A 53,798-nucleotide genomic window follows, 5' to 3' on the forward strand; every position below is an offset into this window, starting at 1 on the left:
ACTCTGGCTCAGGTGCTGGAGATGAAACCGGGTCGTTTGTCGGTATTTAACTACGCGCACATGCCGCAACTGTTTGCCGCACAACGTAAAATCAAAGACGAAGACCTGCCCGCGCCAGAAGAGAAAATGGCGATTCTGCAATACACCATCAACACGCTGACGGATGCGGGTTATCAGTTTATCGGTATGGACCACTTTGCCTTACCGGATGATGAACTGGCGGTGGCGCAGCGTAATGGCGTGCTGCACCGCAACTTCCAAGGCTACACCACCCAAGGCGAGTGTGATTTAGTCGGTTTTGGTGTGTCGGCGATTTCGATGATTGGCGATGCCTACGCGCAGAACCAGAAAGAGCTGAAAAAATACTACGCTCAGGTCAACGAAATGCGTCACGCGCTGTGGAAAGGGGTGTCGCTCGATAGCGATGACCTGCTGCGCCGTGAAGTGATTAAGCAACTGATCTGTAACTTTAAACTCGATAAGAGTGCGATTGAGCGCCAGTTCCGAGTGCGTTTCAATGACTACTTCCGCCAAGATTTGGCGCTGTTGCAAACCTTTATCGACGATGAGCTGGTGACAGTCGATGAGCGGCACATCAGTGTGACGTTGCGTGGCCGCTTGCTGATCCGCAACATCTGTATGTGCTTTGACAAATACCTGCGCGATCGCGCGCGTCAGCAGCAGTTCTCACGCGTGATTTAAGCACGACTCAGCATGAAAAAAGCCAGCATCTCTGCTGGCTTTTTTGTTATGCGGTGCGCGTTAAAACTTACGCCGATTCCAGTAGCGACAACGCTTTGCGCGTCACTTCGTGAGCGGCTTTGGTCAGGTTCTGTTTTTCTAACGCATCGGCCAGATAGGCGTAATCCGACACGCTCGAGCGCAGTGACAAGGCTTTTTCCAGATGCTGCTGCGCATCGGCCCATTGCTGCTCACGCAGATAGAACTGGCCCAAGGCGCTGTGCGCCTCGGCATTGTTGCCATCGCGGTTGAGCGCATCTTTAAGCAGCACAATCGCCGGATGACGGTCACTGATGTTGAGCTCCGGCAGCAATGCGTAGAGTTCTGGCGATGGGCGTTTTTTCAGGCTCTCTTTGATCAGGGTGAAGGCTTCGTAGTCGGCTTTGCGCGAAATCAGCTGGCGAATCAGGCTGAGTTCCAGCTGAGCTTCTGCCTTCAGTTTACGTGGTAAGCTGTTCCAGTGCGCAATCAATCCTTCGCTGCCTTTCTGGCTGGCAATGGTTTCCATCACCCCTTGCTGGGCAGTGAGTGCCAGCTTATCGGCTTCATCCTGCGTCATGCGTTTGGCTTTGACCAGTTTTGGCAGCAGATCCAGCAGCGGTTGCCACTGTTTAAGCTGAGTGTAAGTCTGTTTGAGCAGATTGAGCACAATCGTATTATTCGGATGCTCAGCTTGCAGTGCGCTTAGCGTGCTCAGCGCGGCTTGCAGTTCGCCATCACTTAATTGCTGTTTGGCACGAGTCAGTTCTACCGCCAATGCCGCATTTTCCTGCTGCGCGGCGAGCGCCAGGTAACGGTCGCGTTTGGCGCGATCACCCATGCCATTTGCGGCTTCAGACGCTACCAGATAGCACAGCAGCGGCATGTCATGGTGATTGGCCCAGCGCGTGACTTTCTTCTCCGCCTGTTTCCAGTCACCTTCCAGTAGTTTGATGATCGCTTCGTTGGTGTAACGACGCGAGCGGCGCAGCTTACGTACGCTGAACCAGTTCCAGGTATTGGAACTGGCGTAAATCAGTTTTTTCAGCAGATATTCCAGCGCGAACAAACCCGCCAGAGCGCCAATCACGAAAATCACCAGCGTGGTGACGCTCATTTCAATGGTGTGGCTGGCGACTGAGATCAGCACGTAACCCTGCTGGCCGGCATATTGTGTGCCAGCAAACAGGCCTAAGCCTAATACGGCAAACAGAAACAGTAAACGGACCATCAGTTAGCCTCCGTTGTCATCGAGCTGACCGAGCGGCGCAGACGTTCAGTGATCACATCCGCCAGTTGCTTCTGGGTTTCCAGCTTGACCGGATATTCAACCTGCACCTGCTGCTTCGCCAGTTGCTCCAGTGTCTGGTTGAAGGTTTTCACGCGGTTGTCACTTTGATTGAAGAACGACTTCGACCATTGATCGGCGGTGGTGAGTGAGACGGTGTAGATTTCCTGCTGCTCGGTGTAGACCGACTTGATCGCCGTTTCCAGCTTGGCTTTGAGGTTTTCTTTGAGATAGAAATGTTGCTGCGGTGACAGCAGCGGTACCACGTTGCCATCGCGGGTACGGAAAGTGATGAAGTTGTCGGCGAAGTCTTTCAGCGATGTCATCAGGTTCTGTTGCCAGTTGTTGATGTCTTCTGAAACCGCTTGCTCGGTTTCCTGCGGCGCATCCGGCAGAATGGCGTTGGCCAGCGGTAGGTGATCAACTTGCTGTTGCAGGCTGGTAAGACGCAGTACCAGACCGTCACGATCCAGCAGGGGAATCGCTTTGAGTGTCGTGATGTCGTTCGCCATGGCTTTGCGCAACGGTGTCAGACTGGGGTCGTTTAATGCGGCGATGCGCTGGTCGGCGCTTTCCATTAGCTGGGTTGCGCTGTCGACATCGTGCTCAAGGAACAGTTTACGTCCGGCAAGCTTAACTAGGTAATCGGCTTCGGCCAGCAGCCAGTCGTTCGGGCGGCGGCCTTTCATGTCCGCTACGGCCAGTTGCAGGCTTTCAATGCTCTTTTGCTGCTGGGCCAGCACCACTTCGGCGCGGTGAGTCATCTCAGTGGTTTTACTCAGTGCTTCTTGCTTCGTCGCATCGAGTTGTTCGTTGATGCTGCTGCGCGTCTGTTCGAGTTCGGCGCGCAGCGCTTGGATCTGCGCCTGGTATTCGGCTTGTTGTTGCTGGCTGTGCAACGTCAGGCCTCCGCCAAACAGCACGGCCAGCACAATAGCGATGGTGCCGAGTTTGACACCGCGCTTACCTTGTTTCTCTTCAAAAACCGGTGTGGAGTCTGGCTGACTCTGAGGTTTAGCCTCAGTGTTAGTTGGCGCCACCATTGTACTGTCAGTAGCAGAGGCTTTGTCCGTTTTATCTTGGGGAGTGTTATCGGCAGCAGGGACAGGTTTTGGTTGTTGTTCAGGTTCCTGCTGAGGATTGTTGTTTTTACTTGTCATTGCTAAGAGTCCTGTGTGTTAGGGCTGGAGAGCCGCCACTAAATCTGGGTTCGCCGCACTTCCTGTAGTCACGATAGTTTGAAATCCCAAGGCTTTGGCATCGTGGGCGATTCGGTCACTGGGAACCAGTAATTTCAGACCAAGCACCCAGCTCAGGCTGGATGCGGTCAGTTGCGAAACAAAAAACATCAGTTGATGGCTGCTGGTGATCACCAGCGTATCTACGCCAGCTTGCTGCCAGGCAGCGACGCAGGTATCACCGGCAAATGGCAGATCAACCCGCTGATACACTTCGCGATAACAGACGCGCGCGCCACGTTCGACCAGCGTGTCGAAAATCAGTTCACGCCCGCCGTTGCCACGTAAGATGGTGATGGATTTTCCCTGCACCGAGTGCAGTTCAGGCAGAGCCAGTAAATGTTCGCTGTCGCTGACGTCCGGGTAGTGTACTGGTTGCGCAGAAAGTTTGCTTAAAACGTGTGCAGTTTTTTGACCAACGGCAAGGTAAATAGCTGAAGTTGGCCACAAAGATCGCTCAGATTGCAAAAACTGGTGGGTAAATGTCACCGCATGCTGACTGACGGCAATTAGTATATCGCAGTGATAAAGGTCGGGAAGTAGCAGAGGCAGGTCGGCACCTGCCTCGATGGCGATGAGCGGATGGTGGAGGGCATCAATACCAAGTTGTGTCAGCTGCTGACACAACTCCTGTCCCTGCGCATCGGGGCGCGTCACCAATACGGCCATGGCTTATTCGTGCTCGGCGTACAACTTGGTCAGAATGTCGCGCGCGCCGTTGGCCAGCAGTTGATTGGCCAGTTCGACACCCAGACGTTCGGCATCCTGACGCGGGCCGCGGATTTCGCCACGCACAATGTGGGAACCGTCCGGCTCGCCGACCAGCGCACGCAGCCACAAATCGTCGCCTTCCAGCAGCGCGTAGCTGCCAATCGGCACCTGACAACCGCCTTCCAGCGTCAGGTTCATTGCGCGCTCACACAGCACGCGATCGGTGGTCTCTGCATGGCTTAGCGGTGCCAGTAGTTCGCGCAGGCGCGCATCATCCAGACGGCACTCAATGCCGACCGCGCCTTGTCCGACCGCTGGCAGCGACTGCTCTGGTTCAATAAAGCTGCGAATACGCTGCTCCAGTTTCAGACGTTTGAGACCCGCTGCGGCGAGAATGATGGCATCAAATTCGCCCGCATCGAGTTTGCCCAAACGAGTACCGACGTTGCCGCGCAGCTCTTTGATCACCAGATCAGGGCGCGCTTCTTTCAGCTGGCACTGGCGGCGCAGGCTACAGGTACCGACGATGGCACCATGTGGAAGCTCATCCAGTGATGCATACGTATTGGAGACAAACGCATCACGCGGATCTTCGCGTTCACAAATGGTCACCAGGCCAAGGCCTTCCGGGAAATCGACCGGCACGTCTTTCATTGAGTGCACCGCTAAATCAGCGCGGCCTTCCAGCATCGCCACTTCCAGTTCTTTGACGAACAGGCCTTTTCCGCCGACTTTCGCCAGTGGGGTGTCGAGAATCACGTCGCCACGGGTCACCATCGTTACCAGTTCCACTTCGAGCCCGGGATGGGCAGCCTGCAGCGCGTCTTTTACATGATGCGCCTGCCATAGGGCGAGTGGGCTTTGACGAGTGGCAATTCGAATGGGGGTGGTAGAGGTCATGATATTCCCGTTAGACAGTCAATAATGGCCTCATCCTACCATTAAGGGTGGGGAAATTCTCACTCCAAGATCACCGTGATGCTGGTTTGATGGACGATTCACACTGATCACGCAAAATAGTGTGACTAGGTTCTCGTTTGTAAACTGAGCTATTATTACAAAGCAACCGTTAGCGCCGACACTATGGCGGGCTGGAAATCTGCGTCTTCTGGCTCTACGACTTTGGTGTGACATGGTGTGCAGATAGCTTTACCAACACAAATTAAAGTGTTAAATTGATCACGTTTTGTTGACGCATTCGCGTAAAACATAACCAAAACGCGCATTTATGTTTCAACCAAGGAATCCACCTTGCAGGCTTACACAACGACCTTAATACAGAGACTGGATAAGCTGAACCGGCAACGCACTGAGCGTGCGCTGGCGCTTATGGATTTACAAGGTCAGCGTGTTTTCCATCTGATCCCCGCACTGTTTCATTACAACCACCCGTTAATTCCCGGTTATTTTGCCGACGATGTTCCGCATGGCGTACACCAATTTGAGCTGAACGAGATTCAGCAACAGATGGTCGATGATACCGAGCTGGCACTGAATCAGGCATTGGCAACGGCCGCACATCCGCAAATTCTCGGTTTGTATACCATGGGCAGTACCTCATCGATTGGCCAGAGTACGTCGAGCGATCTCGATATCTGGGTGTGTGTCGATGCAACTATGGGGTGTGATGCGCGTGAACGTCTCGGCAACAAGTGTTTACTGATCACCGACTGGGCGAAAAGCCAGGGGGTGGAAGCGAATTTCTTTATTATGGATGAGCAGCGTTTCCGCCATAAGCAGTCAGACGAAATGACGGGCGAGAACTGCGGTTCTTCTCAGCATTTGTTGCTGCTCGATGAGTTCTACCGTTCTGCGGTGCGACTGGCGGGTAAACGTCTGCTGTGGCAAATCGTGCCGCCTGAAATGGAAGAGTGCTACGACGAATACGTTAAGCAGCTGTGTGCCAATGAGTACATCAACTGCTGCGAATGGATCGACTTTGGTCGTCTGAATCGCATACCGGCCGAAGAGTACTTCGGTGCCAACTTGTGGCAGCTATACAAGAGTATCGACTCACCGTACAAATCGGTGTTGAAAGCGACTCTGCTCGAAGCGTATTCGTGGGAGTACCCGCACACTCAACTATTAAGTATCGACACCAAGCGTCGTTTCTTTGCTCATGAGCCTGATCTCTATAGCATGGACGCCTACTATCTGATGCTGGCGAAAGTGACCTGTTATCTGGAACGCATCGGCGATCATGCCCGCCTCGATCTGGTGCGTCGCTGTTTCTACCTCAAAACCCACGAAAAACTCTCACGTGAGCCGGGTGTTGGTTCGGTGGCTTGGCGCCGTGAAGCGCTGAGCGACATGATCAAAACCTGGAACTGGGGAGCGGACGTGATTGAGGAACTCGACAACCGCCGCAACTGGAAAGTTGAGCAGGTTAAAGGCGTGCACCACGCGCTGTTGGACGCACTGATGCTCAGCTACCGCAACCTGATTCAGTTCGCACGCCGCAACGACATTACCTCGGCGATCAGCCCGCAGGATATCTCGATTCTGGCGCGTAAGCTGTACGCCGCGTTTGAGGTACTGCCGGGTAAAGTCACGCTGCTTAATCCACAGATTTCTCCCGACCTGCATGAGCCGGATCTGACCTTCATCGAAGTGTGTCAGGGCCGTACCAACAAAGCGGGCTGGTATCTGTATAAGCAGCCGCTGGTGCCGCATCGCATTCTGGGCCAGCCGTATCTTGAGCACAACGAATACCTGAGTAAGCTGGTGGCGTGGGCGTTTTTCAACGGCCTGATCACCGAATCGACGCGTCTGCATTCGGTGGTGCGTGAAGCGCATCTCGACATCGACAAGTTCTATCAGATGGTGAGCGACCTGCGAAACACCTTCTCACTGCACAAACGTCGCCCGACCATGTCGGCGCTGGCGAGTCCGTGTGAGATCAGCCAGCTGGCGATGTTCATCAACTTTGAAAATGACCCGACCGCTGAACTGAGTGGTAAGTCGCTCAAAGTGGATCTCAAGAACGTGGATATCTTCAGCTTCGGCGCGGAGCAGCGCTGTCTGGTCGGCAGTGTGGATTTGGTCTATCGCAACTCGTGGCAGGAAGTGCGGACGTTGCACTTTGAAGGCGAAACCGCGATGCTCGACGCGCTGAAAACCGTGTTGGGTAAAATGCATCAGGATGCGTTACCGCCGGAATCGGTGGATGTGTTCTGCTATAGCAAAAACCTGCGTGGCGTGATGCGTAATCTGGTGTATCAGTTGCTGGCCGAGTGCATTGATTTGCGCCTCAAACCGGTTGAGCAGGAAAAACGCCGCCGCTTTAAAGCACTGCGTATCGGCTCGCAAATGTACGGTCTGTTCTTTGAACGTCGCGGCGTATCGGTGCAGCGTTTGGAAAACTCGGTTGATTTCTACCGCAGTATTTCAAGCAACAAGCTCAAAGGCTCTCCGCTGCTGATGCTGGATCGCGAGCAGGATTATCAACTGCCGGACGTGGTGGATGGTTTTGCCAGTGAAGGTTTGGTGCAGTTCTTCTTTGAAGATACCGATAAAGGTTTCAACATTTATGTGCTGGATGAAACCAACCGGGTGGAAGTGTATCACCAGTTCAGTGGTGAAAAAGATGAGATGATTGCCAGCGTCAACAGCTTCTATACCTCGGTACGTGATGACAGCCAGCTGGCGTCGAAGCTGATTAACTTCAATCTGCCGCAGTATTATCAGATCATTCATCCGGAAGAGGGCGGCAGCTATGTTGTGCCGTACCGCAACGACTCAGCGGTGTATTCCAAGCCTTCCAAAGCCGTAAACGCCTGACCCTGCGTTGATTCAAACCAATAAAAAAGAGCACTTCAAGTGCTCTTTTTGCGTTTTGGGCGATTAAGCCCAGTCGATGCTTTCACCCGCGTGTTTTTCACACTCTTGCTTCACCATCGTAAACAGTTCCATTCCCGTCTTAGAGCAAATCCACTGCTGTTCTTTCCACTGAAAGTGAAAGCCACCGGATTTCGACGCCAGCCAAATCTCTTTCATCGGCTCCTGACGGTTGATGATGATCTGGCTGCCATCATCAAATTCCAGCGTCATCACGTTGCCGGAGGTTTCGAAATCGATGTCCGCGCTGGATTCATCAATGGCTTCTTCGATGATTTGCATCTGGCTGTCGACCAGTTGATGAAATTCAGTCTCGTTCATCCTGTCTATCCTATTGCTTTTCCTGATTGTGGTGCGATTATAGGGGGCATTGATTCAATAATCACGATATGCAAAATGAAAAAGTCCATCACCGCACTGTTTTTACTGTCCCTTCTGACATTGGCAGGCTGCGGTCAAACAGGCCCGCTGTACATGCCTGATGACGCTCAACAGAGTGAACAAAATCAGTAAATTCAAACAATTATATTAAGGGAAAGTATTTTGGATTACTTCAATTATCAGGATGATGGCCAACTTTGGGCGGAAAACGTATCACTGGCTCAATTGGCTGAGGATTATGGCACCCCGCTGTATGTTTATTCACGTGCGACGCTGGAGCGTCACTGGCACGCGTTTGACAAATCGGTCGGCGATCATCCCCATCTGGTTTGTTATGCGGTGAAAGCGAACTCGAACCTGGGTGTGCTCAACACACTGGCTCGTCTGGGTTCTGGCTTCGATATCGTGTCGGCTGGTGAATTGGAACGTGTGGTGGCGGCGGGCGGTAACCCGGCGAAAGTGGTGTTCTCGGGCGTGGGCAAAACCGCGGCGGAGATGAAACGCGCACTGGAGCTCAATATTAAGTGCTTCAACGTAGAATCGGAACCTGAGCTGGAACGCCTGAACCAGGTTGCAGGCGAAATGGGCGTGAAAGCCCCAATTTCGCTGCGTATTAACCCGGATGTGGATGCCAAAACTCACCCTTATATTTCCACCGGCCTGCGCGACAACAAATTTGGTATCGCGTTTGACCGTGCGCCGGATGTTTACCGTCTGGCACAACGTCTGGAAAACATTTCAATTCACGGTATCGACTGCCACATCGGCTCACAGCTGACGGCGATTGAACCTTTCATTGATGCTACCGACCGCCTGCTGGCACTGATTGACAGCCTGAAAGCGGAAGGCATCAACATCAAACACCTGGATGTGGGTGGCGGTCTGGGTGTGGTGTATCGTGATGAATTACCACCTCAACCTTCAGAGTACGCCAAGGCGCTGCTGTCGCGTCTGGCCAACCATCAGGATCTGGAACTGATTTTTGAACCGGGCCGCGCGATTGCCGCTAACGCGGGTGTGCTATTGACCCGAGTCGAATTCCTCAAACACACTGAACACAAAAACTTCGCCATTATTGATGCGGCGATGAATGACCTGATGCGCCCGGCGCTTTATCAGGCATGGCAGGATATCGTGCCGGTTTCTCCGCGCGAAGGTGCTGCGCTGACCTATGATTTAGTAGGGCCTGTGTGTGAAACCGGGGACTTCCTGGGTAAAGACCGTTCACTGGTGCTCAAGCAGGGTGACCTGCTGGCGGTTCGTTCTGCTGGCGCATATGGTTTTGCGATGTCGTCAAACTACAACACCCGTACGCGTGCGGCGGAAGTGATTGTCGACGGTGACAAAACCCACTTAGTGCGTCAACGCGAAGAGCTGTCGAGCCTGTGGGCCCTTGAGAGCCTTCTGCCGGAGTAAAGTGACGCATTATGCATTTCCATTTTTCTAAAATGCACGGTTTGGGTAATGACTTTATGGTCGTGGACTGCATTACCCAGAACGTATTCTTTTCCCCTGAGCTGATCCGCCGCATGGCGGATCGTCATACCGGGGTGGGCTTTGATCAGCTGTTGGTGGTCGAAGCACCTTACGATCCGGAAACGGACTTTCACTACCGCATCTTCAATGCTGACGGCAGTGAAGTGGAGCAGTGCGGCAATGGCGCGCGCTGTTTTGCCCGTTTTGTGCGCATGAAAGGCCTGACCAACAAATACAGCATCAGCGTCAGCACCAAGAAAGGCAAAATGGTGCTCAACGTGGAAGACGATGACCAGATCACCGTCAACATGGGTGTGCCGGAGTTTGAACCGAGCAAAATCCCGTTCCGCGCCAAGCAAGCGGAAAAGACCTACATCATGCGCGTTGAAGAGCAGACGCTGTTCTGTGGCGCGGCCAGCATGGGTAACCCGCACGTGGTGACCGTGGTTGACGATGTCAAAACCGCCAACGTTGAAACGCTGGGTCCGCTGTTGGAATCGCATGAACGTTTCCCTGAACGCGTCAATGCCGGCTTTATGCAGGTGCTCAATCGCAGCGAAGTGAATCTGCGCGTGTATGAACGCGGCGCGGGCGAAACGCAGGCGTGTGGCAGTGGCGCGTGTGCCGCGGTGGCTATCGGCATTGTGCAGGATTTGCTGGATGAGACCGTGACGGTACATTTGCCGGGTGGCGATCTGGAAATCAGCTGGAAAGGTCCGGGCAAACCGCTGTACATGACTGGTCCGGCGACACACGTCTTTGACGGCCAACTCTCTTGCTAATAAGGATTTGTTTTGTCGCAACTGGAAGCTGATGCACTGACGGCCGAAGTGGTCGCAGAGTATCTCAAAGACCATCCGGACTTCTTTTCTCACCGTCCGGATCTGGTGGACAGGCTGGCACTGCCTCATCAGGAGATGGGGTCAGTGTCGCTGGTACACATTCAGATGGCGCGTCAGCGCCAGCGGATCGAGGAGCTGGAAGAAGAGATCACCACCTTAATGTCTCTGGCTGCCAACAACGATCGCACTTTCCATGAATTTATGGACTTGCAGGAGCAGATTCTGCAATGCGCCAGTCTGACCGAAGTCTGCCGCGCGATTGAAGCCAAAGCACAATTGCTGGGTTTGACGGCCTATGTGCGTCTCATCGGTCATGACCACCCGCGTTATGCATTGAGTAAAGAGCAGTGGCAACGTTTTTCAACCAATCACTTCAACGGCAAAAGCGCGTATCTGGGCCGTCTGCGTCAGGTGGATCGTCATCATCTGTTCGGCGAAGATAATCTGGCTCCGGAAATGGGCTCGTACGTGATTCTGCCGCTGGTAAAACGCAGCCCGCAGGGCGTGCTGGCGTTTGCCAGTGACGATGGCGGCCATTTCCAGCCGTGCATGGACACACTGTTCCTGCGTCATCTGGCGCTGGTACTGTCGCATCTGATAGACATTCTACCCTGGCAGGTGACCGAGCATGATCGACTCAGCCAACCTTCTGCCTGATAGTCTTGGCCGTCCTCTGGAGCGCTTTTACGAGTATCTGCGCAGTGAAAAGGGGCTCAGCCTGCACACCCAGCGCAACTACAAGCAGCAACTCACCACCATGGCGCAGCATCTTAACCAGATGGGGCTCAAGAGCTGGCAACAGGTCGATGCCGCCTGGGTACGCCAGTTGGCGAGCAAAGGCATGCGTGAAGGGATGAAAGCCAGCAGCTTGGCGACCCGGTTGTCGTCGCTGCGTAGCTTTTTTGATTTCCTGATCCTGCGCGGAGAGCTGAGTGCCAACCCAGCCAAAGGGGTATCGGCGCCACGTAAGAAACGTCCGCTGCCGAAAAACCTTGATGTCGATGAAATGGCGCAGTTGCTGGAAGTGAACGAAGATGACCCGCTGGCGATCCGCGATCGTGCCATGATGGAACTGATGTACGGCGCTGGCCTGCGTTTGGCAGAGCTGGTGGCGATTGATGTGCGTGATGTCAGCCTCAGCGCCGGAGAAATCCGCGTGGTTGGTAAAGGTAACAAAGAACGCAAAGCGCCGTTTGCCGGTCAGGCCAAAGAGTGGGTTGGTAAATGGCTCAAGGTGCGTAGTTCGTTGCTCAAAGGAGACGAACCCGCGCTGTTTATCTCCAAACTGGGCGTACGGATTTCGCATCGCAACGTGCAAAAACGTATGGCGGAATGGGGGCACAAACAGTCGGTGGCCAGTCACATCAGCCCGCATAAACTGCGTCACTCATTCGCCACACATATGCTGGAATCGAGCAACAACCTGCGCGCGGTGCAAGAGTTGCTCGGGCATGAGAACATTTCGACCACCCAAATCTATACGCATTTGGATTTCCAACATCTGGCGCAGGTGTATGACCAAGCCCACCCGCGTGCCCGCAAAAAAGACAAGGAGTAACCGATGCTGATTTATCGCAACCTGCAGCCGATTCAGGCCATGACCTTTGACCTGGATGACACGTTGTACGATAACCGTCCGGTGATTCGTTACGTCGAGCAGCAGGCGGCGTTGTGGTTGCATCGTCAACATCCGGTTACGGCGACTCAGCCGATGCCGTGGTGGAAAGCGCTGAAAATGCGCCTCGCCGAAGACAACCCATGGTTGACTCATGATGTCACGCTGTGGCGTTTTGAGCAGATTCGCCAAGGGTTGATTGCGCTCGGTTATGGCCCGCAACAGGCAGAACAAGCGGCCAGTGATGCGCTTGAGGAAGTGATGCGACTGCGTAATCTGGTCGATGTGCCGGAGGAAACACACCGCGTGATGGCTCAGTTGGCAGCAAAAATTCCGCTGGTGGCGATCACTAACGGCAACGTCAATGTCGAAAAAATCGGTCTCGGCCACTATTTTCAGTTGGTGCTGAAGGCGGGCCCGGATGGTCACGCCAAGCCGTATCCGGACATGTTTGATAAAGCGCGCACTTTCCTTGGTTTACCCGCTCACGCCATCCTGCACGTTGGTGACCACCTGGTTACTGATGTGCAGGGCGCTAAGCAGAACGGCTTTCAAGCCTGCTGGTACAACGATCAAGGTCTCACCTTACGTGCAACAGCCAAAGCAAGACTACTTCCAGATATCGAGATCCATAAGCTATCTCAACTTAATCAGTTAATTATTTGAATAAAGATTGTTATTTTTGTGCTCTGCAATTAACTTATTAATCAGTATGTTTTATGGTAACCAGTCCACCGGATCGCCAGTCACTCATGATGAGTTAGTTGGATTACATGTTCACATCCTCGCTTTTTATTCCAGCACATCAATCGCTTAATCAAGCCTTATCGGCCTTCTCCTTTTCTGCTCATGGCAGTACGCTTATTCAATTGTTCTCCAGTCTGCCTGCGCAGGAGATCGAGCCCTTAGCTGAGCAACTTGTGCATATTTATCCACAAGTCACGCTGATTGGTCTGAGCTCAGGGCAACTCATTCATCACGGTGATATTCACCATCAGGGTACGCTGCTGCTGTTCAGCCGCTTTGATGACACGACGCTCAGCAGCGCGGTGAGTCGCTACAGCAGTAATCCGGTGCGTGATACGCAGAACCTGGTGACCGATTTAGCGGTGCAGGCCAATACGCGGGCGATCATCTGCTTTGCAGAGCGCATGAGCATGGAGCGGACCGAACGTATCGGTGCGTTCAATCATCTGACGCCGGGTGTGCCGGTGGCTGGTGGTGCGGCGGGGCAGGTTGATGGCGAGCGTTGGGTGCTACTTGGCACTAAAACCTACCAGCATGCCATGGTGTCGGTGGCGTTGCATGGTGACAACTTGCATGTCAGCAATGCGGCTTACACGGAATGGAACCCGATCGGGCGTAATTTCCGCGTCACCAAAGCTGATGGCAATACGCTGTATCGTCTTGATGATTTGCCAGTGCAGGACGTATATAACCGCTACCTGGGCGATGGCCAGCATGTGCCGTTTGAGCTGCTGCACAACTTTCCGCTCATCAAAGGTGACTTACAGCGTCAGGACGTGTACGTGCCGATGTATGAGGATGAACCGGGTCTGGTCCTGAATAAGCCGTTGTCGGTGGGCGATGAAGTCCGCTTCTGTTTTGACCATCCGTCACTGACGCTTGAGCAAGTGTACCTTGGCGCTGAGCAACTGCGCACCTTTCAGCCTGAACAGATTTTTGTCTACAACTGCACTTCGCGGTTGGAATTTATCGAAGAAAACCAAGAGCTTTTACCATTGCAGGCCGTCGCACCGACGCAAGGTTGTTACTGCTTTGGCGAGCTGTGGCATGACGGCACCATGCAGCGTACGCTGCATCACAGCATGACCTATCTCGCCCTGCGTGAAGGCGACGTGGTGGAACGGCCGAGCGAGCCTTTCAGCTTTGGCCGCCATGATGTCATTGCTCCTCTGTTCAGTCTGATTCGTAATTCGCTGTCGGATCTGGATGAGATGAACCTCAACCTGGCGCACAAGATTCAGAGTCAGGCCAGCATGCTGACGGCCAGTTATCGTGTCGACCCGCGCACCGGATTGCCGAACCGGGTCGTGCTGCGTGAGAAATTACTGCGCATGGCTGGCAACCATCATCTGCTGGCACTCAAACTGACGAACTTCAACCAGATTAATGAAAAGTATGGCTATCAAGTCGGCGACCGTCTGCTGCAGGATCTCAGCGCTCATTTTCAGCACTATCTGCATCAGCATCTGGCGGGACGCAGCGAGCTGTTTGCTATCGGTGTGGGCGAGTGGGCCACACTGTTTCGCAGTGAAGCGGATGAAGAGTTTATTCACCTGACATTCTCTCAGTTTGTTGACCAACTGGAGCATGTGAACTTCGAACCTTTCGGTCTGCCGGAGGTGGATTATGTCTCGGTGTCGCTGTGTGCCGGTTTGGTCAGCCGCCGTGATTTTCCGGACAAAGATCCGGATGATTTATTGCTGCGCGCGATAGAGGCACGTCGCCACGCACAGCAGCACAACCGCCATTTCTGTAACGCCAGCCAATTGCGCGCCCAAGAGCAGATGCGTCAGGAGCGGCTGGGTTGGTTATCGTGTGTGAGCCGGGCAGTGCTGGATAACAACGTGCTGGTCTATGCGCAGCCGATTTTCAAGGCACACAGCCATGAACTCGCGTCGTATGAATGTCTGGTGCGGATTGAAGATGACGGCGAAATTATTTTGCCGGGGCGTTTTTTGCCGATCATCGAAGGCACGCATCTCTACACTCGTCTCAGTCGCCAGATGATTAATCGAACCTTTGATTTGATGCGCGATCGCAGCGAAGCCTTTTCCATCAACCTTGCGCCGCAGGACTTTATGAGTGAGCGCACGCTGCTCAATCTGGAAGAGGCGATCAAATCGCTGCCGGATCCGAGCCGGGTTGGTCTGGAAGTACTGGAAACCGAACAGATTAAAGATTATGGCCACATGATCGAAGTGTGTAACCATTTCCGCTCACTGGGTGCGAGCATCATCGTCGACGATTTTGGTTCCGGTTATTCCAACATTGATGAAATCGTCAAACTGGAACCGCAGGTGATCAAACTGGATGGCAGCCTGATTCGTAATATCGATCAGGATGTGAAGCAGCGCCGCATCGCTCAGCAACTGGTGCAGCTGTGTCAGGTACTGAATGCCAAAACAGTGGCTGAGTTTGTCCACAACGATGACGTGCGCCGCATCAGCGAAGAGATGGGCGTCGATTATCTGCAAGGCTTCCATTTGGGCGCGCCGCAGCGCCTCAGCTAAAGTGAAGATTCACGCTTAACATTCATGACTAAGGGCGCTGCCAGCAATGGCCGCTCTTATCGGCCTGAAAAATAGCCATAAATTCTGCAAAAAAAGCGTCGAGTTGCTCGGCATTGTGCGCTTCGCCAATCGCACGCAGCAGCTCGCACCCCACTTCCAGTGTACACAGATGGCCGTCACTCTGATTGCGCCGCAGCCGATAGCGCGACAGTTGCTGAGGGCTGAGGGTGACTCGTGGCAAATCCTCGAGCCACGGGCTTTTGCGCTCCATCTTTTTCGCTTCCTGCCAGGTGCCGTCGAGCAGAATAAAATGCGGCAGGCACCCCAGCACGCGTGCCTGCTCCAGCGCGTTGTCCAAGTTCAGGCTCTGCTCTCCCGGATATACCAGCAATGAGTAATAGTCAGGGTCGGCGATACGCTTGTTGAGTGCGGCGTTAGGCTCAACCCGGCTCCAGCTGAAACTGTGGCAGTCAGGCAGGGCTGCATTCAGCCAGCGCCCGGTGTTGGTGTCACGCTGAGCTTCGTTGTCGTGCATCAATAAGGACAATTGCAACGCACTGCTAAGCTGGGGTACCTGAGGGCACACGCACTGGTGTACCAACAGGCATTGCGGGCAAGGTGTCACAGTTTCACTCCGGCCTGCTTGGGTGATAAGCCGTCAGCAAACAGGGTGACGCCACTGATGTCATCTTGGTTGGCAACGTCAGCAATGCTCGGATTGACCGGGTAGCTGATGCCGTTGTATTGCAAACGGTGGGTTGCGGCTTGCGCGCCACCGCCACTGACTGGCAGCATCAGGTCCTGCCATCCGTGAGTGTTCTGCTTACCGAGTTGAAAGGGCGTGCGGACCAGCGTAATGCGGCTGTTAAAGCGCCACTCCTGATTCTGCTGCTGGAACACCAGCAGCGTGCAGCCACCGGAACCACACCAGTCCAGCTGTACCAGCAGTTCAGGCTGGCTGTCGCCGTTCAAATCGTATTTCAGCCAGCGGTACTGCGTGTTTTCTGGCGCGGTGTTATGCAGCGCAAAGTAGCGGCGCAGCGCTTGGTCAACATCCTCTTCATAGTCATCGCGGGAGGCAATCTGCTGTTCGCCTATCGGTAACAGCATTGCTTGCGGAGCCGTTACCTGACTGGCAGAAAACAGCACCAATCCGCCGTTGGCGATCGGGTAGACCACGCTGCCGACTTTCTCTTTGTCGGCGCTGAGCGTGCTGCCGTCGCGGGTGAAGACGCGTTCTGACAGCAAATACTGCTGCTGATGTTGGGTCATCACCACTTGAATCTGACGCGGATTCAACTGCTGCCAGTAACCGCGCTCAACGATATCGGCTTCTCCGCTGCTGTAGTGATAGCGGGTAGTGGCCATATGATCGGCATCGAGATTGAGTGTGACGCTAAAGCCGTTGTTCTGGGTTGAACTGGCAAAGTAAGTGCCAACCCATTCCAGCGTCGGGTCACTGTTGCCCAACGTCGCGCAGCCTTTGTATTCGCCGCCTTTGAGGCTCAGTTCAGAACGCCAGCCATACAGCGTGTCGCTCATGCCATCGGAGCAGGATTCACGCGTCAGGGTCAGTTCGCCGTCGTTGAAACGGTAGAGGCGTTGGTTGGCAGACAAACGGCTGCTGTCAATCTTGAACGTCTGTTTAGGGCCACCGAGCGGCTGGAAAGTCAGGCCATCGGCGGTGTAATTCATGTTCCAGAATGGTTCGGTACCAAACGCACGGGTTGGCGTGGCGGCTAAGTTGCAGCGCTGCGGGTTTTCCGCACTCAGCATATTCACCTGCTCTACCACAAAGCGCGCGGCGTAATCGCCGTTGTAGCCAGTCTGGCTTGGCGGCGCTAGGTGACCAATGACTTCGCCATACATGATTTGGTAAGGCGACTGGCTCAGCTCGGTCGCCTGTTTCACCAGCGCTTCCGGCATATCGAGTAACAACTGCTGATTGCTGCCACAAGGGGTCAGAGCGCGCACTTCCGGGCCGACGACCATCTGACCACGCAACACAAACTGTTGTGGCTGAATCGACGCGGGTTGATCCAGGCTGGCTTTGGGCTGCTCAGTTTCGGTCGGCTGAGGGGCCTGGCTGCTGGAACAGGCTTGCAGGATAAGGGCGGTCAGGATTGCGGTTGGGTTTCTCAGCGCCTTCATGTTATATCTTCCTCGTGACAGAACATTAAACGGGTTTCATTATGGCATATTGGCTGTTCAAAACAGAACCAGACACCTTCTCTATTGACACTCTGCGGACACAAAAGGTTTCGTGCTGGGAAGGCGTGCGCAATTATCAGGCGCGCAATATGTTGCGTGATGCGATCAAAGTGGGCGATGAAGTGCTGATTTATCACTCCTCGTGCAAACAGGTTGGGGTGGCAGGCATCGCGCGCGTAGTGCGTGAGGCGTATCCGGATCACTTTGCCTTTGACCCAAGCAGTGATTGCTTTGATCCGAAATCGTCACCGGACAACCCGCGCTGGGTGATGGTCGATATCGAGTTTGTGCGTAAAACGCAGCGTGTGATTCCGCTGAGCGTGCTAAAAGCGATGCCAGAGCTGAGTGAACTGGCGCTGGTGAAACGTGGTAATCGTTTGTCGGTGATGCCAGTCAGTGAAGCGGAGTGGCAGGCGATTCTGAGTAAAGAAACGCTGCGCTGATGTCAGCAATTTACGGGTGAACCCGTCACCGATACAAAAAAGGCAGCCGAGGCTGCCTTTTCTGCGCTATCGAAACAAGCGCGAGATTAAATCAGGTGCGTTTGCAGATAGTGCGGCACCGCGTCATCGGCGTTGCTGCCGATCACTTCGTTATTTGGCAGGGCGCGCATCACTTTCTCGTGTGCGGTCCCCATCACCAGACCTTTGCCGGCCATCGACAACATTTCAACGTCGTTCATGCCGTCGCCGAACGCGATGCAGTTGTCGAGCGTCAGACCCAGTGATTCTGCGACCGCTTGCAGCGCATCGCCTTTCGACACGCCGGCACACATCACTTCCAGACACCATGGGGTTGAAAAGGCAACGTTGACCTGATCGCCAAAATGCTCATTGATCAGCGTTTCGTATTTCACCAGTTGCTCGTGGTCGTGGCTCTCATTGCTGAAAAACACCTTGGCCACGCCGTCGGTCGGCGCTGCATTGACGTCAAAAATTTGGTAGGTAAAGCCGGAATCTTCATGGAAGTCGCGCAGCACTTCATCTTCGCGGTTCAGTAACCACTCGTCATCACGGTACATGTGAACGTAGATGTCTTGCTCTTCTTTCACCAGATCAATGATCGCCTGCACTAAGTGTGGCGGGACGTTTTTGCTGTACATCTCTTGATCATTCTGATCATGCACGCGCGCACCGTTCGAGGTGATCATATAGGCAGGAATGCCCGCAATTTCACGAATGCCCGCCACGTCAACGTGGTGACGACCGGTAGCGAAAATGAACGTGAACCCTTTCTGGTGCAGATCTTTCAGTGTCTGTTTGGCAAACGGACTCAGTTGATGATTCGGTGCCAGCAGCGTGCCGTCAAGATCGGAAGCCACAATGCGAAATGGTGATGCGTTACGTTCAGTGGTCATAAAACCCTCTTAATCACAGGTGAAATAGCGGAGAAGCAGGCGCGTCTCTGGGTGGTTAGTGTACGTGAAGCGAAAGAGGAAAAAGAGGGTAAACCTGCCGTAGCAAAATTTCCTCTATTTGGCTTGGTTCACGTTCGCAAAGTGGTTGAGTAACGCATCCAGCGCCTGATTGCGATACTGATCCTGTTCAAACAGCAGCTCGTGGCGAGAGCCGAGGATCACTTCAATCGCACTGTGTGGGTTGGTGCGCGCCAGCTTGGTGACAAAGCGGGTTTGTGCTTCGTTGCTGACAATCGTATCGGCTTCTGCTTGTAGCACCAGCGTTGGCAGGCGTACCTGGCGGGTAAGTTGAATGCACTGTTTGGCAGCCATCAGGCCCTGCCAGACCCAGCGGGTACTGGGGCCGCCCAGTTTCAGTTCCGGTTTGGTCTCGTAAAGCTCGCGGAACCAGCGGTAGCGCACTTCGCTCTGAGTGAGCGCGTTAATCTCAAAGGGTTTGGGAAGATAAGCGCTATAACCGGGGGCGTAAGTGGGTTTGCTGTACAGCGCGGTTAACATTTGTGACAGCGACAAAGCCACCGGACGCAGCTGCCAAGGCATGTTGACCCCAAACATCGGCGCGCTGAGTGCCATCGCCGCGAAATCATGATGCGGGTGCGTTTGCACATAACGGGTCGCAATAGCGCCTCCCATGGAATGCCCCAGTAGGAAGCGTTGCTGATAACGACGCAGGTCCCACAGTTCGAGCAGGCCGGACAGGTCCTGTACGTAGTCGTGAAAATCGTCGACATACCCCATCTCTCGCTCGTCGATTAATCGATCCGACAAACCCTGGCCGCGATGATCACAAGAGTAAATATCGTAGCCCTGGCGGAACAGATCGTAGAACAGTTCCTGATATTTCCAGGCCGATTCGATGCGGCCATTGACCACCACAATCGCTTTGTTGTGTTCCGGCTTGGTGAGGGAACACCAGTAAAGCTTTGTTTTATCAAAAGAACGATAAAATCCTTCGGCGCGAGTGTGCCAGAAATCGGCGATCTCATGTTGGATCGCTTGCTCAAAGTTTGACTCTTGAGTATAAGGTGAGGTCATAACACTCGCTCGGTTCATCACATGGGGTGAGTATCAAATTGGTTGTCTAAGGTCGCTAGAATAAGCGAGTTGAGAGGAATTGCAATGGATACGCATGTTTGGCTGGCCTATGTGGCCACTGCTATTGTTTTTAGTCTGGCGCCGGGGTCCGGTACGGTGAACTCGATCAGTAACGGACTGAGTTACGGCACGCGCAAGTCGCTGGCGTCGATCGCCGGCCTGCAGATTGGCCTTGCCATTCACATTATGCTGGTGGGCGCCGGCATTGGTGCGCTGGTGGCGCAATCGGCACTGGCATTTACCATCATCAAATGGGTCGGTGCGGTGTATCTGGTGTGGCTTGGCATTCAGAAATGGCGCGATCGCTCCAGCCTGATCGCCGATGCGGCCACACAAACGCTGAGTGCTGGAACTTTGCTGCGCAAAGCGGTTCTGATTAACCTGACCAACCCGAAATCGATTGTGTTTCTGGTTGCGTTGTTTCCGCAGTTTCTTGATCCGGCCAGAGATCAGATGACCCAGCTCTTGGTACTGGGCATCACAACCGTTACCATAGATTCTTTCGTGATGCTGGGCTATACCTCGCTGGCCTCACAAATGGGACGCTTTATTCGTTCCGATCGCATCATGCGTAAAATTAACCGAGTATTCGGCTCGATGTTTATGGGGTGTGGCGCGCTGCTGGCGGCGGCTAAAGCCTGATAACCCACGCCGAATGCGCTTGAGGGTGACATGTATACCACTTATGTAGCACGACAACCCATCTTAAATGCGAAGCGGCAGACATTAGGATATGAGCTGCTGTTTCGTGATGGGGAAGAGAATGCGTTTCCTGAGCACATGGACTCTGATCGTGCGACATATCGACTGATTGTCGAAAATTTTCTGGCGATGGGCACGAATCCGTCCATCGCCCGTTCCCGCTGTTTTATTAACTTTCCCTACAAAAGCCTGTTGCGCAAGTTGCCGCTGACGTTGCCCAAAGACCAGATTGTGGTCGAGGTGCTGGAGACTTGTGAGCCGACCGATGAACTCTTAGCTGCAATCCGTGAACTCGGTTCACGCGGTTATCTGATCGCGCTGGACGATTTTGTGTTCGCGCCGGAGTGGGAGCGTTTTCTGCCTTACGTGCACATCGTCAAACTCGACATTATGGCGCTGGGCATTGACGAAGCGTGTGCCATTGTTCAGCAACGTCTTGAGCGTGGCAGTCGTCGCCGTTTTCTTGCTGAACGGGTAGAAACCGAGGAGCAGTTTGAACAGACCCGCCGCGCTGGTTTTACCTTCTTCCAAGGCTACTTTTTCAGCAAGCCGCAAATTATGAAACAGCGCTACGTCAGCCCGGAACACGTGCTGGCAATGCAACTGTTTCAGGAAGTGTGCCGCCCCGACGTCAATTTCGAACGTATTGAGCACATAGTTGCGCAGGATTTGGCGTTGTCGTACAAGCTGCTGCGCTTTGTGAACAGCATGTCAGATCGGATTGCGGTGCCGATTTCCTCTTTTCGCCAGGCACTGGTGTATCTGGGTCAGGATCGGTTGAAAATTTTCGTGTCGCTGGCGGTAGCATCGTACATTTCGGCCAACAAACCGAAAGAGCTGTACAACCTGTCGCTGCAACGGGCGCAGTTCTGCCAGTTGATGGCCGCCAAGCGTCCCTTTACGGAACATAAAGATCAGGCATTTCTGGTCGGGTTGTTTTCGCTGCTTGATGTCCTGCTGGATACGTCGTTGGATGAACTGGTAGAGCAGTTGCCGCTCAGCAAAGCGATCAAAGATGCGCTTAATCAGCGCGTCGGCCCGTTTGGTGAACTGCTCAATTTGGAAGAGTGCTTTGAGCAGGCTGATTGGCAAGGGGTAGAACACTGTTGCCTGCAACTGGGATTGCAAATCAATGATGTCACTCAAGATCTCACCGCGGCGGCACGCTGGAGCCAGGACGTCAACCGCGTCGAATAGATGAAACTTTTATGACAACGAGAGCACGCGCATTGACGCGTGCTTTTTTGTATTTAAGATATATGGATATGTGAATATATTGGAGTCACCAATGCTACCTCACCAATTTTTTAAGCTGCTGGCGGATGAAACGCGTATGCGTTGCCTGCTGCTGATTGCCCGTGAAAAACGCCTGTGCGTGTGCGAACTGACGCATGCGCTGCAGGAAAGTCAGCCGAAAGTGTCGCGCCATCTGGCGCAGCTGCGCCAGAGCGGCGTACTGGTGGACGAACGTCAGGGCCAATGGGTCTACTACCAGATTTCAGACCAGCTGCCAGGCTGGCTGAATAAAATTATCGACGGATTAAAACAATCCAACTGTTTGCAACAACAATACGGTGTCGACAGTCAGCGACTGGCGACCATGGCCGACCGCCCGTGCTGTTAAGGAGAGAAAAATGACCATTAAAGTCGGAATCAACGGATTTGGCCGCATTGGCCGTTTGGCAATGCGTGCAGCATTTGACTGGCCAGAAGTCGAATTTGTGCACATCAACGATGTCGCTGGCGATACCGCGACACTGGCGCACCTGCTGGAGTTCGATTCGGTGCAAGGGCGCTGGTCCCACGCGGTGGAAGCGCAAGGTAATACCATGCTGATTGGTGAAGCGCGCATCACCACCAGTCAGGAGCGTGACATCAGCGCAGTGGACTGGTCGGGTTGCGATGTGGTGATTGAAGCCACGGGCGTGCATCGCAAAACGGCGTTCCTGAACCAGTATCTGGAGCAGGGCGTCAAGCGTGTGGTGGTGTCGGCACCGGTCAAAGAGCCGGGTATTGCCAACATCGTGGTCGGTGTGAACGACCACATTTTCGACCCCGCGCAGCACCGCATTGTCACTGCGGCCTCGTGCACCACCAACTGTATTGCCCCCGTGGTGAAAGTGATTCACGAAAAACTCGGCATTGAGCAGTCGTCGTTCACCACCATTCACGATTTGACTAACACGCAAACCATTTTGGATGCGCCGCACAAAGACTTGCGTCGTGCCCGTGCGTGCGGCATGAGCCTGATCCCGACCACCACTGGCAGCGCGACGGCGATTGTGGAAATTTTTCCGGAACTGGCGGGCAAGATTAACGGTCACGCGGTGCGTGTACCGCTGGCGAATGCGTCGCTGACTGACATCATTTTTGATGTGAAACGCGATACCACCGCCGAAGAAGTTAATGCGCTGCTGAAAGAAGCCTCGCAAGGTGAGCTGCAAGGTATTCTCGGCTTCGAAGAAAAACCGCTGGTGTCGATTGATTACCGCGGTGACCAACGTTCGACCATCGTTGATGCTTTGTCGACCATGGTGGTGGGCACGCGCATGGTGAAAATCTATGCGTGGTACGACAACGAAATGGGTTACGCGACCCGCACCGCTGAACTGGTGCGTAAGGTTGGGCTGGCGAAATGATGCATCCGACGTGGGAACTGCCGGTCGAGAAAGCGGCGCTGGTGCTGATGCCGTGCCCGGGCACCAAAGACGTCAGCCTGTTTGACAGCCTCACGCAGCTGAAAGCGAGCGGCGTCAGTGTGATTGTCAGCGCGATCACGCGTGAAGAGATGGAGGCCAAACAGGTTGAGCAACTCGGTTATACCGCCCAAGCGCTTGGCATGATGTGGATTCATCTGCCAATTGAAGACGACAGTGTGCCGGATGAGCTCTTTACTGAGCACTGGCCAACCGTCAGCCCGCAACTGCGCAGTGTGCTCAAACGCGGCGACAAAGTGGCGATCCACTGTATGGGTGGCTCGGGCCGTACCGGTTTGCTGGCCGGGCATTTGCTGCTCGATATCGGCTGGCCGCTGGATCAGTGTATTGAACGCATTCAGGCCCTGCGTCCGGGCGCGTTTACTAAAGCGGAGCAGCGCTGTTACATCGAACACGTCGCGGGTGTGATCAGCTAATCGGGCTTTGGGATCATCATGATCCCAAAGCTCATTTTGGATCGGAATATGTTGCAAACTTATGCCAAATTAGACCACTCGATCCGTCAGTACATGCTGGTGACGTTCAACTACTGGAACTTCACGCTGACGGACGGCGCGCTGCGCATGCTGGTGGTGCTCTATTTCCATCAGCTCGGTTACGACACGCTGGCGATCGCCTCGCTGTTTCTGTTTTACGAGTTCTTTGGCGTGGTCACTAACCTCATCGGTGGCTGGCTGGGCGCGCGACTGGGGCTCAATCGCACCATGAACGTCGGGCTGGCGATGCAGATCGTTGCATTGGGGATGCTGGCGCTGCCCAGCGTGTGGCTGACCATTCCCTGGGTCATGACCGCGCAGGCGTTATCCGGCATCGCCAAAGACCTCAACAAGATGAGCGCGAAAAGCGCGATCAAAACGTTGGTGCCGGATGAGCAACAGGGCGCGCTGTATCGTTGGATTGCGATTCTGACCGGCTCGAAAAACGCGCTCAAAGGCGCAGGATTCTTTTTAGGTGGTGTGCTGCTGACGTTGCTCGGCTTCCAGCTCGCGGTGGCGTGCATGGCTGCGGTGTTGGTCTTGGTGCTGATTGGCAGCCTGACCTGGCTGAGTTCAGATATCGGCAAAGCCAAGGCCAAACCCAAGTTCTCGGAGATTTTCTCTAAATCGACGTCGGTGAACATTCTGTCGGCGGCGCGTCTGTTTTTGTTTGGCGCGCGCGATGTGTGGTTTGTGGTCGCGCTGCCGGTCTATCTTGGCACCGTGTTTGGTTGGGATCACATCTGGGTTGGCGGCTTTCTTGCGCTGTGGGTCATCGGTTATGGCGTGATTCAAAGCATCGCGCCGCGCATTACGGGTAAAGCGCAGGGTAAATTGCCGGATGGTCATGCTGCACTGCGTTGGGCGGTGATGCTGTGTGTGGTGACGGCAGGGGTGGCGCTCGGTGTCACGCTGAACTGGCACCCGCAATGGGTGATCACGGTAGGGTTGATGTTGTTTGGCGCGGTGTTTGCGGTCAACTCGTCCCTGCATTCGTATCTGATTGTCAGTTATGCCAAGGGCGATGGGGTGTCGCTCGATGTGGGCTTTTACTACATGGCCAACGCGATGGGACGTTTGATTGGTACGATTCTGTCGGGTTATCTGTTTCAGGTAGGGGGGCTGGCCGCATGTCTTTGGGTGTCTTTGGGCTTCCTCATGCTGACCAGCCTAATTTCGCTCGGATTACCGAAACTGTCACAACAAGCCCGTTAAACGGGCTTGTTTTTTATTGGCTTATTGCAACCACGCGTTCAACATCCACACCAGTTTTTCCTGTTCACGAATGTAGTCACCCATTTGTGAGGCAGTCCCTTCATCACCAGCCTCAGAAGCCAGAGCCAGAATGGCGCGTTGTTGTGTGATCAATGCACCAAAGCCGTTGACCAGCCCTTGCATGGTGCTTTTGCCATCGGTCGCGTTGGTGTGTTCCTGAATCTCAGTGCTGTCCAGATAGCTGCTGAAGCTGTGCAGCGGCTGGTAACCCAGCGTCAGAATACGCTCAGCCAGTTCATCAATCTTGGTTTGCAGATCGGTATAAATCTCTTCGAATTTTGCGTGCAGCTCAAAGAACTCTTTACCTTTGATGTTCCAGTGGTAACCGCGAGTGTTCATGTAGAACACCTGGTAGTTGGCCAGCAGGCGGTTGAGTGACTGAGCAAGTTGTTGGCTGTGGTTGCGGTCCAGGCCGATCAGATTAGTAGTCATAACACTCACCTCATTAGTAATTGAAAATAGATGGATTTCTGTGAAATCGTTGAGTGCATAATAACCGTGTGATTTGTATAACTATATTCGATTGTGTGCATTGTTGTGATAGGCAATAACTATTGTTCCGAAAATAAGTTAAGGATCTCACCAATCATTAACCTTTCTCTTACACAGCACATGGTTATCGTTCTATAGTGAGTTCTATGGCGGCTTGAGAGCGTGGTTTATGACTAAGCGAGTGATTTTTTTTGATTTGTTGCGTTGTATCGCGGCCGTGGCTGTGATTGGGATTCACGTGCTGGCGCCGTATCGGCAAGAGCTGGGGAATATCCCGTTTTCGGAGTGGCTGACGGCGGTCACCATCAACGGGATCAGCCGCTGGGCGGTGCCTGTGTTTATTCTGATCTCCGGTGCTTTGATGCTCAGCGATCCGCGTCCTTTTGATCTTCACTACTATTTGCGACGTCGCTTGGGCAAGGTGCTGGTGCCATTCATTATTTGGTCGCTGTTCTATGCTTATCTTTCCGGTTGGAGCGCGAACGGGTTTGACGGTGCACTGGCGCTCGATACGCTCAAACATAGCCCGCAACACGAAACCTATTACCATCTGGGCTTTTTCTATTATTTCATTCCGCTCTATTTTGTCATTCCGTTGCTGCAGTGGTTGGTGAAACGGGTCGATACGCTGGCGATTTGTGCGTGGGTGGCAATTTGGCTTGTTAGTGCGACGCTGTTCCTGTTCTTCATTGATGGCGTGTGGAGCGCGGAATTGTGGCTCTACAGCGGCTACCTGTTGCTCGGCTATTTGCTGTATCAGAAAGTGCCGAATACGCCTTGGGTAGTCTGGACTGCGCTGCTCTTGGGCGGCGGTGCTCTCTATACCACAGTGTATTCGGTGGTGACGTTAAGCCTTGAGTATCAGGGTTACACGGTCGGGCGCTGGCTATCTTACAAGACACTCAATACCATTCTGGCGGCGAGTATGATTTTTATTCTTTGTCGCGCGTGGGCAGAGCATCTGTCGCAGCGGGCGCAGACGATAGTGGCGTTTATCAGCCAGCACAGTCTGGGGATTTACCTGTTGCATCCGATATTCCTGTGGCCGATGAAAGCTTACGGCTGGTATCAAGGGAATCCGGGTTGGGTGATTCCGCTGTGGATTGTATTGAGCGGCGCGGCTTCGTTGTGGGTTAGCTGGTTGGTCTCTCGCAGTGGCAAGACCCGCTGGTTGTTGCCTTAGCGCTGCAAGGCAAAGTGTAAAAACTGGGTACCGCGATAAGTCAGCACGCCGCGATCCCCTGGATTCAGAGCGTGAAAGTAGTGCACTCCGACCTGAAACTCGCGTTTGGGCCCCAGTTTTCCTTGTTGCACGTAAATCCAGTACTCTCGATCTTCCTGCCCCGGCAGGGGATGTTCAATAGAGATGCTTTGTTTATCGAGAATGATAACTTCGGTGCTGCGTTCGGGGGCGTTTTCCCCCTGAATATGGCGGCGGTAAAACTGGCTGAACAGCCAGAGCCCCAACAGCAACAGTACAATAATCGCAATCCAAAATACGCTCGGCATCGTCGTCCCCATCTGACAGCAAGTGGAAGCTAATAATCTGATTTTATAAGCACTTTGACGAAATAAACCGGTAAATGCACAGTGAGAGAGGCGAGTTTTTCGGCTGGTGTCACACTTTGACTTGCTATTTGAAGGCTAAGCTAGAAGTGAGCATTGCTCACCCTTATCTATAGATCAACAGATTCTGAAAACAACTATAAACACAAGCGGATGAGCAGGGAGGCAGTGATGTCTGATATTGAACAAGTTGTCGAGCGAACGCGGAAACTGGAAGCCTTGCTGAGGACCCAATATCACGCGCAGGGACAAAATCTGGAAGAGCTGATCAACAGCTGTGAAGAGCGCCTGCCACATGATGTGCTGGCCAAACTGCATTACGTGGCCACGATTAGTAATCAAGTGGTGGAAGAAGAGCACTATCAGTTGGAAGACAGAAAGGCGTTTGTCGCAGTGTGTATCGAATGTGAAAAGGAACTGACCCCAAGAAGTGGTCGGTTTATCTGGCGTGTGGCATTAATGCTAATGATGCTGATGACGCTCGCGGCGATGGTGGTGTACTACCTGCACTGGGAAGAGTTGTCACAACATCTGCAATAGTTGAAGAGTGAAGAACTAAAAAAGGACGCCTTGGCGTCCTTTTTTGTTTTGTAACAGATGTTTAGTACATCATCGGCAGTGTCATTAAGCCAACGATTACTGCGATCATTACTAATCCTTGTTTCTGAGATGAAGAAATCATAACACTGCTCCTTTATTCGGTTTCATTCAGTGAGATCAGAATAGCACTAGTTTAACGGCTTGATCAAGCCCATCTTTTCAAAATGCTTAAAAATACCATTCTATATCTTAAGATCTGCCCTGAAATGGTGAGTTAGATGTGTGGTTTTGGTGCGATTATCAAATAATCATAATGAGTTTTAAATAATCTCATTTTGGTATAACTTATTGTTTTAATTTAACTTAATTAAGTTAAATTAATGTTTCATTAATCGTTTTGTCAGTTTTTTGCTTGCTAGAGGTTGGTATGTTGTCATTTTTCCATGAATTCCCATTTTTTAAGAAATAAAAAATCATAGATGAGATTTAATGTCATTTGTGTATGGTCTAACCAGTAGTGTTGGAAGGTAAACTGGTTGGCGAGGCTAATTGTTGGTTTGGTAGGGTTTTTATTGGTTTGTTTGTTTTTTATTGAGTTTATATTATTGTTTTTAATCGATTTTTATTAACTTAATTCTTAATTTATTAGTGACTTTAAGTGTAATTTAATCTGGTTTGTATCATTTAAAACGTTGTTTTTCATTGTTGATGGCCTCTGCGGCAGGTTTTTCTGTTTTGTTGATGAAAGAGTAAACAGTGTAAATGTTCGTCCGTTTTTTGCCTCAACAAGGAATCGCAATCAAGATCCAACTTTTGCAGCTTGGTTCTGGACATCGAAAGTCACATGCCTACACTGGCGGCAGATTTTAGAAGAGGTATAGGCATGTGGAGCTGGATTTCTGTCGCGGTATCGGGACTTATCAGCATTTCTGCTTTTGAAAACAATAAACTAAAGCACGCTCTGTTTTTTAAAGCGGTGAGTTTAGCCTTGCTTCTGTCCATCACTGTCACGCAATCCGCCGCCTTTTCGGCTCCGGTTCTGTGGGTGACGGTGGGGTTGAGTTCTGCCTTGGTCGGTGATTCACTGCATCTGCTGAGATTTCGCCCCAAAGCCTGTTTTGGCGCTTTTCTGCTGGCCCAGCTGTTCTATAGCAAAGCGTTTTGGGTTCAGATTTCCGGTTCAATTGTCTGGTGGTTGCCTGCACTGCTGATCGCAACCAGCATCGTCGCCTTCTTCTTATTGCTGCCTCAACTGGATACCTTGATTTTTCCAGTCACCATCATGGGCATCATGTTATTGCAAATGACGTGGGCTGCCGGAGAAGTGTGGCTGAAGTTACCATCATCTGCATCGCTGGCCGGATTCATCGGCAGTCTGCTGCTCATGCTGTCGGCGCTTTTGCTGGCAATCCATGACTATCGGCGTCCACTGCCGTTGGGTCAGTACCTGATCTCCGGCAGCTATTTGCTGGCCCAGGGGCTGATTGTGGCGTCTGTGGTGCTGCTGCCCTGAGCTAAATCAAAGCCGGATAGGGCGCCTTTGGTTACAGTCTGAGTTTTCCATCCTTGCGAGAACGACGATGACAATTGAAATTCATGCCCACCAAGTACTCAATCTACTCAAACAAACGCCAATGACGGAAGCGGCGCTGCGTGAAGCGGTCAGCCGGGAATTTGGTACGCATGCCCGTTTCCACACCTGCAAGCTGAACGGGATGGATTTAGATGCTTTGCTGGCTTTCTTGCAGGAGAAACGCAAAGTGATAATTGAAGCGGGGATCTGGCATCTGAATGAAGCGCGCATTTGTCAGCATTAAGGGTGGCAAAATGGCCATTTAGCGCAGGAATACACATCGAAATCGATAAGTGACGCTGATATACTGCGCAAAATTTTTGTTGTGGTATTGAGGTGTTATGGAGATTTTATCGGCTGCAACCATGCTGTTTCTGATCATGGACCCGCTGGGCAACCTGCCTATTGTTCTGTCTATCCTAAAGCACCTTGATCCCAAACGTCGCCGTGTTGTGCTGGTTCGCGAGCTCTGTTTCGCGCTGGTGATTCTGATGCTGTTTTTGTTTGCGGGGAAATCGATTCTCAGCTTCCTGCATGTGCAGCCGGAAACCTTAAGCATCTCTGGCGGTATCATTCTGTTTATTATCGCGATTAAGATGATTTTCCCGAGTGCAGGCAGTATTACTGGTCTCGCGGCGGGTGAAGAGCCGTTTATCGTGCCAATGGCGATTCCGATGATCGCCGGCCCGTCAGTGATTGCAGCGCTATTGCTGCTGTCGACCCAGTACCCGGATAATCTGATGGAATTGTCGGCGGCGGTGATTCTTGCCTGGTCGGGTACGTTCCTGATTTTGATGTTCTATGGCTTCTTTCACAAGGTGCTGGGCGAGCGTGGCCTCAAGGCAGTTGAGCGTCTGATGGGCCTGTTGTTGGTCATGATGTCGACGCAGATGTTCCTCAACGGTATTAAGAGTTACGTAGGGATGTAAAAAAACCGCCATTCGGCGGTTTTTTTACATCATGTGTTTGCGGCGAATATCGAGCAGCGCAAAGATACCAAAAATCAGAATGGACCATTTTTCCCAGCCATTCATTTTGACTTTGTCGCCAAACGCGCCAACGAAGATCAGCATCTGCAAACCGTGCATGAAGAACAGGAAAGCGGTCATGATGTACAAGGCGATCGCCGCTTTGCCCGGAAATGGCATAACGATGTTGATCAGTAGTACCAGCCAGACAAACGCGATGGCGGCTTTGGCCAATGTCAGCAGAATTTTCATTCGGATGTCCTTTCAAACAGTCGGTAACACACCTGACCCGCGAGCTTCTCTCGATACAGTTGCCAGCTTTCCGGCAACTCAGTCAGGGGCAGTTCTTTTTCGCTCTCAATATAAATCATTGCGTTAGCGGCTAGCCACCCGTTTTGCTCGAGTAACTGCACCGTTTCTTGTAACAAACCTTGACGAAAGGGCGGGTCGATAAAGACCACATCGTACGCTTGGCCGGGTTGCTTGAGGTAGGCGAGCGTATCGGTGTTGACTGCTTCAATGTTGCTGGCTTTGAGCGCCGCGATGTTGGTTTTGAGCTGTGCAAAGGCCTGCGGATTCATCTCCAGCATGGTCACTTTATCAGCCTGGCGAGAGGCTGACTCAAAGCCTAAACCGCCGGAGCCGGCAAACAAGTCAAGACACCTGGCGTGCGGAATATCCTGAGCGAGCCAGTTGAACAGCGTTTCTTTGACGCGATCGGTGGTCGGGCGCAGGCCTTCGGCATCGTGCACCGGTAGTTTACGTCCGCGCCACAGGCCGCTGATGATGCGAACCTGACCGCTTGGCGCGCGTTTTTGTGATGGGTTTTGCTGACGACGTCTTAGCATAGATTTTTTGACCGCTAATTAAGTGTTACTATAGCCAGTCTGTGCGCCTTTTCGCCGGGCGAACAGAAGTTTGGCATTCAAAATTATGGCAAAGTGTATCAAGCAAGCGTAAAAGTTTTCACTGCTTTGTCATTATTCTTTGTGCAAAAGCGATAATTCTTTAAGAAAAGAAGACACACCCAAGTCACTTTGATGCGGCCCATAGCCAAACCTTCGCTGGCTCAACAGCGCAAGGCACAGTTGACTTAGGTATGTGAGTTAATTAAATCCAGGATATCCCCAGATGACGGAAAAGAAGAAGCGTGGCTTACTGTCATGGCTTGGCTTTGGTGATGAAGAACAGAGCCAGAAACCAACAACCGAAACAGAACAAGACGAACAACAGAACCCGGTTGAAGAGCCTGTCGCGGAACCAGAAACTGAATTAGCAGAAGCAGAAGCAGAAGCAGAAGCAGAAGCAGAAGCAGAAGCAGAAGCAGAAGTTGAGATTGAAGAAGACATTCCGGTCGCCTCTCAGCCAGAACGTATTCAAGAGCAGGAAAAGCCAACCGAAAGCTTTTTTGCGCGCCTGAAACGCAGCCTGAGTCGCACCAAAGCCAACATTGGTGCCGGTTTCTTTGGCCTGTTTAAAGGCAAGAAAATCGACGACGACCTGTTTGAAGAGCTGGAAGAACAACTGTTGGTGGCCGATGTCGGTATGGACACCACGCTGAAGATCATCGAAAGCCTGACGGAGAAATCGTCACGCCAGCAACTGCGTGACGGCGAAGCCTTGTATGGTCTGCTCAAAGAAGAGATGGCGGAGATTCTGTCCAAAGTCGAACAGCCATTGGTGGTCGATAGCAGCAAAACACCATTCGTAATTCTGATGGTCGGCGTGAACGGTGTGGGTAAAACCACCACCATCGGTAAGCTGGCCAAACAGTTCCAAGCGCAGGGTAAGAAAGTGATGCTGGCGGCAGGTGATACCTTCCGCGCCGCGGCCGTAGAACAGCTGCAAATCTGGGGCGAGCGCAACAATGTACCGGTGATTGCGCAGCACACTGGTGCCGACAGCGCCTCAGTCATTTACGATGCGATTGAAGCGGCGAAAGCGCGTGGCGTGGACGTGGTGATTGCTGATACCGCCGGTCGTTTGCAGAATAAAGCGAACCTGATGGAAGAGCTGCGCAAAATCGTGCGCGTGATGAAGAAGATTGACGATTCAGCACCGCACGAGATCATGCTGACGCTTGATGCCGGTACCGGCCAGAATGCCATCAGTCAGGCGAAACTGTTCAGCGACGTCGCGCCGCTGACCGGGATCACGCTGACCAAACTCGATGGCACCGCCAAAGGCGGGGTGATTTTTGCGATTGCCGATCAGTTCCAGATTCCAATTCGTTACATCGGTGTCGGTGAAGGCATTGACGATCTGCGTCCATTTGCAACGCAGGAGTTTATCGACGCGCTGTTTAGCCGCGACGAGTAATTGAATCCGCCAAATCGCCAGAAGCATTGCTTCTGGTTTTGGTTTACGGTCAACAGGGGAAGGATGCGTGATCAAGTTCCAACAAGTCAGTAAAGCCTACCGCGGCGGACGCCAAGCACTGCAAAAAGTCGACTTTCATTTGCGCCGTGGCGAAATGGCCTTTTTAGGCGGCCACTCGGGAGCGGGGAAAAGTACGCTGCTGAAACTCATTTGTGCGATTGAGCGCCCGACTGATGGCAAGATCAGTTTCAATGGTCACGACATTACGCGAATTCCTGCTAAAGATATTCCTTTTCTGCGCCGCAACATCGGTATCGTATTTCAGGATCACCGCTTGTTGATGGACCGCACTGTGTTTGAAAACGTGGCGCTGCCAATGCGTATCGAATCGATTTCTGAAAACGACATCAAACGCCGTGTATCGGCGGCGCTGGATAAAACCGGCCTACTGGACAAAGCGCGTTGTCTGCCGACTCAATTGTCCGGTGGTGAACAACAACGTGTTGGTATTGCCCGAGCGGTTGTTAACCGCCCGACCTTGCTGCTGGCTGACGAACCGACTGGGAACCTGGATCCGGAATTGTCGAATCGAATTCTGCGTCTGTTTGAAGAGTTTAACCGTGCTGGCGTGACCATTTTGCTCGCCACCCACGACATCAATCTGGTCAACTCGCGTCCGCAGTACCGCCATCTGGAACTGAATCAGGGATTTTTGAGTGAGGTAGAAGACTATGGCCATTAAGCCGAAAGCCAAGAAACCCGCCAAAATTCGGGAAAACAAACGTGGCCAGACCGACGGCTTTTTTACTGTGCATGTTAAACAGGCCAAAGCGTCATTTGCCGCGTTGTGGCAGCGCCCGCTGGGTAACCTGCTGACACTGGCGGTGATTTCGATGGCGTTGTCGTTGCCAGCTTGTCTGTATCTGCTGAGCAAAAACATTGCGTCGGTGGCGGATAATGTCGCCAGTCCGTCACAAATCAGCGTGTATATGAAAGAGGGCACGCCAGAGCCACGCATCATGGTGCTCAAGGATCAAATCGAAAGTCGCAGTGATGTGGCGGTGGTCGACTACATTTCACCGCAGCAGGGGCTGGATGATTTAAGTCAGTACGCCGGATTTGATCAAGCGATCAGCCTACTGGATGAATATGCGCTGCCGGGTGTATTGGTCATCACGCCGGGAGTGGACAACAAAGAGCAGATTAGAGCCATCGCGCGTGCAATTCATGGTGAAGACGATGTCACCGACGTACGTCTCGACGAAGACTGGCTGGCAAGGCTGGACGCGATTCGTAATCTGGCCAGCATTGTTGTGGTCAGCCTGTCGATATTGATGCTGGCGTCGGTATTCCTGATTGTCGGCAACACACTGCGTTTTAACGTTCAGGCCAATAAAGAAGAGATTCAGACCATGAAGCTGATTGGTGCTACCGATGGTTACATTCTGCGTCCGTATCTGTATTCAGGCATGTGGTTTGGTCTACTTGGAGCCTTGTCGGCCTGGCTGCTGACCGCGCTGATCACCATTTTGCTGAATGGTGCTGTGGAAGATTTGGCGAAGTTGTACGACAGCCGTTTTCGTTTAATTGGCCTTGGCTGGGACGAATCTCTGTTGCTGTTGATGCTGGGCACTTTCCTTGGCTGCATTGCTGCACGGGTGTCAGCACGCCGTCATCTAAAAGAAATTGAACCGGTGTAAGGTTGGCGTGTCATAAATGGCAGTGTGCAAAAATCAGAGCTACTGACTGACTTGTCACCACCGACAGTTTGTGCATAATGACCAATCGAGTCTTGAAACCTGTTCATTTTGGGTTCAAGATTGATGGGTTAAAACTTACTCCAGATCAGAGATTGATGAGGATTTGAATGACTAACCAAGCGTATCCAATGGCTCTCGTTTCACAGGACAGCTTAGACAGCTACATCCGTTCAGTGAACAGCTACCCAATGCTGACCGCTGAAGAAGAGCGTGAAATGGCAGAGCGATTACATTACTCAGGTGATATTGAAGCCGCGAAAGGGTTGATCCTGTCGCATCTTCGATTTGTTGTTCATGTTGCTCGTGGTTATTCCGGCTACGGTTTGCCAATGGCGGATTTGGTGCAGGAAGGGAATATCGGTCTGATGAAAGCGGTCAAACGCTTCAACCCGGATGTGGGTGTTCGACTGGTGTCGTTTGCCGTGCACTGGATTAAAGCCGAAATTCACGAGTACGTGCTGCGTAACTGGCGCATCGTGAAAATCGCCACCACTAAGGCGCAACGTAAGTTGTTCTTCAACCTGCGTAAATCGAAAAAGCGTCTGGGTTGGTTCAATAACGGTGAAGTTGAAACCGTGGCTCGCGAGCTGGGCGTGGAACCGTCCGAAGTGCGAGAAATGGAATCGCGTCTGGCGGCACAAGATGCCACGTTCGAAATGTCGAACGATGACGATGATAACCCGAATGCGTACACCGCGCCGATGTTGTATCTGGAAGACAAACATTCCGATCTGGCTGAAAACGTCGAAGCACAGAACTGGGAAGCGCATACTAACCAGCGTCTGGCGTTGGCTCTGTCGAGTTTAGACGAGCGCAGTCAACACATTGTGCGTTCACGCTGGCTGGATGACCAGAAAGCGACGCTGCAAGAGTTAGCGGAAATGTACAACGTCTCTGCAGAACGTATTCGTCAGCTAGAAAAGAATGCGATGAAGAAATTGAAGGATGCGGTTGGCGAATTCTAAGCGGCCAACAGCTTCTAGCAAATTGCTGAAAACCGAGATCTCCGGATCTCGGTTTTTTTATGTCTGATCGAAATGCGCGATCAGAAGTAGGAAACTTTCTGTGGATAACTCTGTGACAAAATTATTTCCTGACTGTCATCAAGCTGGGCAAATCAAGGCTTGAACGCTGTTTTCTATTTGGGGATATGTTTCTCTTTACACACAACTAAATAAGGATCATCACAAGATGTTGTGGATCGAATAGATTCAAACCACTTTATCAACGCAATCCACAGAATTATCCACAAATGATGAGAATTTGATCGCTGGTGGATAACCTTACTCCGCTCATGTACTTGTTCAGCTTTGGATAGGTTACAATGTGTGCCGTAAAATAACGCTCAAATGAGAACTCAACATGGAACAATTTCAGCATATCGATGTTGCGGGTGCGCAAGCGCTCATCGAACAACACGATGCCAAGCTTGTCGACATTCGTGATCCGCAGTCGTTTGCTGTGGCGCACGCTAAAACGGCTTACCACCTGACTAACGACTCGATCGTTTCTTTCATGGATCAAGTCGAGTTTGATCAACCGGTATTGGTGATGTGCTATCACGGCATCAGCAGTCAGGGTGCGGCGCAATACCTGGTTAACCAGGGCTTTGAACAGGTGTATAGTGTCGATGGTGGTTTTGAAGCCTGGCATCGTGCCAACCTGCCTGTCGAAGCGAGCTGATTTATGATTAGACTGATTGCTCTCAATAACCCGCGCGTGGCGCAAGCCTTCATCGACTATATGGCCTCTCGCCATATTGAGATTCAGATGATGCCGGAAGGGGGGAATCAGTTTGCGTTGTGGCTGGTGGACGATCAGCATCAGGTGGAAGCCGAGGCTGAGCTGAATCTGTTTCTGCAAAACCCGCGTGATGCGAAATATCAGGCCGCCTCCTGGACGATGGCCGAATCCCGCCAATCCAAATTCTATTACCGGTCACCGAGCATGATGGCCATGATCCGGGCGAAAGCCGGCCCGCTGACGCTGTCGGTGATGGCTGTCTGCGCCGTCATATTCGCACTGGCGTTTTTGGGCATGGGTAATCAGATTTTTGATGCGCTGCATTTTCCGGCGCATGCGGGTCAGCAATGGCAGCTGTGGCGCTGGTTCAGCCACGCGTTGCTGCATTTCTCGGTGATCCACATTGCGTTTAACCTGTTATGGTGGTGGCAATTAGGCGGCGATATTGAAAAGCGACTGGGTAGCGGTAAGTTGCTGCAAGTGTTTCTGATCTCAGCCGCACTGTCGGGCGCTGGCCAGTATTGGGTGGAAGGAGCCAACTTTGGTGGCCTGTCTGGTGTGGTGTATGCGCTGGTTGGCTATTTATGGATGCTCGGGTTGCGCGCGCCGCATCTTGGCCTCGGCATGCCCAAACCCTTGGTCGGTTTTATGTTGGTGTGGCTGGTGCTCGGTTATGTGCAGCCATTTATGGCGATCGCTAATACCGCTCATCTGGCGGGACTGATTACGGGTGTGGTACTGGGGCTGCATGATGCCGGACGTTTTCAGTCCAAGGCGACGCAGCAATAAGATAAGAAAAGCGGCTGATGGGCCGCTTTTTCATTGATGACGTTGTGCTTGCTGTTACTGGTAAATGTATTTGGTAAACAGTAAGTCTGCGATGAGCGGACGGCCGGTTTCCGGCAACAGAATATTGTTGAGCTGCTCAACCAGCGTTTTACGTAAGTCTTCGCGTCCGGCCAGAGACTTAATGGTGTCTTCGGTCTGTTTACCGAGCAGTTCCACCACGGCATCGCGGATCAGCGGTTGGTGACGTTCAACCAGTGGCAGATCGACACTGTTGGCGACCATAATATCGATGCGGACCTGAATGTAGCCGAGCTTTTTGCCTTTGGTATAAAAGTTGGTGGTCAGATCGGGTTCGAGTGTGAAGTAGGCGAGCTTGGGCGCATCTTCTTCGCTGGCGCCGGCAACGAATGGGATCAGCAGGCTGACAGCGAGCATTGTTTGGACTAGGTAACGTTTAAGCATATTTCTGTCTGTTCTTTCTTCGGTTCACGATACTCGAAACGCCCGAGTCTTGTTACAATAGCGCATCTAATTGTAAACAAAATGCTTGATAGGGTTCGAAAGGTCAGGGAAACCTCCCTGTTTGGGCCTTATTGTATGACGATTAAGCGTCATATTGAATACTAGTATGAATCAAACAACTTCGCTTTATCTGACTGCTTTGCGCCAGGTCACGTGGCAGCAGCCGGAAAACTTCCAATATCCTGATGAGAATGCCAGAACCTGGCTGCTTGAGCAGGGGTCATTGTCGCATTTGATGGCGCAGCATTGCGACCATTTCAGCGTGAACCTGTTACACAATCAGTTAACGGGACATGGTTCACTGCAGGCGGATGAAATGACGCTGCTGGCGCAAGAAGATTGCCTGCTGCGCCAGGTTTTGCTGCTTGGCGACGAGGTGCCCTGGGTATTGGGGAGCACGCTGATTCCGCGTTCCTCCTTGCAGGATCAACCCCACGATTTCACTCAACAGGGTGAGATTCCGCTTGGCTTAACGGTGTTCAGCTCCGACAATGCCAAACGTGACGCGTTGCAGGTTGGCTGGGCGCAAACGTCACACGGCCCGCTGCTGGCGCGCCGCTCCCGCTTGTGGATGAATCACAAACCTATGCTGGTGGCAGAACTGTTTCTGCCCGACTCACCAATTTACTCTAAGGAGAGAGTGTAAATGATCGCTGCAAAAGCCCGCGCGTACTGGCAGTTAACGCGCATGGATCGTCCGATTGGCTCACTATTGCTGTTGTGGCCGACGATTTGGGCTCTGATTTTAGCTGCGCGCGGCATGCCGGATTTGAAGGTACTGGCCGTGTTTGTGATTGGTGTGTTTGCCATGCGCTCGGCGGGGTGTGTGATCAACGATTTCGCTGACCGCAAAGTCGATGGCCATGTCAAACGAACGGCGCAGCGTCCGTTACCTGCGGGTAAAGTCACGGCGCGTGAAGCGTTTACGCTGTTTCTGGTGTTGTCGTTGCTGTCTTTTCTGCTGGTTCTGACCATGAATCCGCTGACGATCAAACTGTCGTTTGCTGGCCTGGTACTGGCATTCATCTATCCGTTTATGAAGCGCTATACTCATCTGCCGCAATTCTTTCTGGGATTGGCATTCAGCTGGTCGATTCCGATGGCGTGGGCTGCTCAGGCGGGAGAGTTGCCGCTGGTGGCGTGGTATCTGTTTGTCATTAACGTGCTGTGGACGGTGGCGTATGACACTCAATATGCGATGGTGGACCGAGATGATGACCTGCTGATTGGTGTGAAGTCCACGGCGATTTTGTTCGGCCGCTTTGACAAGCTGATCATCGGGGTGTTGCAATTGCTGACCGTCGCCATGTTGATTGCGTTGGGTTACAGCTACCAATTGGGCGCCAGCTACTACTGGGGATTGCTGGCGGCCAGTGGCCTGTTTGTGTATCAGCAGCATTTGATTCGCCATCGCGAACGTATGCCGTGTTTTCAGGCTTTCCTCAACAACAACTACGTCGGTATGGCGATTGCTGTGGGCCTGTTTATCTCTTTCCTGTAAACCTCGCACAAGAAAAAGGCATCCCTCGGGATGCCTTTTGTGTTTCTGACGCTGAGTTATTCAACCTGACAGATACTTTCCTGAATGGTCAGACGCACTTCCGGATAGAGCATGGTATAGAGCATGCGCGAGAAGTGTTTGGTCTGTTCCAGATGGCAGTTACCGTCGCTGTCGAGGTAACCTTGCTGTTTAAGCGTGACGAACAGCGCGGAGAACACGCCCTTATCGAAAAATTCCGGCGCGTTGATGCCATGCAGGCGGCCCAGACGCTGCGCAATTTCCTGACTCTTGTTTTCCAGGTCCGATTTGCCCAGGTCCGGATTGGCAACCAGCAAGTTAAGCGCAATCGCGTAACGTTGCAGCGTTTCCGAAATTGTGCGGCCCAGCAGCATCAACACCTGAGTTTTGGACTGGTTGATGGTGGCAACGCCGTTGTCCAACGTCACCAGCTCCTGACGTTGCAGTTCGGCCAGATAGTGCATCACCACATCATCCAACTGCGACTCGTCGTAGCTGAGGAACAACTCCTGTTTGAGGAACGGGTACACCTTTGCGACGCACGTCTGAATCTGCTCAACCGGCATTTGTTGCTGGCGGATCAGCATCTGCGCAATCAGTGATGGCAGCGCCAATAGGTGAATGATGTTGTTGCGGTAGTAAGTCATCAGAATCGACTGATTGCGATCGAGCGAAATGATGTCGCCCATGGTGTCGGTTTCTACCACAAATTTATCCAGCGACTCCGCGTGTTGCACCAAGCTTTCGGCATTATCTTGCGGCACGGTGAATGTACTGGAGTAAGGCACGTTGCGCAGCAGTTGCAGGTAACAGTCGATCTGCTTGACCAGATTGTCACGTGCCAGTGCGCGCTGACGGGACGCCAGTAGCGCTGTGGCACACAGCGTCATTGCGTTAGCCGCGGCTGCATCGTTAATGTGCGTCATCATCTTAGTCGCGAGCTTGTTTACCACCGGTGTCATCCATTGTGGTTTGCTGGCGCCCATCGGATCGATATCCTGGGTCCACTCTGGCACTTGCTCATTCAGGAACTGATTGAGTGGAATCGGCTCACCAAAGTTGACATAACCCTGGCCGAAGTTGCGCAGTTTGCGAATGGTGCGCAGCACCAGGCTGGCATTCTCTTTCTCTTTACGTTTGCCGCGCAGCTCTTTGGCGTAAGTGCCCACTTCCATCACGTGCTCATAGCCGATGTACACTGGTACCAGCGTGACCGGGCGATTCAGTCCGCGCAGCATAGCCTGAATGGTCATCGCCAGCATGCCTGTTTTGGCCTGCAGCAGACGACCCGTACGTGAACGGCCACCTTCGCTGAAATATTCAACCGCATAGCCTTTGGCAAACAGCTCAGCCAGATATTCACGGAAAATCGTCGAGTACAGTTTGTTGCCTTTAAAGCTGCGGCGGATAAAGAACGCACCACCACGACGGAAAATCGGACCCGCCGGGAAGAAGTTGAGGTTAATCCCCGCAGCAATGTGCGGCGGTACCATGCCTTCGTGATACAGCACGTACGACAGCAGCAGGTAGTCCATGTGACTGCGGTGACACGGCACATACACAATCTCGTGACCATCTTGCGCCAGGCGACGCACGGTCGCGGCGTTATTGATGTTCAGGCCCTGATAAATACGGTTCCACAACCAGCCTAGAATGCGATCGCCTTTTTTCACCAGTGAGTAGGAGAAGTCGGCCGCAATCTCATCAAGCATGTCGTGCGCTTCTTTACGCGCTTTTTCCAGCGAAATGTTTTTTGATGCCGCTTCATCCGCGATGGCTTTCTCAATCGCCGGAGAGTTCATCAAACGCTGGAACAGCTGATAGCGTTGCGGCAGGTTAGGGCCTGACGCTGCCAGCTTCTGACGCGAGAAGTGAATCCGCGCCACGCGTGCCAGTTTGTGGGCAATTGATGCATCTGTGCCGTGTGAGTCGGCCATGTAGCGCAGCGAGACCACCGGGCTGAAACGCACCAGGCAATCACGTCCGGCAGTAAACACCGCTTTGGCTTTTTGTGGGCCATTGAGTGCCTGCAGATAAGGACGCTCGCGGCCTTCTTTACCCGGTTTTCGTCCCCACAGCACGGTGGCAGGAATAACCTGCACATCCAGCTCTGAATCGGTTTGATGCAGGCTCAGCAGTTCGCTGAATGTTGCGATGGAGTCGGTTGGAACATAGTTATCATCCTGCAGCAACGTTGGGCGCGAAGAGATAAACACGTAACGCTTGAGTGTCTGGCCGTTGATGGTCAGCGGCTCAAGTGGATCGGGCAGACCAGCCTGCAGCGCGTGTGTTTGCAGCGTCAGCAGATCGACATTGGAGCGAAACGGTAGTGCGTAGACAATCGGCTTGTTAATATCGATGTCGAGATCATCTATCGGATTGGATGGAATGGCGGTTCCTTTTACCAACACAGACAATGGTAACTTTAATAAGGAACGCGAAAATGAGTGTCCGGAAGACATAAGAGTTCAAGGCCTCAAGAATACATACAAAAACTGAAGCGCATGTCTATTTTCATAAGAAACAGAGAGCATGAAAATTGAGATACACTTCAATCGGTGTCTTTTTTTGAGCAGCAAGCATAACAGAAACTGGTCGAACCTTTTAATTTTATTGATTACCAAAACGTCATTTCTGCGTGAAATGTCTGGAACGGGAAATACACGTGCATCAGAAAAATCCTCAAGGAATCAAACGCGTCATCAAGGCTACGCGCTACTCATATCAAGGGCTCTGTGCGGCGTTTAAAAACGAAGCTGCTTTTCGTGAAGAAGTCATCCTCGCCTGCGTACTTGTCCCGCTGGCGGTGTGGCTCGACGTCTCCCAACTGGAACGCATGCTGATGATTGGCAGCGTATTGTTGGTGATGGTGGTGGAACTGCTTAACAGCGCAGTGGAAGCGGTGGTGGATCGCATCGGCCCGGAACATCACGAACTGGCCGGACGCGCCAAAGATATGGGCTCAGCGGCGGTCTTTATCGCGATGGTCATCAGTGGCTACATCTGGGTGGAAGCGCTGTTTATCTAACCCGTTGATATAAAAAACGAGCAATTGGTTTGCATTTCACCAAATACTGGATATACTCACAGGCAACTGTATAAAAAGACAGGTGACTTATGAAGCCGTTGACGCCACGCCAACAAGAAGTGTTCGATCTTATCAGAAGCAAGATCGATGAAACCGGAATGCCACCCACTCGTGCTGAAATTGCGCGTGAACTGGGTTTCCGTTCTGCCAATGCGGCGGAAGAGCATTTGAAAGCTCTGGCACGTAAACAAGTGATTGAAATCGTACCGGGCGCCTCTCGCGGTATCCGTATTCTGGTGGACGCGGCGAACGACAGTGCAGATGACGCAGGCCTGCCTTTGATTGGCCGTGTGGCTGCGGGTGAACCGATTCTCGCTCAGGAACATGTCGAAGCGCATTATCAGGTTGATCCGGCGATGTTCCGTCCACAAGCCGATTTTCTGCTGCGTGTGCACGGTGAGAGTATGAAAAATATCGGCATCATGGATGGCGACCTGCTGGCGGTACACAAAACGCAGGATGTACACAACGGTCAGGTTGTGGTTGCCCGCGTTGAAGACGATGTCACCGTAAAACGCCTGGAGCGTAAAGGCGCGAAAGTGCTGCTGCATGCGGAAAACGAAGAGTTTGCTCCGATCGAAGTCGACCTGAGTTGTCAGGAGCTGACCATCGAAGGCATCGCGGTTGGCATCATTCGTAATACCGACTGGATGTAAAATACTCTTGAGAGCCATTCTCAATAACTTGTCAATCTAATTGATATTCATTATCATCTTCTTTGTGCGATGTAAGGAAGATGATAATGCGCTCAACTCGTTCCCCCTCAGCAAGACGTTATCCGATACCTGCGAATTTGATGCAGCCGTTGTGGTTGCGTAGTCGCGAAAGCTTGGTTGATAACGGTTTGGTTTATGACCCGATTGCGGCGACCGCTTGTCAGCGTTGTCTTCTAGCGCCAGAATGCCTATCTGGCGATATCGATCAAAAACAACTTCTGCACGTCACTCTGACCCAACTGTGTGATCAGCAGGTCCGCAGCTTCCTTGAAGCGCACCCGGACGGCTGGATTATCAATGTGGGCGCGGGGCTGGATACGCGTTTTTATCGCGTCGACAACGGCCGCTGTCACTGGTTGGAATTGGATATTACGGAAAACCTGTTGTGGCGTCAGAAGCTGTTTCACAGCAGTGAGCGTTACCAGCACTGCTGTGGTAGCGTGACCGATTTATCCTGGCTCGACAGCTTACCTGTTCCGGAGTGCGCACCTATCCTGATTGTCTGCGAGCATGCACTGCTTGATGGTGACCGTGCGCAGGTGTCCCGTTTTATTCGCGCGTTGGGGTTAAACTTCGTCAATGCCAGTGCGTGTTTGGTGTTGGCGGGCGATCGCACCGCAACACGTCTGGGGCAGAAAATGGGATCGGGTCAGTATCAGCATGGTTTTACTCATGCGGGTGAAGCAGTGTTGGATTGTCTGCCATGGGCACGCTCAGTCAGCACTCACTCACCGCTGGATCGCCATTGCGGCCGCTGGAAATTCTGGCAGCGCGTGATCAGTAAAATCGGTACGCTCAAACATCGCTATACGCCCGTGGTGGTTTACGCCCGCTGGTAATCACGCAGCGCAAAACATAGCCGTTGCAGCTCATCTTCGATACACTTTGCTCTCAATGACCTGAGGGCGAAGCAGTGCAATTTCTTTTCCAGACTCTTTCCAACAAAGCCATGCATCGGCAGGTGCTGTGGCTGGCCATTCCGATGGTGCTGTCGAACATCACCATACCGTTGTTGGGACTGGTCGATGCCGCAGTGATTGGTCACCTTGAACACGCTTGGTACCTGGGCGGGGTGGCGCTGGGTAGTACCGTCATCAGTGTGACGTTCTGGTTGCTGGGCTTTCTGCGAATGTCGACGACTGGACTGACTGCGCAGGCGTTTGGTGCTGATAACCGCGCCGGGCTGGCGCGCGTGTGGCTGCAAGGCATGCTGATGGCGCTTGGGTTTGCTGCGGTGTTTTTGCTGCTCCATCGCTTCATCGCCGATGGGGTGTTCGGTTTCAGTTCGGCCAGTGCCGAGGTGAAACTTTACGCGCAGCAATATTTTGTCATTCGTGCCTGGAGCGCGCCGGCTTCGCTGGCTAACTTTGTGCTGCTCGGCTGGCTGCTGGGGACACAAAACTCACGTGCGCCGATGTGGATGGTGATCATCACGAACGTGGTCAACATTGTTCTCGATTTACTGTTTGTGCTCGGCCTCGGCTGGAAAGTGCAGGGTGTGGCGCTAGCCTCGGTGATCGCCGATTATTCGGGCATGGGATTTGGTCTGTGGTGTGTGTGGCGTTACTGGCTGCAACATCAGTTGCCATCGCCGCTGGCCCTGCTGCGTGAATCCACTCAGGGGCTGAGTCGCTTTGTGCGTCTCAATCGCGATATCTTTCTGCGGTCACTGTGCCTGCAGGCGGCATTTAGTTTTATGACGTTTCAGGGCGCGGCGTTTGGCGATCAAACGGTGGCGGCCAATGCCGTGCTGATGAGTTTCCTGATGATGATTTCCTACGGCATGGACGGTTTCGCCTACGCGATGGAAGCCATGGTGGGTAAGGCGATTGGCGCGAAAAGTGAAATTCAGCTCAAAGCCGCGATGATTGGCAGTGCGTTCTGGAGTGTGGTCATCTGCTTGCTGTTAACGTTGGCGTTTGGCTGGTATGGATCGGCGCTGATCCGGCTGATCACTGATATCAGCGCGGTGCAGCAAACGGCGCAGGTTTATCTACCTTGGCTGGTGGCGATGCCGCTGACTTCTATGTGGTGCTTTTTGTTGGATGGCATTTTCATTGGCGCGACCAAGGGGCGCGAAATGCGTAACAGTATGTTCGTTGCTGCTTGCACCTTCTTTGTGGTGTTCTACGGCTTTGCTTTCTGGGGTAACCATGCCCTGTGGCTGGCGATGCTGAGCTTTATGGCAATGCGCGGTTTAAGTTTGGGTATTGTGTTGCTTCGTCAGTGGCGGCTGGGGACTTTTCTCGCCTGATCACAGCCAATAAAAAACGCAGCTCAAGGCTGCGTTTTTTATTGCTTGGTGTCAGCTTCAGAACAGGCGGTTAAGACCATTCAACGCTGCCACACGGTACGCTTCAGCCATCGTCGGGTAGTTGAAGGTCGTGTTTACGAAGTACTCGATGGTATTGGCCGAACCTTTCTGTTCCATGATCGCCTGACCGATGTGAATGATTTCTGCCGCGCGTTCACCAAAACAGTGAATGCCGAGAATCTCTTTGGTGTCGCGATGGAACAGGATTTTCAGGCTGCCGACGTCTTTTCCGGAGATCTGCGCGCGCGCCAGATGTTTGAACGACGAGCGGCCCACTTCGTACGGCACTTTCGCCGCAGTCAGTTCCTGCTCGGTACGACCAACCGAGCTGATCTCCGGAATGGTGTAAATGCCGGTTGGAATATCGGCAATCAGTTGATTGGTCGCGTTGCCTTTGGCGATCGCTTGCGCGGTAAAACGGCCCTGATCGTACGCCGCGCTGGCAAGGCTTGGGTAACCAATCACATCACCGACCGCGTAAATGTGGTCAACCTCGGTCTGGTAGTTCGTGTTGACGGTGAGCTGACCGCGTGAATCCGGTGACAGGCCAACCACTTCCAGATTGAGTTTATCGGTGTTACCGGTTCGGCCGTTGGCATACAGCAGGCAGTCGGCTTTCATCTTCTTGCCGGATTTCAGGTGCACAATGACGCCATCTTCCGTGCCTTCAATTTTCTCGTAGGTTTCGTCGTTACGGATGATCACGCCGTTGTTCCAGAAATGGTACGACAGCGCGTCGGAGATTTCGTTATCCAGAAACGCCAGCAAGCGGTCACGGGTATTGATCAGATCGGTCTTCACGCCCAGGCCACGGAAAATCGACGCGTACTCACAGCCAATCACGCCTGCTCCGTAAATGATGATGTGGCGCGGGTCGTGTTTCAGGTTAAGAATCGAGTCGCTGTCGTACACGCGAGCGTGGTTGAAGTCGACATCATTCGGACGGTAAGGGCGAGAGCCGGTGGCAATCACAAACTTATCAGCAGTGTAGAGATCGACCGTATTGTCGCTTTTGGTTACCGCCACGGTGTTGGCATCCACAAACTGTGCGGTGCCGAAAATCAGCGAGCACTGGTTGCGGTCGTAAAACCCCTGACGCAGGCGGGTTTGTTTGTCGATGACGGTTTTGGCGTGGCCGAGAATGGTTGAGAATGTGGCATGCAGACTGGTGTTGTTCTTACAAAACAGCGGATTGCTGTTGAACTCGATGATACGGCTGACGGCATGACGCAGTGCCTTTGACGGAATGGTACCCCAGTGAGTACAGCCGCCACCGACGCTGCTCTCTTTTTCGATAATGGCGACATTCAATCCCGCTTTGCTGAGCCCCATCGCGGCACCTTCTCCGCCTGGTCCGCTGCCGATTACGATGACGTCAAAGTGGTTGTTCTGTGCCATAAGGATTTCCTTGTTATTTTCGCTTAACATTGCTGTAGCGAGATTTTAACTGATTCCGCGATGCGGTAAATCGTGTTCCCATCAGAGAGTGCAGGGGATCACGTCATCGCAAGAAATATTAGGTGTTTCACTCTAGTGCTGGCCGGGTGGCTGCGCGCGAGCAACAGGGAACTACACGGCAGGATAAATTGTCTGCTGGCTCAAACGGACGCATTTTGTCTCTTAGACAAGTTTCACATTCGCGTTATAGTATGGGCCACTATTGGAACAGGCAGAGAACTTACGCAGTATGAAATCTACGGGTATTCGTGCACAACAAAAAGAGAAAACGCGTCGTTCACTGATTGATGCCGCCTTCAGCCAACTGAGTGCTGATCGCAGTTTTTCTAATTTAAGCTTGCGGGAAGTGGCCCGTGAAGCGGGGATTGCCCCGACATCGTTCTATCGCCATTTCAAAGATATGGATGAGTTGGGTTTAACCATGGTGGATGAAGGTGGCTTGCTGCTGCGTCAATTGATGCGTCAGGCACGCCAGCGCATCGTCAAAGAGGGCAGCGTGATTCGTACCTCGATCGAAACCTTCATGGAATTTATTGAGAGCAGCCCGAACGTGTTTCGTTTGCTGCTGCGTGAACGCTCCGGTACTTCGTTTGAGTTTCGTACCGCAGTGGCGCGCGAGATTCAGCACTTCTCGGCTGAACTGACCGAATATCTGGTGAATACGGGTATGAACCGCGAAGAAGCGATAACGCAGGCGGAGGCCTCAGTTACACTGGTATTCAGCTCGGGAGCAGAAGCTCTGGATTTAGACAGACGTTCTCGCGAGGAACTGGCTGAACGTCTGATATTACAATTGCGAATGATTGCCAAAGGGGCTTTCTGGTATCGCAAAGAACGTGAACGTAATCGACTGAAAGGCGGGATAGATTAATGTCGAAGGAAAGCAATAAAACCAATCACGGTTCAGAACGTAAAACGCTGGTGCTGGCATTGATTGCTGGTATGTGTGGCGACGCATTGTTGTCGTGGATGACGATGAGCGAAGTCTCTTTTTCTATTTTCCCTCTGATTGCGCTGGTGCTCTCGGTGCAGGCGTTGTATCAGGAATACCTGCGTCATCCGGTGTCAGAGGATATTCCTCTGGTTGGCTTAGCGTGTTTCTTTGTCGGCGCGTTTGGCCACAATGCGTTTGTGAAAGCGCAGTATCCGGATTCCGGCTCCAACTTCTTTGCGATTGTGGTCGCATTGCTGCTGCTGGTGTGGATTGGCCGCAAGCTGGGTTATATCGGCCGCGCCGCCTGAGAGGCAAACGAATGAGAAAAAACGAGCCAATCGGCTCGTTTTTTTATGGTTAAGCTTTACGTTCCAGCAGCACACCTGCTTCCATGTGGTGGGTGTAAGGGAATTGGTCGAACAGTGCAAAACGGGTCACATGGTGGGTTTCGCACAAGACATCCAAGTTCTCTTTTAGTGTTTCCGGGTTACACGAGATGTAAAGAATACGCTCGTAACCTTGCACCATCTTACAGGTGTCGATATCCATACCTGAGCGCGGTGGATCGACAAAAATAGTGTTGCAGTTGTAGCTCTTCAGATCTACGCCCGCATCTTTCAGGCGGTTAAACTCACGTTTGCCTTCCATTGCCTGAGTAAACTCTTCTGCTGACATACGGATGATCTGTACGTTGTCGATATGGTTCGCGGCAATGTTGTATTGCGCTGATTCTACAGAAGGCTTGGCCAGTTCGGTGGCCAGTACACGCTCAAAGTTTTGTGCCAGAGCCAGAGAGAAGTTGCCGTTACCACAGTACAGCTCCAGCAAGTCACCTTTACTTTCCAGGGTGCAGTCGACGGCCCATTCCAGCATTTTTTCCGCCACTTTACCGTTGGGCTGGGTAAAGCTGTTTTCAACTTGCTGATAAATGTACGGCTGGCCGTTCACGTGCAGTTTTTCCACCACGTAATCGCGATCCAGCACGATTTTCATTTTACGTGCGCGGCCAATCAGATTGAGGTTGAAGCCCTCATCATTCAGGCGCTGTTTGAGTTTCTTCGCAGCCGCGGTCCACGCGTCATCCAACTGACGGTGGTAAAGCAGCGATACCAGTACTTCACCGCTCAGCGACGAAAGGAAATCGACCTGGAACAGTTTACGACGCAGCGTGTCATCGCCTTTCATGGCATCCATCAGCAGAGGCATCAGATCATTGATCAAACGGCTTGCGGCCGGAAACTGATCGACACGGTACTTTTCGCGGGTTTCCGGGTTGAACATGATGTAGTACATGTCTTCGCCTTCGTGCCACACGCGAAACTCCGCGCGCATACGGTAATGCTGCTGCGGCGACTCAAACACTTCCAGCTCCGGTACCTGATAGGCCTGGAACATGTCGGTCAGGCGAGTGACCTTGTCGTCCAGCTGAGCTTGGTAGTGGTTCGGGTTTACGTCGAGAGTCGCCATGGTTTTACCTTTTGGGTGCATTCAAATAAAGAGCGCAGATTTTATTCAATCCCTCGCGCTTGTCCAGTTTTGTCCCTGAATTGGTGAAAATCGCGTCTGTAAAACTATAGCTTATGCCAATCTGAGCTAGACAATTCATTAATTGCTCAATACTATCAGCGCCAAGCTGGTGTGATTTAGCTGCCTAGATGGCTAAATGACTGAAAAGGGAATCTGGTGAGAATCCAGAACTGACGCGCAGCGGTAAGAGAGAACGAACACTCAGGTGACACTGCAATGTGCGGGAAGTCGAGTTAGTAGGTGACAGTGCTCTCAAGTCCGAAGACCTGCCAGCAACTGAGCGAAGAAGCGGCAAGAAGCCATGCTCAGTCGGATTAACGCGATTTAGGACAATATAATGAATAAATCCCTTCTAGCGGTGGCAGTGGCGTCGCTGCTTCCTTACGCCTCTTTTTCATTCGCTCAGGACACATCCGCAGACGAAACCGTTGTGGTGACTGCGAACCGTTTTGAGCAAAAACAAGCTTCTGTTTTATCTGCAACTACGGTGATTAGCCGTCAGGAAATCGAACAGTATCAAGCTAACTCGCTCACGGAAGTGCTGCGCCGAGTTCCGGGTGTCGAAATTGCCCAGAATGGTGGCCGTGGTCACAACGCGTCAGTGTTTATGCGCGGTACCAACAGCGATCATGTACTGGTGCTGGTTGATGGTGTGCGTATTGACTCTGCAGCCGGTGGTGTAGCGATTAACCATTTTCCGCTAGGTTTGGTTGAACGCTTAGAAGTGATCCGTGGTCCCGGCGCGGCTATGTATGGCTCTGATGCAGTAGGTGGTGTGATCAACATTATTACCCGCTCTCATCGTGGCAATAATCTTAAGCAAGTGACGGCTGGCATTGGTAGCAACCAGACCCGTAAAGGCGATGTGGTTGCTAAGGCGGATGTGAATGAGCAAGGTCATCTGCAACTGGCGGCTGGTTTTGAGAAAACCGACGGTTACGATATCAAAAGCACACAGACGGGTGTCGATTACGGTTATGAAAGCCAGAATCTGATGGGTGGTTACGAGCATCGCTTTAATGACAACTGGCTGGGTTATGTGTCGGCCAGCTGGTTTGACAGTGATGTGGAGTACAACTCATCAGGCAGTGTGTACAATGGTTTTTCTGATAACCAGAGTTTTACGGGTCAACTGAACTATGAAGGCGCGAAGCTAAAGAGCCTCGTTACCCTCAACTACCAACAAACAGAGAATCTGGACTACAGCCAGAGTGAAGGTAAGGATAACGCCAGCACTCGTGCCAATATCGATCTGACCCAGATTCAATGGGCCAACATCTATCAATTGAATGAGTACGTTGAGTTGGGTGGTGGTGTTGATGGGCGCCGTGAATCTCTTGGTGATGATGCACTGAGCTACGGTTATGCTCATTCGTTGGCGGGAGAGAGCCGTGACACGAAAGGCATCTTCGGTTCAGGCAAACTAACCATCAGCGATTGGGTACTTGAAGCTAATGTTCGTCATGACAAGCATGATAAGTATGATGAACATACGACCTGGTCTGTTGCCGCAGGCTATCAGCTTGGTGAGTATCACCGTGTGCGAGCGTCGTACGGTACGGCTTATAAAGCGCCGAGCTATAGCGACCTGACGACCACCCCAGATCTGGAAGCAGAAGAATCACGCAACATTGAAGTCGGTGTGTCAGGTGATTACTCATTCGCCCGTTGGAATATTTCTGCTTACGATAACAAAGTCGATAACCTGATTATTTGGTACGAAGGCAGCAGCGGTTGGTATTCAGACAACGTTGATGCCCGTATTAAAGGGCTGGAGATGGATGTTAACTTCGATACCGGTCCAATTAACCATACGCTCGTGGCTGAATTTAAAGATCATGAAGATGATAACGGTGTTCAATTGGCTCGCCGTGCGAAACAAAACTATAAGTGGATCACCTCAGCGCAATTTGGCGACGTTGAAGTCAACACCACTTACACCTTTACGGGTAAACGTCTGGATCTGCCAAAAACAGAGGCGACCGATGAGGATTACATTCCAGCCACCAATTTATGGGATGTGTCATTGGGTTACTGGGTCAGTGACGCTTTTGTTGTGCGTACCCGAGTTGAAAACCTATTCAATGAACAGTATGAAACGGCAGTTGGGTATCGTTCGCCAGAAAGAGCGTACTACCTGAACGCGAGTTACCAGTTCTAACCTCAAGCCGCCTTCGGGCGGCTTTTGTTATCCAGAGGCACAGATGAAAAAAGTGATTGTGAGCTGGTCATCCGGCAAAGACTCGACGCTGACACTGCTGAGGTTGCAAGAAGACCCGCGCTACGAAGTGGTGGGGTTGTTCACCACGTATGTGGCTGATGAAGTGCCGTTTCAGGCCACGCCGCTGAATGTGGTCGAGATGCAGGCCGAGGCACTCGGGTTACCCTTGGTCAAGATTGCATTACCCGAAGTGTTTCCCAGTAACTCGGTCTATCAATCTCTGATTGTTGACGGGATTAGGCACAGTGGGCTGAGCGTGGAAGCCGTCGCGTTTGGTGACATGTTCTGTAACGGCATTGCCGAGTATCGCAAAAGCTACATTGAGCCCGCAGGCTGGGAATGCGTGTTGCCGTTACTGGGCGAAGACTCGTCTGCGCTGGCTCAGGAAATCGTGGCGCGTGGAATTGTAACGCTGGTGGTCACCACGGATGCTCAGGCGTTGGATGCATCCTATTGTGGGCAATGGTACAGCACTGAGTTTATCCAAAGCTTACCGGAGAATGTGGATCCCTGCGGTGAAGATGGCGAATTCCACACATTAGTAACATTTGCGCCTGGGTTCCGTCAGTCCATTCAGCTTACTTTGACGCATGTGCAACGTGGCGAGCGGTTTTGCCATCAACGTTATCAGGCATCGCTGGAGGAGATTGAGCAGTAGTTGCCTATTCACAAAGAGGGAGTATGATCAGAGCGTTTTCTTTTCCGACTGATGCTAACCATCGGGGTATTGCGTGTCTGAACATCCTCAATATAAAGCGCTTATTTTTGATTCCGGCGTGGGTGGGTTGTCTGTCTATCGAGAGATACAGGCGCGTCTGCCTCAAGTGAGTTACACCTACCTGTTTGATAACGCTGCCTATCCTTATGGCGAGTTGGCTCAGGAAACGTTACTGCAGCGCGTTGATATGCTGATCACTCAGTTGGTGGTCGAGCAAGGGTTCGATATCGTCGTGATCGCCTGTAATACTGCCAGCACGGTTGTTCTGCCGCGTCTGCGGGCGAAACTCTCTATTCCGGTGGTTGGTGTCGTGCCGGCGATAAAGCCAGCCTCCATGTTAGCCAGTAAAGCAGTTGGGCTTATCGCCACTCCTGCAACAATTACACGCCAGTATACGCATGATCTGATCCGCGATTTCTCTTCTGATAAAAATGTCGAACTGCTGGGCTCAACACGTCTGGTCGATATGGCGGAAGAAAAGCTGCGTGGTAAAGCCGTTGATATGGATGAATTGGCAAGTATCTTAAGTCCGCTTCGTCAGCAAGTTGATGTCGCTGTGCTTGGCTGCACCCATTTTCCTCTTATTAAAGAAGAAATTCAGGCGGTATTAGGCAAGGATGTCATGTTGGTGGATTCGGGAGAAGCGATTGCAAGGCGGGTACAAGATTTACTGCATTTAGAGACAGGCTGTGCACAAGGACATCGACACAGCATTTTCTCCAGTGCGCCTCCCTGGGAGGAAGACGCACTGAATGAAAAGCTGGAACAACTAGGATTTAGTCCTGTTCGTCCATTCCCTCTTCAGGGTGCTTAGGATCATTCGCAATTCGTACCTTTAATGTACGCTGCATATAATCCTGCTCATTTAAAGCATCGATGGCCGCTTGTGCATGACCGGCGGCCATAACCACAAAACCAAACCCACGACGCTTACCCGTACGTTTATCCTTCATTAAGCGAACAGCAAACACATCACCATATTCTGCGAACAGATCGCGCACATGGGATTCATTCGCCTTGTAAGGTAAGTTACCAACATACAGTGTTTTGGTTGCAGTCGAAGACTCGTCATGAGACTCCTTGGGTGAAGAAGTAGAAGTAGAAGTAAAAAGTTTAAAGATAATAGCTGCAGCCACTACACCAAGAACAAAACTCACCGAAGGATGAGTCGATACCTGAGAGAAAATAACAGCGCCCAGAATAACCAGCGCGATAATCCATAACATCGATTTATTAGAGTTCATATTGAAATACTACTTATCAGATAAAAATAAGATGCATGTCTACGATTAACAAAATAGACACATGAATCTTACGTATATGCTTGGTTTTTTTCCAACCAATTGCTGTGACCCCCCTCAAATGTTGGAATTTTATTCGATAAACAGCGATTTGCTGGCTTTTTAATCGAACGAAAAATTATTTGAAAAAAGTGCTTGTCATAATTCCAGACCTCCCTATAATGCCGCCTCACCGACACAGAGTGAGACAAACATCACAAAGTGGTTAGCGGTGAAGAGTTAAGAAAGTTTGAAAATAACTGTTGACTCTCAGAAATTTAAGCGTATTATACGCACCCCTAGCGACAGTGCTTTGAAAGCAAGGTCGATAGCGGAAAAGCTCTTTAACAACTTAAACCTATCAATCTGTGTGGGCACTCGTTGATGATAATCGCAAAAGATTTATCAATGAACTGAGTGACCAATTTGATACTTCGGTATCGAGCACAGTCAATTCAACATTACATAGTAATGTTATCAGTATTCATTGAGC

The 53,798-nt window shown here is 52.1% G+C and carries 56 protein-coding genes and 1 riboswitch (1 of these 57 only partly in view); of the genes, 38 read left to right on the forward strand and 18 right to left on the reverse strand.

All coding sequences use genetic code 11. The annotated features are described in order from the left end of the window. A protein-coding gene (gene hemN, locus JIG40_RS17790; RefSeq protein WP_020331914.1) for an oxygen-independent coproporphyrinogen III oxidase crosses the window boundary here: on the forward strand, positions 1-702 show its 3' portion. The gene continues 687 nt to the left of window position 1, outside the view; only the last 702 of its 1,389 coding nucleotides appear in the window; its start codon lies off the left edge, out of view; it ends in the stop codon at positions 700-702. A 67-nt stretch (positions 703-769) separates the two neighbouring features. Here the strand turns inward: hemN and JIG40_RS17795 are convergent, their stop codons facing one another. The 4 genes from JIG40_RS17795 to hemC are packed head-to-tail and all read right to left on the reverse strand — an operon-like array spanning position 770 to position 4,857. Beyond that, positions 770-1,951, reverse strand: a complete 1,182-nt coding sequence (locus tag JIG40_RS17795) for a heme biosynthesis protein HemY (RefSeq protein ID WP_055452922.1) — start codon at positions 1,949-1,951, stop codon at positions 770-772. Then, positions 1,951-3,168: a uroporphyrinogen-III C-methyltransferase gene (locus tag JIG40_RS17800; RefSeq protein WP_199465761.1), complete on the reverse strand. Its 1,218-nt coding sequence runs from the start codon at positions 3,166-3,168 to the stop codon at positions 1,951-1,953. The genes JIG40_RS17795 and JIG40_RS17800 overlap by 1 nt, the downstream gene beginning before the upstream one ends. 18 nt (positions 3,169-3,186) lie before the next feature. Next, a complete protein-coding gene (locus JIG40_RS17805) occupies positions 3,187-3,915 on the reverse strand; it encodes a uroporphyrinogen-III synthase (RefSeq protein ID WP_047459753.1) in 729 nt (242 codons plus the stop codon). Between the two features lie 3 nt (positions 3,916-3,918). Next, on the reverse strand, positions 3,919-4,857 hold the full coding sequence (gene hemC / locus JIG40_RS17810; protein WP_199465762.1) for a hydroxymethylbilane synthase: 939 nt from the start codon (positions 4,855-4,857) through the stop codon (positions 3,919-3,921). Positions 4,858-5,208: 351 nt separating this feature from the next. Here hemC and JIG40_RS17815 point away from each other — a divergent pair, with 351 nt between their 5' ends. Further along, positions 5,209-7,737, forward strand: coding sequence for a class I adenylate cyclase (locus JIG40_RS17815; protein WP_024373660.1), 2,529 nt, complete (start codon positions 5,209-5,211; stop codon positions 7,735-7,737). Positions 7,738-7,800: 63 nt separating this feature from the next. Here the strand turns inward: JIG40_RS17815 and cyaY are convergent, their stop codons facing one another. Further along, complete coding sequence (gene cyaY, locus JIG40_RS17820; protein ID WP_199465763.1) at positions 7,801-8,115, reverse strand: iron donor protein CyaY; 315 nt, start codon at positions 8,113-8,115, stop codon at positions 7,801-7,803. On the opposite strand from cyaY, the gene JIG40_RS17825 reads away from it, so the two are divergent. The 7 genes from JIG40_RS17825 to JIG40_RS17855 all read left to right on the forward strand — a co-directional run bounded on the left by JIG40_RS17825 (position 8,095) and on the right by JIG40_RS17855 (position 15,365). Then, on the forward strand, positions 8,095-8,307 hold the full coding sequence (locus JIG40_RS17825; RefSeq protein ID WP_171934015.1) for a lipoprotein: 213 nt from the start codon (positions 8,095-8,097) through the stop codon (positions 8,305-8,307). The genes cyaY and JIG40_RS17825 overlap by 21 nt on opposite strands. 30 nt (positions 8,308-8,337) lie before the next feature. Continuing rightward, complete coding sequence (lysA, locus tag JIG40_RS17830) at positions 8,338-9,591, forward strand: diaminopimelate decarboxylase (RefSeq protein WP_020331922.1); 1,254 nt, start codon at positions 8,338-8,340, stop codon at positions 9,589-9,591. A gap of 11 nt (positions 9,592-9,602) precedes the next feature. Next, positions 9,603-10,433, forward strand: a complete 831-nt coding sequence (dapF, locus tag JIG40_RS17835; RefSeq protein WP_199465764.1) for a diaminopimelate epimerase — start codon at positions 9,603-9,605, stop codon at positions 10,431-10,433. Positions 10,434-10,445: 12 nt separating this feature from the next. Continuing rightward, complete coding sequence (locus JIG40_RS17840) at positions 10,446-11,150, forward strand: DUF484 family protein (RefSeq protein WP_020433060.1); 705 nt, start codon at positions 10,446-10,448, stop codon at positions 11,148-11,150. Then, the gene (gene xerC, locus JIG40_RS17845; protein ID WP_020433058.1) at positions 11,122-12,051 is read left to right on the forward strand and encodes a tyrosine recombinase XerC; all 930 of its coding nucleotides are present in this window, start codon (positions 11,122-11,124) and stop codon (positions 12,049-12,051) included. Before JIG40_RS17840 ends, xerC begins: the two co-directional genes overlap by 29 nt. 3 nt (positions 12,052-12,054) lie before the next feature. After that, on the forward strand, positions 12,055-12,774 hold the full coding sequence (gene yigB, locus JIG40_RS17850) for a 5-amino-6-(5-phospho-D-ribitylamino)uracil phosphatase YigB (RefSeq protein ID WP_199465765.1): 720 nt from the start codon (positions 12,055-12,057) through the stop codon (positions 12,772-12,774). 107 nt (positions 12,775-12,881) lie between these two features. Beyond that, a complete protein-coding gene (locus JIG40_RS17855; RefSeq protein WP_242014363.1) occupies positions 12,882-15,365 on the forward strand; it encodes an EAL domain-containing protein in 2,484 nt (827 codons plus the stop codon). A 28-nt stretch (positions 15,366-15,393) separates the two neighbouring features. Here the strand turns inward: JIG40_RS17855 and JIG40_RS17860 are convergent, their stop codons facing one another. Continuing rightward, positions 15,394-15,990: a DTW domain-containing protein gene (locus JIG40_RS17860; RefSeq protein ID WP_199251760.1), complete on the reverse strand. Its 597-nt coding sequence runs from the start codon at positions 15,988-15,990 to the stop codon at positions 15,394-15,396. Then, on the reverse strand, positions 15,987-17,516 hold the full coding sequence (locus JIG40_RS17865) for a hypothetical protein (protein WP_199465766.1): 1,530 nt from the start codon (positions 17,514-17,516) through the stop codon (positions 15,987-15,989). Before JIG40_RS17865 ends, JIG40_RS17860 begins: the two co-directional genes overlap by 4 nt. A 41-nt stretch (positions 17,517-17,557) precedes the next feature. On the opposite strand from JIG40_RS17865, the gene JIG40_RS17870 reads away from it, so the two are divergent. Next, entirely contained in the window at positions 17,558-18,019 is a 462-nt protein-coding gene (locus JIG40_RS17870) for an EVE domain-containing protein (RefSeq protein WP_044366479.1), read from the forward strand. A gap of 86 nt (positions 18,020-18,105) precedes the next feature. On the opposite strand, the gene JIG40_RS17875 is transcribed toward JIG40_RS17870, so the two are convergent. Together JIG40_RS17875 and JIG40_RS17880 are read right to left on the reverse strand one after the other, a co-directional pair. Beyond that, positions 18,106-18,933 carry a Cof-type HAD-IIB family hydrolase gene (locus tag JIG40_RS17875; protein ID WP_020331931.1) on the reverse strand — a complete coding sequence of 276 codons (828 nt, stop codon included), beginning with the start codon at positions 18,931-18,933 and terminating at the stop codon, positions 18,106-18,108. Between the two features lie 114 nt (positions 18,934-19,047). Next, positions 19,048-20,028 carry an alpha/beta fold hydrolase gene (locus JIG40_RS17880; RefSeq protein WP_244662690.1) on the reverse strand — a complete coding sequence of 327 codons (981 nt, stop codon included), beginning with the start codon at positions 20,026-20,028 and terminating at the stop codon, positions 19,048-19,050. 84 nt (positions 20,029-20,112) lie between these two features. Here JIG40_RS17880 and rhtB point away from each other — a divergent pair, with 84 nt between their 5' ends. From rhtB to arsJ, 6 genes are all read left to right on the forward strand, one after another. Then, positions 20,113-20,730: a homoserine/homoserine lactone efflux protein gene (rhtB, locus tag JIG40_RS17885; protein ID WP_199465768.1), complete on the forward strand. Its 618-nt coding sequence runs from the start codon at positions 20,113-20,115 to the stop codon at positions 20,728-20,730. Positions 20,731-20,760: 30 nt separating this feature from the next. Continuing rightward, positions 20,761-21,987, forward strand: a complete 1,227-nt coding sequence (locus JIG40_RS17890; RefSeq protein WP_199465769.1) for an EAL and HDOD domain-containing protein — start codon at positions 20,761-20,763, stop codon at positions 21,985-21,987. Between the two features lie 91 nt (positions 21,988-22,078). Further along, positions 22,079-22,414, forward strand: coding sequence for a metalloregulator ArsR/SmtB family transcription factor (locus JIG40_RS17895; protein ID WP_020331937.1), 336 nt, complete (start codon positions 22,079-22,081; stop codon positions 22,412-22,414). A 10-nt stretch (positions 22,415-22,424) separates the two neighbouring features. Beyond that, positions 22,425-23,429 carry an ArsJ-associated glyceraldehyde-3-phosphate dehydrogenase gene (locus JIG40_RS17900; RefSeq protein ID WP_199465770.1) on the forward strand — a complete coding sequence of 335 codons (1,005 nt, stop codon included), beginning with the start codon at positions 22,425-22,427 and terminating at the stop codon, positions 23,427-23,429. Next, on the forward strand, positions 23,426-23,923 hold the full coding sequence (locus JIG40_RS17905; RefSeq protein ID WP_061057094.1) for a cyclin-dependent kinase inhibitor 3 family protein: 498 nt from the start codon (positions 23,426-23,428) through the stop codon (positions 23,921-23,923). The genes JIG40_RS17900 and JIG40_RS17905 overlap by 4 nt, the downstream gene beginning before the upstream one ends. 48 nt (positions 23,924-23,971) lie before the next feature. Beyond that, entirely contained in the window at positions 23,972-25,198 is a 1,227-nt protein-coding gene (arsJ, locus tag JIG40_RS17910; protein WP_199465771.1) for an organoarsenical effux MFS transporter ArsJ, read from the forward strand. 21 nt (positions 25,199-25,219) lie between these two features. Here arsJ and JIG40_RS17915 read toward each other — a convergent pair whose 3' ends face one another. Further along, positions 25,220-25,690, reverse strand: a complete 471-nt coding sequence (locus JIG40_RS17915; protein ID WP_020331943.1) for a Dps family protein — start codon at positions 25,688-25,690, stop codon at positions 25,220-25,222. Between the two features lie 229 nt (positions 25,691-25,919). Here JIG40_RS17915 and JIG40_RS17920 point away from each other — a divergent pair, with 229 nt between their 5' ends. Further along, positions 25,920-26,933: an acyltransferase family protein gene (locus JIG40_RS17920; RefSeq protein WP_199465772.1), complete on the forward strand. Its 1,014-nt coding sequence runs from the start codon at positions 25,920-25,922 to the stop codon at positions 26,931-26,933. Here JIG40_RS17920 and JIG40_RS17925 read toward each other — a convergent pair. Further along, entirely contained in the window at positions 26,930-27,259 is a 330-nt protein-coding gene (locus JIG40_RS17925; RefSeq protein ID WP_044366460.1) for a DUF2500 domain-containing protein, read from the reverse strand. The genes JIG40_RS17920 and JIG40_RS17925 overlap by 4 nt on opposite strands. A gap of 228 nt (positions 27,260-27,487) precedes the next feature. On the opposite strand from JIG40_RS17925, the gene JIG40_RS17930 reads away from it, so the two are divergent. The 4 genes from JIG40_RS17930 (at position 27,488) to JIG40_RS17945 (ending at position 30,358) form a co-directional block, all read left to right on the forward strand. Continuing rightward, a complete protein-coding gene (locus JIG40_RS17930; protein WP_199465773.1) occupies positions 27,488-27,856 on the forward strand; it encodes a DUF4145 domain-containing protein in 369 nt (122 codons plus the stop codon). A gap of 877 nt (positions 27,857-28,733) precedes the next feature. Beyond that, positions 28,734-29,369, forward strand: a complete 636-nt coding sequence (locus tag JIG40_RS17935) for a lysoplasmalogenase (RefSeq protein ID WP_226976467.1) — start codon at positions 28,734-28,736, stop codon at positions 29,367-29,369. 67 nt (positions 29,370-29,436) lie between these two features. Further along, positions 29,437-29,673: a YecH family metal-binding protein gene (locus JIG40_RS17940; protein ID WP_020433043.1), complete on the forward strand. Its 237-nt coding sequence runs from the start codon at positions 29,437-29,439 to the stop codon at positions 29,671-29,673. Between the two features lie 97 nt (positions 29,674-29,770). Beyond that, positions 29,771-30,358, forward strand: a complete 588-nt coding sequence (locus JIG40_RS17945; RefSeq protein WP_020331952.1) for a YhgN family NAAT transporter — start codon at positions 29,771-29,773, stop codon at positions 30,356-30,358. A gap of 24 nt (positions 30,359-30,382) precedes the next feature. On the opposite strand, the gene JIG40_RS17950 is transcribed toward JIG40_RS17945, so the two are convergent. Together JIG40_RS17950 and rsmD are read right to left on the reverse strand one after the other, a co-directional pair. Further along, positions 30,383-30,649, reverse strand: coding sequence for a DUF1145 domain-containing protein (locus JIG40_RS17950; RefSeq protein WP_020331953.1), 267 nt, complete (start codon positions 30,647-30,649; stop codon positions 30,383-30,385). Then, a complete protein-coding gene (gene rsmD, locus JIG40_RS17955; RefSeq protein ID WP_020331954.1) occupies positions 30,646-31,245 on the reverse strand; it encodes a 16S rRNA (guanine(966)-N(2))-methyltransferase RsmD in 600 nt (199 codons plus the stop codon). Before rsmD ends, JIG40_RS17950 begins: the two co-directional genes overlap by 4 nt. Before the next feature lie 283 nt (positions 31,246-31,528). On the opposite strand from rsmD, the gene ftsY reads away from it, so the two are divergent. The 6 genes from ftsY to glpG all read left to right on the forward strand — a co-directional run bounded on the left by ftsY (position 31,529) and on the right by glpG (position 37,008). Then, positions 31,529-32,716: a signal recognition particle-docking protein FtsY gene (gene ftsY, locus JIG40_RS17960; protein ID WP_199465774.1), complete on the forward strand. Its 1,188-nt coding sequence runs from the start codon at positions 31,529-31,531 to the stop codon at positions 32,714-32,716. 67 nt (positions 32,717-32,783) lie between these two features. Continuing rightward, the gene (ftsE, locus tag JIG40_RS17965) at positions 32,784-33,458 is read left to right on the forward strand and encodes a cell division ATP-binding protein FtsE (RefSeq protein WP_020331957.1); all 675 of its coding nucleotides are present in this window, start codon (positions 32,784-32,786) and stop codon (positions 33,456-33,458) included. Then, positions 33,448-34,416 carry a permease-like cell division protein FtsX gene (gene ftsX, locus JIG40_RS17970; RefSeq protein WP_199465775.1) on the forward strand — a complete coding sequence of 323 codons (969 nt, stop codon included), beginning with the start codon at positions 33,448-33,450 and terminating at the stop codon, positions 34,414-34,416. Before ftsE ends, ftsX begins: the two co-directional genes overlap by 11 nt. 167 nt (positions 34,417-34,583) lie before the next feature. Further along, positions 34,584-35,441, forward strand: a complete 858-nt coding sequence (rpoH, locus tag JIG40_RS17975) for an RNA polymerase sigma factor RpoH (protein WP_020331959.1) — start codon at positions 34,584-34,586, stop codon at positions 35,439-35,441. Positions 35,442-35,838: 397 nt separating this feature from the next. Beyond that, a complete protein-coding gene (gene glpE, locus JIG40_RS17980; RefSeq protein ID WP_024373756.1) occupies positions 35,839-36,159 on the forward strand; it encodes a thiosulfate sulfurtransferase GlpE in 321 nt (106 codons plus the stop codon). A 3-nt stretch (positions 36,160-36,162) separates the two neighbouring features. Next, entirely contained in the window at positions 36,163-37,008 is an 846-nt protein-coding gene (gene glpG, locus JIG40_RS17985) for a rhomboid family intramembrane serine protease GlpG (RefSeq protein ID WP_020331962.1), read from the forward strand. A 54-nt stretch (positions 37,009-37,062) separates the two neighbouring features. Here glpG and JIG40_RS17990 read toward each other — a convergent pair whose 3' ends face one another. Continuing rightward, complete coding sequence (locus JIG40_RS17990; protein WP_020331963.1) at positions 37,063-37,470, reverse strand: flagellar basal body-associated protein FliL; 408 nt, start codon at positions 37,468-37,470, stop codon at positions 37,063-37,065. 166 nt (positions 37,471-37,636) lie between these two features. Between JIG40_RS17990 and JIG40_RS17995 the strand changes: the two genes are divergently transcribed. Further along, entirely contained in the window at positions 37,637-38,176 is a 540-nt protein-coding gene (locus tag JIG40_RS17995; protein ID WP_024373758.1) for a chorismate lyase, read from the forward strand. Next, entirely contained in the window at positions 38,177-39,031 is an 855-nt protein-coding gene (ubiA, locus tag JIG40_RS18000; RefSeq protein WP_020331965.1) for a 4-hydroxybenzoate octaprenyltransferase, read from the forward strand. A 56-nt stretch (positions 39,032-39,087) separates the two neighbouring features. Here the strand turns inward: ubiA and plsB are convergent, their stop codons facing one another. Beyond that, positions 39,088-41,511: a glycerol-3-phosphate 1-O-acyltransferase PlsB gene (gene plsB / locus JIG40_RS18005; RefSeq protein ID WP_020331966.1), complete on the reverse strand. Its 2,424-nt coding sequence runs from the start codon at positions 41,509-41,511 to the stop codon at positions 39,088-39,090. A 203-nt stretch (positions 41,512-41,714) separates the two neighbouring features. Between plsB and JIG40_RS18010 the strand changes: the two genes are divergently transcribed. The 4 genes from JIG40_RS18010 (at position 41,715) to dinF (ending at position 45,107) form a co-directional block, all read left to right on the forward strand. Beyond that, positions 41,715-42,077 (forward strand): diacylglycerol kinase, encoded by a 363-nt coding sequence (locus tag JIG40_RS18010; RefSeq protein WP_024373760.1) that lies wholly within the window; start codon positions 41,715-41,717, stop codon positions 42,075-42,077. A gap of 89 nt (positions 42,078-42,166) precedes the next feature. After that, positions 42,167-42,793, forward strand: coding sequence for a transcriptional repressor LexA (lexA, locus tag JIG40_RS18015; RefSeq protein ID WP_020331968.1), 627 nt, complete (start codon positions 42,167-42,169; stop codon positions 42,791-42,793). Between the two features lie 86 nt (positions 42,794-42,879). Then, on the forward strand, positions 42,880-43,692 hold the full coding sequence (locus tag JIG40_RS18020; protein ID WP_199465776.1) for a class I SAM-dependent methyltransferase: 813 nt from the start codon (positions 42,880-42,882) through the stop codon (positions 43,690-43,692). A 110-nt stretch (positions 43,693-43,802) separates the two neighbouring features. Further along, a complete protein-coding gene (gene dinF, locus JIG40_RS18025; RefSeq protein WP_199465782.1) occupies positions 43,803-45,107 on the forward strand; it encodes an MATE family efflux transporter DinF in 1,305 nt (434 codons plus the stop codon). 57 nt (positions 45,108-45,164) lie between these two features. Here dinF and sthA read toward each other — a convergent pair whose 3' ends face one another. Then, positions 45,165-46,565 (reverse strand): Si-specific NAD(P)(+) transhydrogenase, encoded by a 1,401-nt coding sequence (gene sthA / locus JIG40_RS18030; protein WP_020331973.1) that lies wholly within the window; start codon positions 46,563-46,565, stop codon positions 45,165-45,167. 289 nt (positions 46,566-46,854) lie between these two features. On the opposite strand from sthA, the gene fabR reads away from it, so the two are divergent. Next, positions 46,855-47,496 (forward strand): HTH-type transcriptional repressor FabR, encoded by a 642-nt coding sequence (fabR, locus tag JIG40_RS18035; RefSeq protein ID WP_020331974.1) that lies wholly within the window; start codon positions 46,855-46,857, stop codon positions 47,494-47,496. Beyond that, on the forward strand, positions 47,496-47,867 hold the full coding sequence (locus JIG40_RS18040; protein ID WP_199465777.1) for a YijD family membrane protein: 372 nt from the start codon (positions 47,496-47,498) through the stop codon (positions 47,865-47,867). Before fabR ends, JIG40_RS18040 begins: the two co-directional genes overlap by 1 nt. Positions 47,868-47,916: 49 nt before the next feature. On the opposite strand, the gene trmA is transcribed toward JIG40_RS18040, so the two are convergent. Further along, positions 47,917-49,026, reverse strand: a complete 1,110-nt coding sequence (gene trmA / locus JIG40_RS18045; RefSeq protein ID WP_154183893.1) for a tRNA (uridine(54)-C5)-methyltransferase TrmA — start codon at positions 49,024-49,026, stop codon at positions 47,917-47,919. Between the two features lie 150 nt (positions 49,027-49,176). Beyond that, positions 49,177-49,375: riboswitch (cobalamin riboswitch) on the forward strand. A 48-nt stretch (positions 49,376-49,423) separates the two neighbouring features. On the opposite strand from trmA, the gene JIG40_RS18050 reads away from it, so the two are divergent. The 3 genes from JIG40_RS18050 to murI all read left to right on the forward strand — a co-directional run bounded on the left by JIG40_RS18050 (position 49,424) and on the right by murI (position 52,839). Further along, positions 49,424-51,247 (forward strand): TonB-dependent receptor, encoded by a 1,824-nt coding sequence (locus tag JIG40_RS18050; protein WP_199465778.1) that lies wholly within the window; start codon positions 49,424-49,426, stop codon positions 51,245-51,247. A gap of 43 nt (positions 51,248-51,290) precedes the next feature. After that, on the forward strand, positions 51,291-51,965 hold the full coding sequence (locus tag JIG40_RS18055; protein ID WP_199465779.1) for an adenine nucleotide alpha hydrolase: 675 nt from the start codon (positions 51,291-51,293) through the stop codon (positions 51,963-51,965). 73 nt (positions 51,966-52,038) lie between these two features. Continuing rightward, a complete protein-coding gene (murI, locus tag JIG40_RS18060) occupies positions 52,039-52,839 on the forward strand; it encodes a glutamate racemase (protein ID WP_199465780.1) in 801 nt (266 codons plus the stop codon). On the opposite strand, the gene JIG40_RS18065 is transcribed toward murI, so the two are convergent. Further along, complete coding sequence (locus tag JIG40_RS18065) at positions 52,802-53,269, reverse strand: RNA-binding protein (RefSeq protein ID WP_199465781.1); 468 nt, start codon at positions 53,267-53,269, stop codon at positions 52,802-52,804. The two genes, murI and JIG40_RS18065, sit on opposite strands and share 38 nt — an antisense overlap. Between the last annotated feature and the right edge of the window lie 529 nt (positions 53,270-53,798).

The organism is Vibrio sp. bablab_jr001 (genome assembly GCF_016464285.1).
GTDB classification, from domain to species: Bacteria; Pseudomonadota; Gammaproteobacteria; order Enterobacterales; family Vibrionaceae; genus Vibrio; species Vibrio fluvialis.

What these genes read in the sequence shown, in the direction of transcription:
- dapF (WP_199465764.1), top strand. Translation starts at nt 9,603, where the DNA reads ATGCATTTCCATTTTTCTAAAATGCACGGTTTGGGTAATGACTTTATG.
- JIG40_RS17805 (WP_047459753.1), bottom strand. Translation starts at nt 3,915, where the DNA reads ATGGCCGTATTGGTGACGCGCCCCGATGCGCAGGGACAGGAGTTGTGT.
- sthA (WP_020331973.1), bottom strand. Translation starts at nt 46,565, where the DNA reads ATGGCACAGAACAACCACTTTGACGTCATCGTAATCGGCAGCGGACCA.
- JIG40_RS18050 (WP_199465778.1), top strand. Translation starts at nt 49,424, where the DNA reads ATGAATAAATCCCTTCTAGCGGTGGCAGTGGCGTCGCTGCTTCCTTAC.
- JIG40_RS17870 (WP_044366479.1), top strand. Translation starts at nt 17,558, where the DNA reads ATGGCATATTGGCTGTTCAAAACAGAACCAGACACCTTCTCTATTGAC.
- JIG40_RS17930 (WP_199465773.1), top strand. Translation starts at nt 27,488, where the DNA reads ATGTCTGATATTGAACAAGTTGTCGAGCGAACGCGGAAACTGGAAGCC.
- ftsX (WP_199465775.1), top strand. Translation starts at nt 33,448, where the DNA reads ATGGCCATTAAGCCGAAAGCCAAGAAACCCGCCAAAATTCGGGAAAAC.
- ubiA (WP_020331965.1), top strand. Translation starts at nt 38,177, where the DNA reads ATGATCGCTGCAAAAGCCCGCGCGTACTGGCAGTTAACGCGCATGGAT.
- cyaY (WP_199465763.1), bottom strand. Translation starts at nt 8,115, where the DNA reads ATGAACGAGACTGAATTTCATCAACTGGTCGACAGCCAGATGCAAATC.
- fabR (WP_020331974.1), top strand. Translation starts at nt 46,855, where the DNA reads ATGAAATCTACGGGTATTCGTGCACAACAAAAAGAGAAAACGCGTCGT.
- JIG40_RS17890 (WP_199465769.1), top strand. Translation starts at nt 20,761, where the DNA reads ATGTATACCACTTATGTAGCACGACAACCCATCTTAAATGCGAAGCGG.
- lexA (WP_020331968.1), top strand. Translation starts at nt 42,167, where the DNA reads ATGAAGCCGTTGACGCCACGCCAACAAGAAGTGTTCGATCTTATCAGA.
- JIG40_RS18040 (WP_199465777.1), top strand. Translation starts at nt 47,496, where the DNA reads ATGTCGAAGGAAAGCAATAAAACCAATCACGGTTCAGAACGTAAAACG.
- trmA (WP_154183893.1), bottom strand. Translation starts at nt 49,026, where the DNA reads ATGGCGACTCTCGACGTAAACCCGAACCACTACCAAGCTCAGCTGGAC.
- glpE (WP_024373756.1), top strand. Translation starts at nt 35,839, where the DNA reads ATGGAACAATTTCAGCATATCGATGTTGCGGGTGCGCAAGCGCTCATC.
- JIG40_RS17920 (WP_199465772.1), top strand. Translation starts at nt 25,920, where the DNA reads ATGACTAAGCGAGTGATTTTTTTTGATTTGTTGCGTTGTATCGCGGCC.
- rsmD (WP_020331954.1), bottom strand. Translation starts at nt 31,245, where the DNA reads ATGCTAAGACGTCGTCAGCAAAACCCATCACAAAAACGCGCGCCAAGC.
- rhtB (WP_199465768.1), top strand. Translation starts at nt 20,113, where the DNA reads ATGGATACGCATGTTTGGCTGGCCTATGTGGCCACTGCTATTGTTTTT.
- glpG (WP_020331962.1), top strand. Translation starts at nt 36,163, where the DNA reads ATGATTAGACTGATTGCTCTCAATAACCCGCGCGTGGCGCAAGCCTTC.
- dinF (WP_199465782.1), top strand. Translation starts at nt 43,803, where the DNA reads ATGCATCGGCAGGTGCTGTGGCTGGCCATTCCGATGGTGCTGTCGAAC.
- JIG40_RS17855 (WP_242014363.1), top strand. Translation starts at nt 12,882, where the DNA reads ATGTTCACATCCTCGCTTTTTATTCCAGCACATCAATCGCTTAATCAA.
- JIG40_RS17950 (WP_020331953.1), bottom strand. Translation starts at nt 30,649, where the DNA reads ATGAAAATTCTGCTGACATTGGCCAAAGCCGCCATCGCGTTTGTCTGG.
- xerC (WP_020433058.1), top strand. Translation starts at nt 11,122, where the DNA reads ATGATCGACTCAGCCAACCTTCTGCCTGATAGTCTTGGCCGTCCTCTG.
- JIG40_RS17825 (WP_171934015.1), top strand. Translation starts at nt 8,095, where the DNA reads ATGAAATTCAGTCTCGTTCATCCTGTCTATCCTATTGCTTTTCCTGAT.
- JIG40_RS17900 (WP_199465770.1), top strand. Translation starts at nt 22,425, where the DNA reads ATGACCATTAAAGTCGGAATCAACGGATTTGGCCGCATTGGCCGTTTG.
- ftsY (WP_199465774.1), top strand. Translation starts at nt 31,529, where the DNA reads ATGACGGAAAAGAAGAAGCGTGGCTTACTGTCATGGCTTGGCTTTGGT.
- rpoH (WP_020331959.1), top strand. Translation starts at nt 34,584, where the DNA reads ATGACTAACCAAGCGTATCCAATGGCTCTCGTTTCACAGGACAGCTTA.
- JIG40_RS17795 (WP_055452922.1), bottom strand. Translation starts at nt 1,951, where the DNA reads ATGGTCCGTTTACTGTTTCTGTTTGCCGTATTAGGCTTAGGCCTGTTT.
- JIG40_RS17800 (WP_199465761.1), bottom strand. Translation starts at nt 3,168, where the DNA reads ATGACAAGTAAAAACAACAATCCTCAGCAGGAACCTGAACAACAACCA.
- JIG40_RS18055 (WP_199465779.1), top strand. Translation starts at nt 51,291, where the DNA reads ATGAAAAAAGTGATTGTGAGCTGGTCATCCGGCAAAGACTCGACGCTG.
- JIG40_RS17945 (WP_020331952.1), top strand. Translation starts at nt 29,771, where the DNA reads ATGGAGATTTTATCGGCTGCAACCATGCTGTTTCTGATCATGGACCCG.
- JIG40_RS17880 (WP_244662690.1), bottom strand. Translation starts at nt 20,028, where the DNA reads ATGACCTCACCTTATACTCAAGAGTCAAACTTTGAGCAAGCGATCCAA.
- JIG40_RS17940 (WP_020433043.1), top strand. Translation starts at nt 29,437, where the DNA reads ATGACAATTGAAATTCATGCCCACCAAGTACTCAATCTACTCAAACAA.
- hemC (WP_199465762.1), bottom strand. Translation starts at nt 4,857, where the DNA reads ATGACCTCTACCACCCCCATTCGAATTGCCACTCGTCAAAGCCCACTC.
- JIG40_RS17990 (WP_020331963.1), bottom strand. Translation starts at nt 37,470, where the DNA reads ATGCTTAAACGTTACCTAGTCCAAACAATGCTCGCTGTCAGCCTGCTG.
- JIG40_RS17915 (WP_020331943.1), bottom strand. Translation starts at nt 25,690, where the DNA reads ATGACTACTAATCTGATCGGCCTGGACCGCAACCACAGCCAACAACTT.
- JIG40_RS17995 (WP_024373758.1), top strand. Translation starts at nt 37,637, where the DNA reads ATGAATCAAACAACTTCGCTTTATCTGACTGCTTTGCGCCAGGTCACG.
- JIG40_RS17925 (WP_044366460.1), bottom strand. Translation starts at nt 27,259, where the DNA reads ATGCCGAGCGTATTTTGGATTGCGATTATTGTACTGTTGCTGTTGGGG.
- JIG40_RS18065 (WP_199465781.1), bottom strand. Translation starts at nt 53,269, where the DNA reads ATGAACTCTAATAAATCGATGTTATGGATTATCGCGCTGGTTATTCTG.
- JIG40_RS17875 (WP_020331931.1), bottom strand. Translation starts at nt 18,933, where the DNA reads ATGACCACTGAACGTAACGCATCACCATTTCGCATTGTGGCTTCCGAT.
- plsB (WP_020331966.1), bottom strand. Translation starts at nt 41,511, where the DNA reads ATGTCTTCCGGACACTCATTTTCGCGTTCCTTATTAAAGTTACCATTG.
- JIG40_RS17895 (WP_020331937.1), top strand. Translation starts at nt 22,079, where the DNA reads ATGCTACCTCACCAATTTTTTAAGCTGCTGGCGGATGAAACGCGTATG.
- JIG40_RS17865 (WP_199465766.1), bottom strand. Translation starts at nt 17,516, where the DNA reads ATGAAGGCGCTGAGAAACCCAACCGCAATCCTGACCGCCCTTATCCTG.
- JIG40_RS18020 (WP_199465776.1), top strand. Translation starts at nt 42,880, where the DNA reads ATGCGCTCAACTCGTTCCCCCTCAGCAAGACGTTATCCGATACCTGCG.
- JIG40_RS17905 (WP_061057094.1), top strand. Translation starts at nt 23,426, where the DNA reads ATGATGCATCCGACGTGGGAACTGCCGGTCGAGAAAGCGGCGCTGGTG.
- arsJ (WP_199465771.1), top strand. Translation starts at nt 23,972, where the DNA reads ATGTTGCAAACTTATGCCAAATTAGACCACTCGATCCGTCAGTACATG.
- yigB (WP_199465765.1), top strand. Translation starts at nt 12,055, where the DNA reads ATGCTGATTTATCGCAACCTGCAGCCGATTCAGGCCATGACCTTTGAC.